This is a genomic window from Azospirillum sp. HJ39 (assembly GCF_041507355.1).
Taxonomy (GTDB): domain Bacteria; phylum Pseudomonadota; class Alphaproteobacteria; order Azospirillales; family Azospirillaceae; genus Azospirillum; species Azospirillum thiophilum.
Window position 1 is genome coordinate 2,805,733 of record NZ_CP167911.1, and the last position, 55,169, is coordinate 2,860,901.

The window sequence follows — 55,169 nt, forward strand, 5'->3', positions numbered from 1 at the left end:
CATCGCCGCATTGTCGGTGCACAGCCGCAGCGGCGGGGCGACGAACGGCATGCCGTGCTTCCCCGCCAGCGTCGCCAGCCGGGCGCGGATCGCCTTGTTGGCGGCCACGCCGCCGGCGACCACCAGGGCGCCGCCCTGCGGATGCTCCTCCTTGAAGCGGCGGATGGCGCGGGCGCAGCGGTCGGCCAGCACCTCCGCCACCGTCGCCTGGAAGGCGGCGGCGAGGTCGTCGCGGTCGGCCTCCGTCAAAACGCCGCCCAGCTCCTCCACATGCCGCCGCACCGCAGTCTTCAAGCCGGAGAAGGAGAAGTCGCAGCCCGGACGCCCGAGCATCGGCCGCGGCAGCTCGAAACGGCCGGGGTTGGTCGCCCGCGCCGCCGCCTTCTCCACCAGCGGCCCGCCGGGATAGCCCAGTCCCAGCAGCTTGGCGGTCTTGTCGAACGCCTCGCCCACCGCGTCGTCGATGGTGGTGCCGAGCCGGCGGTAGCGTCCCACCCCCTCGACCGCCAGCAGCTGGCAATGGCCGCCCGACACCAGCAGCAGCAGGTAGGGAAAGGCGACGTCGTCGGTCAGCCGCGCGGTCAGCGCGTGGCCTTCCAGATGGTTGACCGCGACGAAGGGCAGCCCGCGCGCCGCGGCGATGGCCTTGGCCGTCATCACGCCGACGATGACGCCGCCGATCAGCCCCGGCCCGCCGGTGGCAGCCACCGCGTCGAGGTCGCCGAAGCCGATCCCGGCCTCCGCCATGGCGCGGCGGATCAGCCCGTCCAGGTGTTCCAGATGGGCGCGGGCGGCGATTTCCGGGACGACGCCGCCATAGGGCGTGTGGTCGTCCAGCTGCGACAGCACCACGTCGGCGCGGATCTCGCGCGCGTCGGTGACGACGGCCGCCGCCGTCTCGTCGCAGCTCGTTTCAATTCCAAGAACGATCATGCCGCCAAACTAGCGGCCTTGGCCGTCCGGGTATAGCGTCGAGTTATGAACCCCGACACCCCGCCCGACGACGGCAGCATCCTCTATTACGACGCCGACTATCCCTCGCTGGAGATCGGCGAGGCGCGGGCCGACGACGCGGCGACGCTCGCCCGCCTGGGCCTGCTGGGCGACGTCGCCTTCTACACCGGCCTGGCGCGCGCCACCGGCGCCTCGAACGGTGGCCCCGTGCTGGAGGTCGGATGCGGCACCGGCCGCCTGACCATCCCGCTCGCCCGCACCGGCGCGGAGGTCTGGGCGGTCGACGTCAACCCCGGCATGCTGGCCCAACTGCGCGACCGGCTGGCCGCCGAGGCGCCGGAGGTGCGGGCGCGCGTCCGCATCCTGGAGCAGGACGCCGCCGGCCTCGACCGGCCGGAGCTTGCCGCCCGGTTGGCGATCCTGCCCTTCAACCTGCTGATGATGGTGCCGGGCGGCGGGCACGAGGCCCGCCTGCTGGCCGCCGTCACCCGCCATCTCGCCCCCGGCGGCACGGTGGCGCTCGACGTGATGAACCCGCTGACCCTGCCGCAGGACGCCGACCCCGCCCCGGCCCCCTCGCGCCCGCGCCGCCATCCGCGCACCGGCAACCCGGTGGTCCGCCATGCCCGGGCCGGCGCGGTGGACGGCGACGGGGTGCAGCGCATCGCCGGCCGCTATGACGAGCTGCTGCCCGACGGCTCGATCCGCAGCACCCCCTTCGCCTTCCACTGGCGGATGATCGGGCTGGCGGATCTGCGGTCGCGGCTGCCCGCGGCCGGGCTGGCGGTCGACCGGGTCCACGGCGACTTCGACGGCGCGCCCTGGACGGTCGCCAGCCGGCGCACCGTGCTGGTCGGTCATCGCCCCTTTGGCCACCGCCCCTTTCAAGGTTCTCCGGACGAAATTTGATCCGTCTCAATCTTCGGTATGGCAGGGCGACGAATCCTTGCAAAGCTGTGCGGATCGCCTAGAACACGCCCTATGACGACCCACCCGCTCCGTATCGGGACGCGCGGCAGCCCGCTGGCGCTGGCGCAGGCCCATGAAACCCGCGACCGCCTGATCGCCGCCCATCCCCATCTGGCCGCCCCCGGCGCCATCGAGATCGTCGTCTTCAAGACCACCGGAGACCGCATCCTCGACCGCACCCTGGCGGAGGCGGGCGGCAAGGGCCTGTTCACCAAGGAGCTGGAGGAGGCGCTGTTCGACAACCGCGCCGACCTTGCCGTCCATTCGATGAAGGACGTGCCGACCCAGCTCCCCGACGGGCTGGAGATCGCCACCCTCCTGCCGCGCGAGGATCCGCGCGACGCCTTCTTCGCCCGCTCCGGCGGCGGACTGGCCGACCTGCCCGCCGGCGCCGTCGTCGGCACCGCCGGCCTGCGCCGTCAGGCCCAGGTGCTGGAGCTGCGCCCCGACCTGACCATCGTCCCCCTGCGCGGCAACGTGCAGACCCGCCTGTCCAAGCTCGATGCCGGGGAGGTGGACGCCACCCTGCTGGCGCTCGCCGGCCTGCGCCGCCTCGGCCTGACCGGCCGCATCAGCGCGGTGCTGGAGCCGGAAACCATGCTGCCCGCGGTCGCCCAGGGCGCCATCGGCATCGAGATCCGCAGCGACGACAGCGATACCCGCGCCCTGCTGGCTCCGCTGAACTGCGCGGAGACGACGGTGCGCGTCACCGCGGAACGGGCGCTGCTGGCCGCCCTCGACGGCTCCTGCCGCACGCCCATCGCCGCGCTGGCGGTGCTGGACGGCGACCGGCTCCATCTGCGCGCCAAGGTACTGTCGCACGACGGCCGCAGCATCTTCCGGGCCGAGCGCCGCGGCACAGCCGCCGAGGCGCTGTCGCTGGGCGCCGACGCCGGGGCCGAGATCCGGGCGCAGCTGCCGCCCGGTTTCTTCTCCGCCCCGCACTGACCGTCGGCTTGGCGGATTTTCCGGATAGCGGAAAAGACAGCAGGCCTTCCGGATGATGGAAAAGCAGCACGTCTCCCCTTCCCGACAGGGCCGTACGCGGCTTCTAGTCACCCGTCCGATGGAGGACGCCGAGCCTCTGGTGCGGCGGCTGGAGGCTCTCGGCCATGCCGTGGCGGTGGAGCCGATGCTGTCGATGGTGTGGATCGACGGGCCGGAACCGGACCTCTCGAACGTACAGGCCCTGCTGTTCACCAGCGCGAACGGCGTACGGGCATACTCCAAACGTACGAGCCGGCGCGACCGTCCGGTGCAGGCCGTCGGCGACGCCACGGCCCGGGCGGCGCGCGAGGCCGGCTTCACCGACGTCGACAGCGCGTCGGGCGACGTGTACGCCCTGGCCGAGCGTGTCCGGCTCCTGCGCGATCCGGCGGCAGGTACGCTGCTGCATGTGGCGGGAAGCAAGGTGGCGGGCGACCTTGCCGGGCTGCTGGGAACGGCCGGGTTCACGCTGCACCGCAGCGTGATGTACGACGCCGTACCCGCTTCCGCCCTGTCGGAGGAGACCGCGACATTTTTGCGTACGTCGGGCATCGGCGGCGTGTTGTTTTTCTCTCCCCGTACCGCGGCCTCCTTTGTTAGGCTGCTGGCCGAGGCCGGACTGGTCGACCGTTGTCGTACGGTCGACGCGTTCTGTCTCAGCCCCGCGGTCGCGGAGGCTGCCCGTGCGTACGGCGACCAGGGAGTGACGCCGTGGCGAAGCGTACGGGTGGCGGCCCGGCCGGAGCAGGACGCCTTGCTCGATCTGTTGCCGGCCGCCGGGTGACACCGGTGCGGTCCGGCCGTTCGGCCTTATCCCAGGCACGCCCCCTCCGGGGTACGCCGCGTTGGACGGGCCGGGCGTACGGAGGATGAGCGGACCGGTCCGGGGGGCTGTGGCGTTAAGACGAACAACAGCGAACCGAAGGTACAGCCCATGACCTCTCGTCCAGGCTCCGAACGCCCCGGCACCGACCGTGACGGCGACGGCGCCAGCACCGGCAATGCGGCGGTCGACCGCATCGTCGAACGTTTCGGCGGCATCCGCCCGATGGCCCACAAGCTGGACACCCCGGTGACGACGGTGCAGGGCTGGAAGAAGCGCGGCGCGATCCCGCTGGCCCGCCACGCCGACCTGCGCACCGCCGCCGCCAAGCACCGCATCAAGCTGGACGACGCCGACCTGGACGCGGCCACCCCCAGCGAGGACCGGCAGACCGACGCCGCCCCGGCCGTCATCGTCACGCCCGCCCCCGCCACCCCCATCGATGTGACGCCCGCAGACATCACGCCCGCCGACACCGTTCCGGCGGTGGAACCGGTCCCGGCCGCCGCGCCGGCCGACAGCATCCCCGGCGCCGATGTCCCGGCCGGGCCGCAGGCGTCCGACGCGCTGATCCCGCCCGCCGCGCCGCTCGGGACGACCGAACCCGGCAAAGAGGAGGTGAAGGCCGAAGAGGCGAAGGCGGAAGACGCCAAGCCGTCCGACTCCGCGACGCCCTGGTCCTCCACCGGCAGCACGGGCTACGGCAGCACCGCCGACGCCGAGCCGGTGCGCCCGACCATCGCGCCGACGCCCTCATATCTCGACGAGCCGCGCTCCGGCAGCGGCTTCGCCACCGCGCTGTCGATCGTCGCCCTGCTGGTCGGCGCCGCCGCGCTGTCGGCGCCCTGGTGGGGCCCCGCCCTGCCCGGCTGGCCGTCCCCGGCCGCTCCGGCCGCCACCTCCGGCGCCGCCGCCCCGGCCGATCCGGCCCTGCGCGCGCAGATCCAGCAGCTGGTCGACCGCGTCGCCAAGCTGGAGCAGCGCCCGGCCGCCGCACCGGCCGGCAATGGCGGCAACGCCGCCGACCTCACCGCCCTGACCGGGCGGATCGACGCGCTGGAGAAGCGCCCGGCCGCCGATCCCGCCGCCGGCGCTGCCGCCGACGACGCCCGGAAGGCGCTGGCCGACCGCCTCGCCGCGCTGGAACAGAAGCTCACCGCCGTCTCCGGCAACAGCCAGGCGGCGCAGGAGCTGCGCAGCGAGGTCGATTCGCTGAAGCAGCAGGTCTCGACCGTCAGCCAGGGCCTGGAGAAGCGCCAGGACGCCGCCACCGCCGCCCAGGCGCTGGTTCTGGCCGCCGGCCAGCTGCGCGCCTCGCTGTCGGGCGGCCAGCCGTTCCAGCAGGATCTGCAGGCGGTCCGCGCCCTCAACATCGCCGATGCCGGGGTGTCCCAGCCACTCGACGCGGTGGCGCCCTATGCCGCCAAGGGCATTCAGACCCGCGCTCAGCTGACCGACCGCTTCCAGCCGCTGGCAGGCGAGATCGTCCGCGCCGGGATCCGCGGCGAGGGCAACGGCTGGATCGACTCGGCGGTCGGCAAGCTGTCGACCCTGGTCACCGTGCGCCGCGAGGGCGGCGGGGTGGTCGGCACCACCGACGACGCCATCGTCGCCCGTGCCGAGGCCGCTCTCTCCTCCGGCAATCTCGGCAAGGCGGTCGAGGAGCTGTCGGCCCTGCAGGGTCCGGCCGCGCAGGCCGCCGCCGCCTGGCTGGCCGACGCCAAGGCGCGTCTGGCCGCCGATCAGGCGGTGCGCCAGCTGAACGACCGCGCCATCGCCCTGATGACCACCGCCGCCGGCGGGAAAGGGGCCGCCCAATGATCCGCGCCCTCTGGTTCCTTCTGAAGGTCGCGGTGGTCATCGCCGCCGCGATCTGGCTGGCCGACCGTCCCGGCACCGTCAGCGTCCATTGGCTGGGCTATGCCGTCGAGGCGCCCTTCTGGGTCGCGCTGCTGGCCGGGCTGGCGGCGCTGGGCATCGCGGCGCTGGGCTACCGCCTGCTGCGCGGCCTGATCCGCACGCCCCAGCGCATCCGCCGCCACAGCCGGGCCCGCCGCCGCGAGCGCGGCTACCGCGCCCTGACCCAGGGCATGGTGGCGATCGCCGCCGGCGACGCGCCGACCGCGCGCAAGATGGCGCGCAAGGCCGACGGGCTGCTGAACGAGCCGCCGCTGACCATGCTGCTGTCGGCCCAGGCCGCCCAGCTCCAGGGCGACGAGCGCGCCGCCAAGCAGTATTTCCATGCCATGCTGGAGCGGCCGGAGACGGCCTTCCTCGGCATGCGCGGGCTGCTGACCCAGGCGATCAAGTCGGGCGACCGGGTGGAGGCGCTGACCCTCGCCCGCAAGGCGCGCGGGCTCCAGCCCGACACGCCCTGGCTGCTCGGCACGCTCTACGACCTGGAGGCGCGGGCCGGCGACTGGGCTGCCGCCGAAGGCACGCTGCAGCAGGCGATCCAGGCCGGGGCCATCCCGGCCGAGGAGGGCCGCCGCCACCGCGCCGTCCTGCTGCTAGAGCGCAGCTTCGAGGCGGAACGCCGCGGCCGGGCCGACGCCGCCCTGTCGCACGCCCAGGCGGCGCACGACATGATGCCGGGCTTCGTCCCCGCCGCGGTGCGGCTGGCCCGCCTGCAGGTCGCCGCCGACCGGCTGAAGCCGGCCGCCAAGGTGGTGGAGCGGGCATGGCGGCAGTCGCCGCATCCGGAACTGGCCGAGGTCTACCGCGGCATCATCGCCAGCTACGACGCGCTGACCCGGGTCCGGCTGTTCCAGAAGCTGCTGCGGCAGTCCCCCGACTCGGCCGAATCGCATCTGGCGGTCGCCCGCGCCGCGATCGACGCCCAGCTGTGGGGCGAGGCGCGCCAGCACCTGAACCGCGCGATGGAGATCGGCCCGACCCGCCGCGCCTACCGGCTGATGGCCGAGCTGGACCGCGGCGAGCGCCATGACGAGGATGCTGCGAAGGACTGGCTGGCCAAGGCCGCCAACGCGCCGGAAGACCCGGTGTGGACCTGCGGCTCCTGCGGGGCGGTCAGCCACAATTGGGGCGGGCTGTGCGGCCATTGCGGCGCCTTCGACAGCCTGGCCTGGAAGGCACCGACCGTCGCCGTTCCCCTGATGGAGCCGACGGACATTCCCCCGGCGCTCGCCCGTCCGGCGACCGCGTAAGGATAGACGCAGGTTCGACCCCCTCTCCCGCCCCGGGAGAGGGGTTTTTTTATTGCCGCAGCCCCTCCGGCCCGACGCGGTCGAGGGGGAGGTCCTTCAGGGCGCGGAGGCGGTCCAGGGTCCGGGGGGCAGGGGCGGCGGCGGCACTTGCGGCGGCATTCGCGGCTCCGCCGGCCGTCCTGGCCCCGGCGGGCGCGGCCTCCGGCGCAGCAGTCTCCAGCCGGTTGTCCTCGATGCGGAACTCGCCGCCGGTCAGGCTGGTGACGAGCTGGTCCTTCGGCGACGGCCCCGCCACCACGTTGCCGCTGGCGACGTTGCCGTGCATCAGCCCGGCCTTGCCGGCGCTGGGCACCCATTCCAGCCGCAGGAAGCGGTCCTTGGCATCGGGCATCAGGGTGACGTTGTCCGACACCCGGTTGTTGTCGCCGCCATGCAGGAAGATGGCGGCGGCGCCGGTGTTCTCCAGCAGGTTGCCCTGCACCGTCACGCCGCTGGTCATGTCGTCCAGATAGATGCCGAAGCCCTTGTAGCGGACCAGCCATCGCCCCTGCGCGTCGGTGGCCAGCCCGCCGCTGTCGCGGATGTCGTTGAAGCGGACGATGCTGCGGGTGTCGTTGCCGCTGCGGCCCAGCATCTCGATGGCGCCGGCGTCGGCGGTCTGGCGGGCGGTGTCGCGGATGCGGTTGAACTCGACGATGTTGTCGCTGTTCACCGTCTGCGGGTTCCAGTTCTTGATCGAGATGCCGTAGCGCGCGGCGCGGCGGATGTCGTTGTGGGCGATCAGCGTGCCGCTGATGCCGGCCGCCATCACCCCGCCGCCGAAGAAGCGCACCTCGCCGATGTCGCTGATGCGGTTGGCGAGGACGCGGTTGTCGCGGCTGCCCGGCGCCAGCAGGACACCGCTGCGGCCGAGATGCTCCATCCGGTTGCCCGACACCTCGCTGCGGACGGCGCCGTCCAGCGTCACCGCTGTACCGACCAGGGCGAAGCGGTTGCCGGCGATGCGCAGCCCGCTGCCGCCCTTGGCCAGCACGGCGCTGCCGTCCCACGGCACGTCGGCGAAGGTCAGCCCCTGCACCGTCACGTCGCGCGCGCCGTCCAACCGCAGCAGTGTCGCCTGCCGCGCCACCACCAGCTCGGCCCGTCCGCCCTCCGCCCCGGCCGGCGGCTTCACCAGCAGCCGCTTTGCCCTGGCGTCCCAGGCGAATTCGCCCGGCCGCCTCAGGAAGTCGGGATGGCCGAGCAGCCTGACGGTCGAGCCGTCGCGGTAGGGATATTGCCCGTCGCCGTCGAGGGTCAGCAGCCCGCCCGGATCGGCGGAGGCGACGCCCAGGATGTCGTCGGACAGCCGTTCGCGGTCCAGCGCCTGCGCCCGCACCCCCGGCCCGGCCCAGCCGGCCTTCAGCACCCCGGGCGGCAGCAGCATCTGCCGCTTGCTCCCGGGACTCTTGGAATCTGACTGGACGGCTTTCGCCGGGAACCAGCCGCTGCGCGGGTCGCCGGGAGTGACCTCGCCGCTGCGCGCCGCATCGAGCCGCTGCCCGCCGATGGAGACGTCCAATCCCGGATCGCGCGCCAGCGGCGCCGACAGCAGGCCGTTCGCCGGCTGCGCGCCGCCCACCGGCTCGCCGCCCGACAGCACCGGCTCCTCGCCCTCCGCCGCGATCAGGCGCAGGCCGGCCAGCGAGCCGTCGACCACCAGCGGCGCCGTCAGCCGATAGGTTCCGCCATGCAGCCGCACCGTCGCCGGGCCATTGCCCTTCGCCGCGGCCAGCGCGCGGGCCGGGGTGGCGAAGGGACCGTCGCGCCCGTCCGCCGACGGCTGGGCCAAACGCCCCGACCAGCGGTCGTTGCCGGCGGGGGACACATGGAAACTCGCCTCCGCCGCCGCCGCTGCCGCTCCTCCTCCGGCGAACGGAAGCGCCAGCGCGCCGAGCATCGCGATCCGGGGCAGGATCCTGGCCGCTCCACTCCAGGCCGTTCCAGTCGATGGACGGGGCATTGCAGAAGCTCCTCCGTTACGGCGACTCTTCCGCCGAAGGGGGGAGACTGACCCAGCGCCGCCGCACCGGCAAAAGCGCGAAGGGGGTGTGCGGGTGCGAAGGGGCCACGCCCTCTGCACCCCTGCCGGGACGGGGCGGGACGTATAGGCTGGCTTTCCTCCCAGCCCGACCGGCCGGTCGTCCGGCTTCGCCCGCGTCCGGCCCCGGTCGGGCCAAGCCCGTAACCGGGGACGGTGTGCCGATGATCGAAATGGCGCTGATCGCGCAGGTTCTGGTGCTGGTGCTGGTGGCCGTGGTGTTCCTCAGCACCGGCAGCGCGTCGATGTTCCATCCGCTGACGCTGTACCTGATCTTCCACGCCCTGGTCTTCGTCATGCGGCCGATCCTGGTCCACACCCAGCATTTCGACGACGTGTGGCTGTTCATGGGCTTCTGGCCGGACGAGCGGCAGTTCGTCATGACGCTGGTGGTCAGTTCGGTGGCGCTGGTCGCCTTCTCCGCCGCCTGCGCCTGGGCCGGGCTGGCCAGGCCCGACTGGACCCCGAACGGCGAGCCGGCCCCGACCTTCAGCTTCGACCGGGTCGACATCGTGGCCTTCCTGACCACGGCGGCGCTGCTGGCGCCGCTGGCGATCTATTCGGCGATCCAGCGCCAGGGCGGCGCCAGCTTCGACGGCACCGGCGACGTGCAGATGGAGCGCGATCCCCTGACCGGCCAGCCGATCTACACCAACACCACCGGCTACATCGCCGAGGCCCATTCGATGGGCCTGCCGCTGACGCTCGGGCTGATCTGGATCTGCCGCTTCCACCCGCTGTCCTTCCTCCCCTTCGCCGGCTTCGTCGCCTACCGCGCCTATCTCGGCTGGGGGCGCTGGGCGATCATCATGGGCATCCTGGGGCTGGTGCTGCTGCTGCTGTACCGCACCCGCACCCGCTGGTTCCGGCTGTGGCACGTGCTGGCCGCGGTGCCGGTGATGGGGCTGTTCACGCTGCTCGGCAACAACCGCGACGCCTTCCGCGACGTGCTGGCCGGCGACGCGCCGCCGTCGGTCCTGCTGCGCTTCAACGGCGGCAGCGGCGGCGGCCGGGCGATCGACGCGCTGGCCGGCCAGGATCTGGCGAATTTCGACTTCCTCTCCTACATCCTGTGGGTGGTGCCGAAACAGTCGGCGACCTACACCTGGTTCACCCAGTATCTCCAGCTGTTCACCGAGCCGATCCCGCGCCTGCTGTGGCCGGGCAAGCCGGTGGGGGCGCCGGTGAAGTGGGTCGACCTCAACGACTACGGCGTCTTCTACAACCTGACCACCTCGCTGCCGGGCGACGGCTGGATGAGCGCCGGCTGGATCGGCATGATTATCACCATGGTCGCGGTCGGCCTGATCCTGGGGCGGCTGCACCGCTGGTTCTGGGTCAGCGGCTTCCGCAACCGCTATGCCGTGCTGTTCTATTGCGCCTTCCTGCCGCTGTGCCTGCAATGGTTCCGCGACGGCAACATCACCATCGTGAAGTTCGGCTTCTTCTCGCTGCTGCCGATCCTGCTGTGGATCGGGCTGACACGGGTGCTGCGCGCCTGGGGGATCCTGGACGACGACCCGCTGGGACCGGTGGTGGCGCCGCCGAATCTCGCCGGGCGCCATAATCTTGCCGGGCCAAATCTCGCCGGGCCAAATCTCGCCGGAAGGGAGCCGTCATGACGCTGACCGTCAGCGCCGTCATCGCCACCTACAACCGCGGGCCGGAGCTGCGCATCGCCCTGACCCGGCTGATGACCCAGACCGCGCCGCCGATGGAGATCATCGTCATCGACGACGGCTCCAGCGACGGCACCGGCGCGATGATGCGGGCGGAGTTCCCGACCGTCCGCTACATCCGCCAGCCGCACAATGGCGGGCTGATCCTGGCCCGCAACTTCGGCTTCGTGAACACGACCGGCGACTGCATCCTGTCGGTCGACGACGACAGCTGGTTCGAGGAGCCGGACGGGCTGGCCCGCTGCGTCGCCCATCTGGAGCAGAATCCCGACGTCGCCGCCGTGGCCTGCAACATCGAGACGCGCGACGGGCTGGTCTATTTCCCCAAGGGCGCCGCCCCCTTCGACGTGCCGTGGTATGTCGGCTGCGGCCACCTGCTGCGGCGCAGCGCGGTCGAGCGGGTCGGGCTCTACATGCCCGAGCTCTACCGCCAGGGGGAGGAGAAGGACCGCTGCCTGCGTCTGGTCGGCGCCGGCTTCCGCGTCGTGGCGTTGCCCGGAATCATGGTCTACCACGACAAGAGCGAAAAGGGCCGCAAGCCGGGACTGGAGCGTTTCTACAACCACCGCAACGACCTGATCCGCGAGGTTGCGCGCTGCCCGGCCCCGCTGCTGGCATGGCGGCTGGCGCGCAGCTGGGCCGGCAACAGCTGGAAGAACCTGCGCCAGGGGCCACGCCTGACCGACCTGAAGGTGCTGCTGGCCCTGCCCGAGATCCTCCGCATCGGGCTGAAGCACCGCGCCCCGGTCGGCGTCGAGGCCTACCGCCGCTGGCTGCATCTGGCCAAGACCGCGGCCCCTGCCAGCGCGCCGCCGGCGGAAAAGACCCTCGCCCGCCAGCCCCTCAGCCGCCCGGCTGCATCCCGCCCAACTGCAGCAGAACGGCCCAGCCCAGCACGATCAGAGTAACGGTCAGCGTCATCGCCATGCCCGGCGCCCGGGCGAAGGGATGGATCAGGTATCCCGCCCAGAACAGCAGCCGCCCCAGCACGAACAGCCCGGTCGCCACCGCCGCCGCTCCCATCGAGGGCACCGGCAGGGTGGCGACCAGGGCCGCCAGCGCCGGCAGGAAGATGGCGGTCTGCTCCACGCTGTTCGCCAGCACCCGCTGGCTGACGCGCTGGCCGCGCGATTCCGGATCCTCGATCGGGTTGAAGGCCTGGGTGCGCCCGCGCATCGCCATCACGCCGAAGACCATGGCGAACAGCACCAGCGCCGGCCACAGCGCCAGCCGCGCCCACAGGGCCATCCGCGCGCCGGGCGCGTTGATGCCCACCGGCGGCGCCACCAGCGACAGCAGCAGGACGAACAGCAGCGCCGTCACCACGGCCGAGGAGCCGTTCAGCAGCAGGGCTGGCAGGACCAGCGACTTCCGCCGCCGGGCGGACTGCGGGCGGATGGCGGTTTCGGACATGGCGGGCGGGCTCCATCACGAGAGGGCATGAACGGGAGAGGCACGGACGAAGTGCGGGTCATTCCCGATTGACCTGTCCGGCCCATCCGGGAAGGATCGTATCCGTCCTGGCCTTCAATAACGGCCGTGCCCGTGATTTGGATCAAGGCCCCGATGCCGTCTTGCGTATCCCATGCAGGGGTGTCCCGTTGGGGGCCTGTTGCCAGCCTCTCTTTTCGCTACCATGTTCTAATCATCTTGCTTCACCATGTGGGTGAACGCAGGGATCTCGATGGTGGAGGGTCTATGATGGATCTCGTTCTGCTCGGTGGTGCGGTGGCGGCGGCTGCGGCGTTGGCCGGTCTGATCGCCACGATGCCCACCCCGAAACCGATTCCGATCCGCATCCGCGACCGTCGCCGCCAGCGTCGCTGACGGCACCGGCAGGCCGGACGCCCAACCGATCCCTGAATGGGATGGCCGGATCGGCTTGCCCTGACCGTTGGGGTTCGACAGCCGGCAGGGTTTGACGCGAAGAGCGCTCAGCGGTCCAGATCGCGGATCGCGCGGTTCAGCTCGAATTCCTTGGAGGCGACATAGGCCTCCATCCCGACGATCCGCTTCTCCATGTCGCGAAAGCGCTGGGTCAGGCCGGCGAGCGTGCGGTCGGGCTTGGTCGATACCGTCCGCCAGAAGGCTTCCTCCTCGGAATCGCGATAGAGCTGCGCCGGACGGACCGGCAGCACCAGCACCGCGATCACGTAGGCGATCGCCAGCGGCACCGAAAAGAAGAACAGGCCGAACAGCATCGCCAGCCGGACGACGCCCGGCCGCACGCCGAAATAATCGGCGACGCCCGTGCACACCCCACCAAGCACCCCGCGCTGCGGATCGCGGTAGAGCCGGTGCGGATTCGGCGAGTCGTAGGGGGACGCGCGGTCCATGTCTGCCTCGTTCCTTGTCTTTGAGTTTCAGGTTGGTAGAGGGAGTGCTGCGGCAGTCCCCTCTCCCTCGAAGCTCTCGCACAAAGCTCCGCTTTGTGCTGACGCGGCAGGCGGACCGTAGGTCCGCTGAGAGCGGGGGAGGGTTAGGGAGGGGCAATCGCCAGCCGACATCCCACCCCATCACATCTTGTTGCGCCAGTTCGGCGCTTCGGCGTCGAGCACGCGTTCCAGCGTCTGGACGCGGGTCTCCAGCCGGTTGGAGATTTCCCACAGCTCGGCCAGCAGCCGTTCGTCCTGCGCCGTGAGCCCGCGCTGCGACCGCCATTTGGTGATGTAGTGGAAGACGATCCAGACCGGCGCCACCACCACCATGAACAGCACCGCAAGGACGAAACCCAGGATCCCCATGGTCGTCGGGCCTTCTTATTGTCGTGAGTACAAGGAGGCGGGGCGTCGCCGCCCCGCCCCGGTGCCGGAACCGGCGGGTCAGCCGTTGCGGCGGGCGGCGATCCGCGCCTTCAGCGCGGCCAGATCCTCTTCGACCTTGTGCGCCGCCTCAAGCTCGGCGATCTCCTCGGTCAGGCTCTTGGTGCGGCCGACGTCATAGGCCTCGACCCGGCCCTCCATCTCGTCCAGGTTGCGTTCGACCTGTTCGAAGCGCGACAGGGCGTCGTTGATGCGCTCGTCATGCAGGGCGGTGCGGACCTTGACCCGGTTGCTGGCCGTCTGGGTGCGGGCGACCAGCGCCTTTTCGCGGGTCTTGGCGTCGGTCAGCTTGGCCTGGAGCCGGCCGATGTCCTCGTTGGCCTTGGCCAGCGCGGCTTCGACCTGCACCAGCTGTCCGGTCAGCGTGTCGGCCTGCTCGGCCACCTTCGACTTGGCCAGCAGGGCGCCCTTGGCCAGATCCTCGCGGTCGCGGGTCAGCGCCACCTCTGCCTTGCGGTCCCATTCGTCGCGCTCGCGGTGGAGGTCGGCGACCCGGCGTTCGATCTCCTTCTTCTCCGCGATGATCTTGACGGTGGAGGAGCGCACCTCGACCAGCGTGTCCTCCATCTCCTGGATGATCAGGCGGATCAGCTTCTCCGGCTCCTCGGCGCGGTCGAGCAGGGAATTCAGGTTCGACTGCACGATGTCGGTCAGGCGCGAAAAGATGCTCATGGTCTGTATCCTGTGAATCAGCCGAGGATGGCGCCGGCGACGATGCCGGCGAAGAAGAACAGCCAGCTTTCCGCCGGCCGGGTGGCGAGGTAGTTGCGCACGCGCCGCAGCGTCGGGCGGCCCGTCGAAGGACCCTGCGCGCTGTCGGAACGGTGACCGCCATAGCGGCGGCGGAAATCGCTGAAGTCGCTCATCTGTGATCTCCTTGCCTTTGCAGCCTTCATCGCAACCGCCGTGCCAAGTCGCGCAGGCTCCATCCAACCCTTTGCCATGGCTGGGTTTTCGCCATTCGGGAGCCCAACATTGCATCGGATTGCCGTATCGCCAATTCAGCGATATCATCGTCAATCCAGCGAACTTCCGGTGAAAAGCGCGATGACTCCCAACCCGCCCTCGCTGCTCGGCGAATCGCCGGCCTTCCTCTCGGCGCTGGCCCATGTGTCGCGGGTGGCGCCGCTGGAACGGCCGGTGCTGGTGATCGGGGAGCGCGGGACCGGCAAGGAGCTGATCGCCGCCCGCCTGCACTACCTGTCGCAACGGTGGGAGCGCCCCTTCGTCAAGGTGAACTGCGCGGCCCTGCCCGAGTCGCTGCTCGATTCGGAGCTGTTCGGGCATGAGGCCGGGGCCTTCACCGGCGCCACCCGCCGCCAGATCGGCCGGATCGAGCAGGCCGACGGCGGCACCCTGTTCCTGGACGAGATCGCCACCGCCTCCCCCGCCGTCCAGGAGAAGCTGCTGCGCGCCGTCGAATATGGCGAGATCGAGCGGGTCGGCGGCCGCACCGCCACCGTCGACGTCCGGGTCGTCGGCGCCACCAACGCCGATTTGCCGGCGCTGGCCGCGGCCGGGCGGTTCCGCGCCGACCTGCTGGACAGGCTGGCCTTCGACGTGGTGACCCTGCCGCCGCTCCGCGCCCGCCCCGCCGACATCCCGCCGCTGGCCGAGCATTTCGCGCTGGGCATGGTGCGCGAATTGGAACGCCCGCTGTTCCACGGCTTCACCGCCGCGGCGCTCGACCGGCTGCGCGGCCATGACTGGCCCGGCAACGTGCGCGAGCTGCGCAACGCGGTGGAACGTTCGGTCGCCGCCGCCGATCCCGACGAGCCGCTCGACCGCATCGTCCTCGACCCCTTCGACTCACCCTGGCGCCCGACCGCCATGCCGATGGCGCGGGCGCTTGCCGCCCCCGTTCCGGACCGGCCCGCCGCCCCCGTCGATGCCGCCATTCCCGCCCCCGCCGCCCAGGACGGCAGCATCCTCGACCGGGTCCGCGACTTCGAGGCCGCCCTGCTGCGCGAGGCCCTGGAACGTCACCGCTTCAACCAGCGCCAGACCGCCGACGCCCTCGGCCTCGGCTACCACCAGCTTCGCGGCATGCTGAAGAAGCACGGGCTGATTCCGTCACCCCAGGATTTTCAGCCCAAACTTACCCGGAATTCCGCTCCATGATAGGAAAGGGCCACTCCTCTCCAGCCGTTGGAGCGCCCCGAATGCCCCTCTCCGCAATCCCCAGCCTCCCCGCCCCGCCGCCGCGGATGGAACAGTGAACAGCGCGGCCGATTCTGTTTCATACGGTTTCAAATGTTCCATCCGTCCGGCGGGCACCTCCCGGAATCTCCCGAAGGATCCCCCCTCTGCGACCATAGGCCGTCCCCGGCAGGCAGGCAGGCCGTGCTATACCGGGTTCTCAACCGTCGCAAAGCGGTTCGTCACGATACGGGAAGGGGAGCAGCGCGATGGCCACCAGCATGTCCGGCCTTGAGGTCCGTGGTCCGGTCAAGCCGGGTTTCGAGGAGATCCTGACGCCCGAGGCACTGGCCTTCCTGGCCGAGCTGGAGGGGCGGTTCGGGCCCGAGCGGCAGCGGCTGATGGACGTGCGGAGCAAGCGGCAGGCGCTGCTGGACCAGGGGCACAAGCCCGATTTCCTGCCGGAGACCCGCGCCATCCGCGAGGCGGACTGGACCATCGCCCCGCTGCCGGTCGACCTGCTCGACCGCCGGGTCGAGATCACCGGCCCGGTCGACCGCAAGATGGTCATCAACGCGCTGAACAGCGGCGCCAAGGTCTTCATGGCCGACTACGAGGATGCGACCTGCCCGACCTGGACCAATCTGGTCGAGGGGCAGATCAACATCCGCGACGCCGTGCGCCGGACCATCTCCTACGAGGATCCGGCCAGCGGGAAGAAATACCGCCTCAGCGACAAGACCGCGGTCCTGAAGATCCGCCCGCGCGGCTGGCATCTGGAGGAGCGCCATGTGCTGATGGACGGCGAGCCGATGTCGGGCGCGCTGTTCGACTTCGGCCTGCATGTCTTCCACAACGCGCATGAACTGCTCGCCCGCGGCAGCGGCCCCTATGTCTACCTGCCCAAGCTGGAAAGCCATTTCGAGGCGCGGCTGTGGCGCGAGGTCTTCCTGGTGGCTGAGGAATACCTGCACCTGCCCCACGGCTCGATCAAGGCGACGGTGCTGATCGAGACCATCCTGGCCGCCTTCGAGATGGACGAGATCCTCTACGAGCTGCGCGAGCATTCCGCCGGCCTGAACTGCGGGCGCTGGGACTATATCTTCAGCTTCATCAAGAAGTTCCGGAAGGACCCCGCCGCCGTCATGCCCGACCGGGCGGAGGTGACGATGGCGACCCCCTTCCTGTCGGCCTACAGCCAACTGGCGATCAAGACCTGCCACCGCCGGGGTGCGCCGGCCATCGGCGGCATGGCCGCCTTCATCCCGGTCAAGGGCAATCCGGAAGCGAACGAGGTCGCCTTCTCCCGCGTGCGCGCCGACAAGGAACGCGAGGCGTCCAACGGCCATGACGGCACCTGGGTCGCCCATCCCGGGCTGGTGCCGGTGGCCTGCGAGGTGTTCGACACCTACATGCCGACGCCGAACCAGATCGCCCGCAAGCGCACCGACGTGACCGTCACCGCCGCCGACCTGCTGGCGGTGCCCCCCGGTCCCAGGACCGAGGCCGGCCTGCGCAGCAACATCGCGGTCGGCATCGGCTATATCGAGGCATGGCTGCGCGGGCTGGGCTGCGTCCCGCTGTTCAACCTGATGGAGGACGCCGCGACCGCGGAGATCAGCCGCACCCAGGTCTGGCAATGGGTCCACACCGGCACCGTGCTGGACGACGGGCAGGCGGTGACCATGGATCTGGTCGACCGCATCCTCGGCGAGGAGTTGTCCGCCTGGAAGGACCGTGTCGGCGCCGACACCTATGCCCACGGCCGCCATGCCGACGCCGCGGCGCTCTTCCGCGATCTGGTCGCGCGCGACGACTTCACCGACTTCCTGACCCTGCCGGCCTACGACCGCCTGGTGGCCGAGGGGGCGTAAGGAGGCGCCGCTGGCCCCTCTCCCTCGAAGAGGGGGAGGGGTTAGGGAGGGGCACCGAAGCCTTGACCCAACTCGCCCCCTACCCCACCCGGCCCAACAGGACCGTCAACGGCCAGCGGATGCGCCGCTCCGTCTCCGGATCGCCCCACAGCGGCGCGATCTCCTCGGCGAATTCTTCCAGCGGGTTGCGACCCGTCGCCTTGGCGGCCGCCTTCACCCCCGACCAGGTGTTCATGTAGCCGAGCAGCCGCGGCAGCGACCACACCGCCTCCATCGCCAGCGGCGGCACCGGCAGCGCCGGGAAGGGAAAGTCGAGGTCGCGGTAGCCGTTCACCACCTTCCAGCGGTCGGCCGGCCAGTGGGGACCGAGCGTGCCGTTGTGGAAACGCTCGACCGCCGCGTCCAGCGCCGGGTCGTCCAGCCGCTGCAGCGCGTAGCAGACCAGCGCCACCGCCGCCCCCGGCTTGGCCACCCGCCGCACCTCGGCATAGAAGCGGGGCAGGTCGAACCAGTGCGCCGCCTGCGCCGCGACGATCAGGTCGCAGCAGCCATCGGGAAGCCCGCTATCCTCCGCCGGTGCGACGGCGTAGCGGACGCGGTCATGCGCCTCGGCCTGCGCGATCTGGCCGGCGCTGGCGTCGGTGGCATGGACCGCCGCGAAGCGGGCGGCCAGCGCGGTGGAGAACTGGCCGTTGCCGCAGCCGGCATCCCAGGCCAGCCCGGCCGACGGCGCCGCGTCCGCCAGCGCCGCGGCCAGGCCGTCCGGATAGCTGGGCCGGAAGGCGCGGTAATCCCCGGCATGGCCGGAGAAATGGTCCTTGAAGGATGGCATCGGGAACGATTGGCCTTGGAATTCCGTGGCCGATGAGGATAAACCCTGTGGGTTCGTCGCGGAACCCTTCCCGGGCATCCCGCATCTTTCCGCTGTGGCGCAGGCGCGCCGGGCGTGCTAACCAAGCGCGCGATTTTCCGTGCGCCTCGCCAACCACCCGTGTCCGGCATGCAGACCTTCCTGGAATTCGAAAAGCCGATCGCCGAGCTTGAAGGCAAGATCGAGGAGTTGCGGCACCTGACCAACGCCGGCGACATCAACATCGCCGACGAGGTCGCCAAGCTGCAGGCCAAGGTCGACAAGCTCCTGCGGCAGACCTACGCCAAGCTCACGCCAGCGCAGAAGGTTCAGGTGGCGCGCCACCCCAATCGTCCGCACTGCCTGGACTATGTGCACGGCCTGATCGAGGACTTCACGCCGCTGGCCGGCGACCGGCATTACGCCGAGGACCGCGCGGTCATCGGCGGGCTGGGGCGCTTCCGCGGCCGCTCGGTCGTGGTGATCGGCCAGGAAAAGGGCAACGACACCGAAACGCGCGTCCGCCACAATTTCGGCATGGCGAAGCCCGAAGGCTACCGCAAGGCCCAGCGCCTGATGGATCTGGCCGACCGCTTCAAGCTGCCGGTCGTCTCGCTGGTCGACACCGCCGGCGCCTTCCCCGGCGTCCAGGCGGAGGAGCGCGGCCAGGCCGAGGCCATCGCCAAGAGCATCGAGCGCTGCCTGCGGCTGTCCGTGCCGATGGTTGCCTCGGTCATCGGCGAGGGCGGCTCGGGCGGCGCCATCGCCATCGCCACCGCCGACCGCGTCCTGATGCTGGAACACGCCATCTATTCGGTGATCTCGCCGGAAGGCTGCGCGTCGATCCTGTGGCGCAGCTCCGACATGGCGGGCGAGGCGGCCATCGCGCTGCGCCTGATCAGCCAGGACCTGAAGGAACTCGGCGTCATCGACCATGTGGTGAGCGAGCCCATCGGCGGCGCCCACCGCGACCCGGACGAGACGATCAGGAAGCTGGGCGACTGCATCGAGGAGTCGCTGGGAGAACTGGACGGGCTCGACGGCCCGGCGCTGCGCGCCAAGCGCCGCGAGAAGTTCCTGGAGATGGGGCAGAAGGGGCTGGGCTGAGTTATGCCCCCTCCCCATCCCTCTCCCGCGGGACGCGGGGGAGGATTGGGGAGGGGGTAAAAAGCCCCTCACCCCAAGAACCCGTGCAGGAACCAGCGCGGGCTTTCCCCCGGCCGGTACAGCCCGGCGCGGAACAGCCAGAAGCGGCGGCCGTCGCCGTCCTCCACGCGGTAGTAATCGCGGACGGCCAGCCCCAGCGACCCTTCCGGGCGCCACCATTCGCATTCGATCCGCTCCGGCCCGTCGGCGCGGCGCACGCGGTGGCGCACGCCGCGCCACAGGAACTGCAACGGCGGGTCGTCGGGCAGCGGGGCGATGGCCTCGACCGGCTCGGGCGGGGTCAGCAGGCGCAGCGGGCGCGGCCGGCCGGCCGGCCAGGGCTTCGGTGCCGGCAGCGGCTCCCCCGGCGGCAAGGGCGCGACGCAGCGTTCCGGCAGCCAGCTTTCCCGCGGCACCAGCCGCAGCACCGCCCGATCCCCCAGCCGCAGCACAAGGCGATCCACCAGTTCGGCCAGCCCGGCATCCGACCCTTCCCCGTCCATGCCGGTCTGGATCGCGCCGAGCGGCTCCGTCCCGGTCGCGGCCAAGGTCAGCGTCTCCAGCCCCGGGCCGGGTTCGATCCGCTCCAGCAGGGGGGCGAACAGCCGGGCCAGCACCGCCGGATCGCGGGCCGGCCGGCTGGTGCCGAGCGTCAGCCCCTGCGGCTCGTCGTCCACCCTCTGGTCGATGCGGTGGGCGTCCAGCCGCAGCCGCCGCGCCCCCTGCCCGGCCGCCTCCAGCCCGGCGCAGAGCCGCCGCAGCAGATGGCGGAGCGCACCGGCAATCGATTCGGGCGTGGCGATCGGCTCGGCGAAGGACAGGCGCTCGCGGAATGCCGGCACCGGCCGGCGCGGCGAGATCGGCTCGTCCAGCCGGCCGAAGGCCTGATCGTAGCGTTGCAGCAACGTCTCTCCGAACCGCGCGGCCAGCCCGGCGCGCGGCATGGCGTGCAGGTCGCCGATCCGGCGCAGGCCGAGCGCATGCAGCGCCTCCACCGTCTCCGCCGGCAGGCGCAGGGCGGCAAGCGGCAGGCCGTCCAGCCGCTCCCGCCGCCGCTCCTCGGCATCGGCGAAGCGGACGATCCCCCAGGCAGCCGTCGGGGTGGCGGCAATGGCCGCGCGGGCGGCGAAGCCGGCGACCCGCAACCGGCCGGTCAGGTCGGCCGCCAGCGCCCCCTCTCCCCCGAACAGATGGGCGCAACCGGTGATGTCGATCACCACCCCGTCCGGCTCGTCGACCGCGGTGCAGGGGCTGTAGCGCCGTGCCCAGTCGGCGATCCGGCCAAGCAGCGCCGAATCGGCGTCAGGCGTCGCCTCCGCCACCTCCAGCCCGGGTTCGAGCGAGCGGGCATCGGCCAAGCTGTGGCCGGGGCTGATGCCCACCGCCGCCGCCGCCCGGTTGACCGCGACCACCACCCGCCGCTGCCGCTCGGTCCGCAGCAGGGCAAGCGGCCGCGCCCGCTGCTCCGCCGGCATTCCCCGCTCCCTGGCATCGGTGGGAAGCCGCGGCAGCCACAGGGCAAGGATTCGGCGGGCCTCCCCCGCACCCCGGCCGATTCCACGGACAGGGGAAAGAGAGGCGCGCGGAAGCTGGGCGGGAGGTGCCATATCGGACCAAAGGATAGGAACGAACAGCGAACATTCTAGCGTCGGCTTGGCTGCAAGGGGAGCCCCTCCTTTGGGGGCATCTTGCCGAAACGGCTTGCGGTGCCGACATTCGGTCGATGAACCCACATCTCCCGACCCTCGCCCGCCGTCTGGCGCCGCTGGTTGTCCTGCTGGCAACCGGCGCCTGCGCGCCATCGGACCTGCGCGACGACATGCCCGGCCGTGCCCAGGCCTTCCCGCCGGTGTACAACCAAACGGTCATTCCCGGCGGCGGGGAGCGGCGAACCTGGAGCCAAATCCAGGCAGAGCAGTCGCAGGGCGCCCCAGCAAAGGCACGACAGGCCGACGAGCCGCAGATGCGCCGTGACTCGGGAGACGCCGACCAGACGCCACCCAAGCGCCGCCGCGGCAGTTCGTCGCCCCCGCCCGACCCGGCGGCCCAGCTCCAGCCGCCGCGCCCGGTGCCGATGCCCCCTCCGCCCTCGACCCAGAGTGCCACCGATGCCTTCAAGCGCGACCTGATCCGGCCGGAGGTGGACCGCATGCGCACCGACGACGCCATGGGGCGGCTCGATCCGCTGGGCCAGCGCGACCTGATGAAGCGCGAGAACGACCTGCGCCAATGGGGCGACCCGCTGGCGCGATAGCCCCGCCTCCGCTGTGCCATCTCCGCCGCTTGACCCCACGCCTCCTCTGCCGCCATACCGGCTCCCGGACGGACGGACGGAGACGGGAGGCGGTGGGCGCATGACGACGGTGACGGGGGCCTTCGGGAACGGGCTGACCACGCCGGTTTGGGTGATTCAGCATCTGCTGGGCATCCTCGGCATCGGGATGTGGGCCGGCCAGACCGGCGGAACCGCGGTCTGGCAGGTGCCGGCGGCGGCCGTGACCGCCGCGCTGGCGTCGGGCATCGCCGCACAGATGGGATTGCGGCTGCCCTATGCCGGGCCGGGGCTTGCAGCCTCGCTGATCGTGGTCGGATCGCTGGTGGCGCTGGGGGTGCGGGCACCGGCTGCGCTGGCGGTCCTAGTCGGGGCGGTCGCCGCGGTGTTCCACGGCCATGCCCACCAGGGACCGCCGCTCTATTGGGCCGGCTTCGCTGCCGGGCTGATGCTGGTGGCCTGCGGTGGGCTCGGCTTGTCGGTCGCGGTGGCGCAGGCCGAGTCGGACCGGGCGGTGCGCGTGTGTGGCGGTGCGGTAGCAGTCGCCGGCGTTCTCGACCTCGTCGGCGTGATTTGACCGGTTGCGCCTTGAAATGACGGCGTTGCGCGGAAATCTTGAGAGGACGCCTTTCCCACCCCAGACGAACGGGACGACCCGGTGCCCCGCGCAGCCGCCAAAGCCTGCCCTACCCCGCCGGATCCCCCACCGGAACCGACGGCGCATCCCGATGCGCAATCCCTGACCTGTTCCCTGGGGCGCCGCCGCCTGTTGGGCGGGCTGGCGCTGTCGCCCCTGCTGACGCTCGCCGAAGGGCTGCTGCCCACCGGAGACGGTTCGGCCGCGGCACAGGAGCTGCGCTATTTCCGCATCGGCACCGGAACCACCGCCGGCACCTATTTCCCGATCGGCGGGCTGATCGCCAACGCCATCTCCAATCCGCCGGGCTCCCGCCCCTGCGACAAGGGGGGAAGCTGCGGCATCCCCGGCCTGATCGTGGTGGCACAGGCCAGCAACGGCTCGGTCGACAATGTCGAGATGCTGCGCGCCGGCACGGTGGAGGCCGGCTTCGCCCAGGCCGACGTCGCCTATTGGGCCTACAGCGGCACCGGCACCTTCACCGGCAAGCGCCCCTTCGCCGAACTGCGCTCGCTCGGCATGCTCTATGCGGAGGCGATCCAGGTCGTCGTCCGTTCCGACGGCTTCATCGACCGCATGGCCGACCTGAAGGGCCGCAGCATCTCGATAGGCGAGGAAGGATCCGGCACCCTGGTCGAGGCGCGACTGATCCTGGATGCCTACGGCCTGTCGGAAACGACGATCACCCCCCTCTACCTGAAGCCGGGCACGGCGGCCGACCGGCTGGCGAAGGGCGAATTGGACGGCTTCTTCATGGTCGGCGGCTATCCGGTGGCGGCGGTCAGCGACGTGGCGGCACGGGTGCCGATCCGGCTGGTGCCGCTGGACGGCGAACCGGCCGACCGGCTGATGCGCACCCTGCGCTTCTATATCGAGGACGAGATCCCGGCCAACGCCTATCCCGGCAGCGCCCCCACCCCGACCCTGAGCCTGGGGGCGGAACTGCTGACCCGCGCCGACCGCGATCCCGAGTTGATCTATGGCGTCGTCCGGGCCCTGTGGCACGAGAACACCCGCCGCATCCTGGCCGACGGGCACCCGCAGGGCCGGAACTTCGATCCCGCCCGCGCGGTGGCCAACGTCTCGGTCCCGCTGCATCCCGGGGCGGAACGCTATTACCGCGAGGTCGGGTTGCTGGGCAGCGCCGCCAACGAACCGGCCCGGGATCCCGCCGGCGCCCCCAGCGGAGACAAGGCGGTCCGCTGAGCCGGCTTCCCGCCGGGGGACCCGACGAAAGAAGCGCTCCCGGACAGCCCGCCGCCGGAATATCCTGGTTCGTGCCCGGTTGATCCCATGGTCGACCGCACTGGACGGAAGGAGGGGGCATGCCGGCCGGGACAGGGGTACGCATCGCGATCCGTTCCACCCGCGCCGCCGATGCGGCGCGCTGTGCCGAGATCTTCCTGCATGGCCGCCGCCAGGCCTTCTCCTGGCACCCCGCCGACCGCTTCGGATTGAACGATTATTACGACTGCGTGCGCGAGGATACGGTGCTGGTCGCCGAGGTCGCCGGGTTGGTGGTCGGTTTCATCTCGCTCGACCCGCAGGCCCGCGTCATCCACAACCTGTTCATCGACCCCGGCTGGCATAAGCGCGGCATCGGTTCCGCCCTGCTGCGCGAGGCGCTGGGCCTGCTGCACGGCAGCCAGCGCCCGGCAGAGTTGGCCTGCGCCGCCCGCAATGCCGCCGCCCGCGCCTTCTATGAACGCAACGGCTGGATGGCGGTGAACGCACCGTCCAACCAGCAGGACGCCCTTGTCCTGTACCGTTTGTCGCAAGCGGGGTGACCTCTCCCGCGCCCGGGGAGCCGGCAGCGCGGGAGGGGAACTGCTCAGAACGCGTACCGGACGTTGGCCGACACCGTGTAGGCCTTGTCGTCCTTGCGCAGGACCTGGGCCGACCCGAAGAGCCCGACGGTCAGGTTGTCCATCGGGGTGGAGCGCAGGCCCCCACCCAGGATCGCGCCGCTGCGGTCGCCGCCGGACGAATTGCGGACATCCACTTCGTAGACGGCCGAGACATAGGGTGTGACCCGGTCGAACCGGTAGGACGCCTCGCCGCCCGCCCTCACCTGCCCCAGATAGACACTGTCCGGGCTGACGCGGGAGCCTCCGGACAGGTCATAGCTGGCGAAAACCTCGCGGCTGACGCTGACGCCGCTCAAGGCGGCCAGCCCGACATCGCCCACCTGCCACGTCGCGTTCAGGTTGGCCGCGGCGAACAGGCGGGTGCTGGCGAAACGGCCTTCGTCCGCGGTTCCGGCCCGGTACTGCTTCAAAGTGTTCGTCAACCGGGTGGCGCCGGCCTGGACGTCGGCGTTCAGCCAGTCGGTGAACTGGTAGCCGGCATAGCCGACCGCGGTGATGCCGGTCCCCGTCCGCTTGCCGTCGTTCAGGCGCAGCGACAGGGTCGACCGCTCCCAGCCAATGGCGCCGCCGACGACGAAGCCATCCGCAACCGAATAGTCGGCACCGAACAGCAGGTTGCGCGTATAGCCGGAAAAGCCGTCCGCCGAATTCTCGTTGCGCAGCCGGCTGAAGCCGCCGTCCGCCCAGACCGCCGCCGCTTGGCCGGGCGCGTCGCCCGCGGCAAGGCCGACTTGCTGGGACGACCCGCTTTTCGTGTCGCCGCGACGCGCGGTGAATGTGTCGCGGATGCGGGTGGACACCGACGTCACCACCGACCGGACGGTGGCCCGGCCCTGCTCCTGCGCGGTGGTGCTGACCGCTTCTGCCGTGGCCGCCGCCGCGGTGCCGCCGCCGGTCACCACCAGATCGAAGCTGCCGGGCTGGGCGGTCGGAACCAGTTCGACGGCCACGCCGGACCGGTTGGCCTGGGCGACCACGGCCGCCTGGCCGTCGGCGCCCTGGGTCGTGGTCAGGAAATGGTAACGGTCGCCATCGGCAGGCTGCAGATTGTCGGCGAACTGCATCGTGACCGTACCGCCGTTGAAGGTGGCGGCACCGTTGACGGCGTAGATGTCGTATTGACCGGCTGCGGCGCCGTTGACCTTGACCAGCACGGTGCCGGAATTGACGGTCAGCCCGTTGCCGATCGTCATCGTGCCGATCGACGAGCCGGTGGACAGCACGCCGCCGTTCAGGGTCACCCGGCCGGCGACGGTGCCGGTGCCGACCAGCCGGCCGCCCGGATTGACCTGCACCTCCCCGGCGGTGACCTTGCCGCCGTTCAGGACCGACAGGGTCTTCGAGGTACCGGCGGTGCCGGTGGCGCTGCCGAGCAGAACGGTGCCGGCCCGCAATTCGCCGCCGTCCGAAACGGTGACCGTCGCGGCGCCGCCGTTCCGGCCGCCTTGCCCGATGCCGACGCCGAGCAAGCTGCCGGCATCGACGACCGAGCCGCTGCCGGTGACCGTCAGGGTGCCGATGCCGCTGGATTGCGCCCCGACGAACACGCCGTTGCGCGACCCGCTGGCCGCCGAATCGACCACCAGCGACCCGCCGCCCGACACCGTCAGGATGCCGGTGCCGGCATCGCCGACCAAGGCGGCGGCCCCCAGGCCGCCATTGGAGTCGGTGCCGGACAGCCGGACGGAGCCGCCGCCCGAAACCATCAACGTGCCGGTCGCCCCGCTGTTCGCGCCGATGCTGAGGTCGAGAGTGTTGACGGTCGCATTGTCGGCGACGGTGACATCGGCCCGCCCCGATTCGCCGACCGAGAAGACCGCGCTCGATCCCTGGACGTTGACGGTGGTGCCGCGGCCCCGGATCGTCGCGAACCCGGTTCCGGCCTCGCCGGCGGAGATGGTCCGGGACCCGCTGAACACCAGCCCGCCATAGATGCCGTCGCCGTTGTTCACGGTCAGCGTGGCGCCGTCCTCCACCACCAGCCTGCCGGTGCCGTAACGGCCCACGCTCATCCAGGTGGTATCCACGCTGTTGCCGGAGCCGTTCACGGTCATCCGGGAACCGGCTCCACTGACGGTGAGGGTTCCCACCGCACCGGCGTCACGCCCGACCGACACATTGGCGACACCGCTGCCGGCATCCACCGACAGCAGGCCGCCCTGCGAAATCGTGGCGCTTCCGCTGCCGCCACGGCCGATGCTGATCGCCACCGGATTGCTGCTCGTGCCGGTACCGCTCATCAGGAACTGGCTGCCGGAGCCGGTCACCTCCAGAGTGCCGAGAGAATCCGGATTTCGGGCAATCGACAAGCTGACCGGCCCGACACCGCCGGTGAGTGCAACGGTGCCGCCGTTCCGCAGGATCATGGCGCCGTTGCCGCCCCGACCAATGGCAAGGGACGGCTCGTATTCGCCGACCGTGAAGTTCGGCAGGCGCGTCTGGGTGAGGGTCAGGCTGGAGCCGATGCCGTCAACCACCACCGATCCGCGGCTGCCCGCCTCCCGCCCGATGTGCATGTAGGAGCCGAGGGCGGTGGAGCCCTGCGCACTGCCTTCCACCGTCGCCGTGGCGCCGTTGAGGATGTTGAGCTGGCCGACGCTGCCGGAATTGCGGCCGACCTGGATGCCGCCGCCATCCAGTTGGTTGGGCGACGATTGCAGGCCGTTCGCGGTCGTCGCGACGATCCGCGATCCGCTGCCGCTGATCTGCAATGTTCCGGTGTTGTCCAGCCCGACCAGGAACAGCAGCGAATCGATCCGCCCGCCGCCGCTGACCAGCGCGGTACCGGATGCCGAGTTGCCCCCCGTACCCAGGACGATACTGTTGCTGGTGCCCGTGGTGGTCAGGGTGCTGCCGCGGTTGACGGTGAGCGTGCCCTCGCCGCCGATTCCGACACCGACCGACCCCGCGACGGTGGAGTTGGATTCCGTGCCGAACGTCGGCGAGGTCGTGCCGCTGGTCAGGATTTCGGCGCAGACCGAACCGCCCGTCAGCGCCGTGCTGGCGAGAAGGGCCACAAATAGCTTCCGGCTGTATCGCATGAGATGCTCCCCCCAGAGCGTCGTCAGGACAATCGAGAATAAATCCATAGGTAGAGGAGTATTTCCAATCTTCCCATGTCAAGAAAGGACTGCATATGCAGTGCAGACTTTGAGGAGATTGCGAAAGGAAATATCACCGTATCGCCCTCAGGCAATCCCGCCACGCGTCCTATCCCAACGAGACCCGCAGCCACCCACGCTCAGGCTGTTTTCGTTTGCGGCGTTGCGGTAAAGTCCCGCCGCCATGCGAACCCTGTACCATCACCCGATCCACGCCCCGTCGCGCGTCGCGCGCGTGATGCTCGCCGAGAAGGGGCTGCCCTTCGAACCCGTGATCGAAAGGCCATGGGAACGGCGCACCGACTTCCTCATGATGAACCCGTCCGGCGAGGTGCCGGTGCTGGTGGAGGAGGATGGGACGGTCATCGCCGGCGGCCTCGCGGTGGTCGAGTATCTGGAGGAGGCCTATCCCGATACCCCCCTGCTGCCGCGCGAAGTCGCGGCGCGGGCCGAGGTGCGGCGGATCGCCGACTGGTTCCTGCACAAGTTCGAACGCGAGGTGGCCGAGAATCTGGTGGGCGAGAAACTGACCAAGCGGCTGTCCGGCCAGGGCCATCCTTTCGCCCCCGCAATTCGCGCCGGACTGGCGAACATCACCTATCACCTCGACTACATCGCCTTCCTGTCGGAACGCCGGCCATGGCTGGCCGGGCCGGTCTTCTCGCTGGCCGACATCGCCGCCGCGGCGCAGTTGTCCTGCCTGGACTACATCGACAACGTCCCATGGGACCGCAGCCCGGAAACCAAGGACTGGTATGCCAGGATCAAGTCGCGCCCCAGCTTCCGCGCGCTGCTTTCCGACAACATCACCGGCTGTCCGCCGCCAAAGCATTACTCGGATCTGGATTTTTAACGCCGCCTCAAGACTTCGCGCATCAGAGGCATGGACCGGCCTCGCGTATCAGGCTTAACGTGCTCCCAAACCGTACCTGGGAGAGTTTCCTCGATGCGTCTGCGCCGTTCCTCGACCGACCCGACCCTGCCGGTCCGCTCCCTGAGGCCAGCCCTGCTCGCTGGCGGCCTGCTCGCCCTGGTGGCCGGCTGGTCGCCGGCCCAGGCCGCCCCGGCGGTCGACGACGCCGGCGCCAGGTCGCTTGCCGCCTCCCTGAAGAAGGATCTGCCCCGCTGGTTCCCGCCGCCGACCGAGGATGGCGAGGGCATCGGCTTCGAGTGGCAGGGCGAACCGACCGTCAAGCCGGCCGGCGACCATTACGACGTCGCCCTGCCCCGCCTGTCGGCCGAGGATGCCGAAGGCACCCTGTTCGACATCGGCACCGTCCTGTTGTCGGTGACGCCGAAGGACGACGGCCAGTATGGCGTATCGATCACGCTTCCCGGCGCGATCAAGGTGCAGAACCTCGACGACAACGACGAGTATGTCGATGCCGCCACCATCTCCATCGGCAAGCAATCCTTCACCAGCACCTGGTCGGGCACGCTGGAGACGCTGCTGGCGGTCGATGCCGCCTACAGCGACATCGCCGTCGCCGCTGCCGACGGCAAGGGCAAGGTTTCCATCGCCTCGATGACCATGGTGCAGGACCTGAAACCCGAAGCCGGGAGTGGCGGCGCCACGCTGTGGAGCGGCCCGGCCGCCTTCGCGTTGGGCGGCCTGTCGGTGCTGGACGACAAGAACAAGGAACTGGCGAGAATCGGCGGCGTCACCGCCGAGGCCGCCTATACCCGTGTCGACCTGACCAAGGTCAGCGCGCTGCAGAAGCTGTCGGAACAGGCGGCGGCCAAGGGCGTGGCACCGACCAGCGGCGAGCTGTTGCCGAAGCTTCAGGGCATGTTCGGCGGCATCACCGGCGCGCTGCGGCTGTCGAACCTGTCCGTCGTCAACCCGGAGGACGGCACCACGGTCACGCTCGGCCAGTTCGCCTTCCGCAGCGGCCTGGCCGATCTGGACCAGGCGTTGTCCACCGTCAGCCTGGGCTTCGAGGCGCGCGACTTCGCCATGAGCCCGTCGCCGGCCCCCGCCGCCTTCACTCCGCGCACGATGGAGATGAAGCTGTCGATGGCGAAGCTGCCGAACGCCGCCCTGTGGAAGGCCTTCGGCGAACTGGCCAAGGCCGCCGAGGCCGAGGAGGCTCCGCCGAAGAAGGGCGGCAAGCCCGCCAAGGCGCCGGCCGGCCCCGCGCTGGCCGACTTGGCCATGCAGCAGGCGATGGCCGCGATGGGCGAAGCGGGGACCGAGTTGCGCATCGACGCACTGAACCTCGACACCCCCGCGACCGCCGGCACCGCCACCGGTGCGCTCAGGGTCGCCACCCCGGCGGCCTTCGGCGTCACCGGCGGCGCCACCGTCCTGCTGCGCGGCATCGACGCCGCGGTGAAGGCGATGCAGCCGGCTCCGGGCGCCAAGCCCGACAAGGAGACGCAGGATCTGCTGGGCGGGCTGGCGATGATCCAGGCCTTGGGCCAGGCCGGCAAGGACGACAGCGGCGCCGACATCCGCAGCTACAAGATCGAGGTGACGGAGACGGGCCAGCTCCTGCTGAACGGCGCCGACATGAGCCCGCTGCTGGCCGGCGGCGGCGAACCGGCCCCGGCCGAACAGCCCAAGAAGAAGAAGTAGGGGCCGACCTGCGCTCCATGGTTCTGCCGGATTTCCGCGCCCGCCCATGTATGGACGGAGTTCGGAAATCCGGCCGGATCGCGGCATCCCGCCGCACACCTCCCGCGGTTGCAGGGTACAAGCCTCTTGAACGGCGGAGACGCTTTCACATATCTCCGCCGTCTTGACGCCATCACCCGTGCAAAACCAACGAAGGTGCCCCCATGACCGAGGAACGGCTCAGTTTTCAAGCCGAGGTCAGCCGCCTGCTCGACATCGTCGCCCACTCGCTCTACAGCGAGAAGGAAGTGTTCCTGCGCGAACTGGTTTCCAACGCGTCGGATGCCTGCGACCGACTGCGCTATGCGGCCCTGACCCAGCCGGAACTCTCGGCCGACGATCCGAACCTGAAGGTCCGCCTGCTGGTCGACAAGGACGCGCGGACCCTGACCGTCGCCGACAACGGCATCGGCATGAACCGCGAGGATCTGGTCGAGAATCTCGGCACCATCGCCCGCTCCGGCACCGCCGCCTTCATGAAGTCGCTGGAGGGCGCGGAGAAGGCCGACGGCAAGAAGGACGTCAACCTGATCGGCCAGTTCGGCGTCGGCTTCTATTCCGCCTTCATGGCCGCCGACACGGTCACCGTGCTGACCCGCAAGGCCGGCGAGCCCCATGGCTGGCGCTGGGAATCCGACGGCAAGGGCGAATTCACCATCGCGGAGGCCGACGGCCTGTCGCGCGGCACCAAGATCGTCCTGCACCTGCGCGAGGGCGACGACGAGTATCTGGACGAGACCCGGCTGGGCGGCATCGTCCGCAAATATTCCGACCACATCGCCATCCCGATCCTGTTCGGCGAGGGTGACGACGCCAAGGCGCTGAACAGCGCATCGGCCCTGTGGACCCGGTCGAAGTCGGAGATCACCGCCGACCAGTACAAGGAATTCTACCATCATGTCGGCCATGCCTTCGACGAGCCGTGGCTGACGCTGCACTGGCGGGCGGAAGGGGCGCTGGAATACACCAACCTGCTGTTCGTGCCCTCGACCAAGCCCTTCGACCTGTTCGATCCCAAGCGCGCCCACCGGGTGAAGCTGTACGTCAAGCGCGTCTTCATCACCGACGCTGCCGAAGGCCTGCTCCCGCCCTATCTGCGTTTCCTGCGCGGTGTGGTCGACAGCGAGGATCTGCCGCTGAACATCAGCCGCGAGATGCTGCAGCACAATCCGATGCTGGCCAAGATCCGCGCCGGCATCACGCGCCGTGTCCTGTCGGAACTGGCGAAGAAGGCGAAGGACGGCGAGAACGTCGCCGAATACAACGGCTTCTGGGAGAATTTCGGCGCGGTGCTGAAGGAAGGCCTCTATGAGGACTACGAGCACCGGGACGACATCCTGAAGCTGCTGCGCTTCCGCACCACCGCCGGCGAGGAACTGGTGTCGCTGGAGCAGTATGTCGGCCGCATGAAGGAGGGCCAGGACGCCATCTACACCATCAGCGGCGACGACCTCGACACGCTGCTGCGCAGCCCGCAGCTGGAAGGCTTCAAGGCCAAGGGCGTCGAGGTTCTGCTGCTGACCGACCCGGTGGACGAGTTCTGGATGCCGTCGGTCGGCGTCTATGACGGCAAGCCCTTCAAGTCGGTGACGCGCGGCGGCGCGGACCTCGGCAAGATCAAGGGTGCCGAGCCGGAGAAGCCGGAGGAGAAGGCGCCCGAGGGCGAATTGACCGATCTGCTGGCCCTGCTGAAGCTTACCCTGTCCGACGCGGTGAAGGACGTCCGCAAGTCCGAACGGCTGACCGACAGCGCCGTCTGTCTGGTCGCCGACGACAACGACATGGACATGCATCTGGAGCGCCTGCTGAAACAGCACAAGCAGCTGAACGGCGAAATCGGCAAGCGCATCCTGGAGATCAACCCGTCCCACGCCCTGATCAAGCGTCTGGCCGAACGGGCCAAGGACAGCGGCGCCACCGACGCGCTGGAGGATGCGGCGTGGCTGCTGCTCGACCAGGCCCGCATCGTCGAGGGCGAACCACTGCCCGACCCCGCCGCCTTCGCCCGCCGTCTGGCGGGTGCGATGGAGAAGGGGCTGGCGTAAGGATACCGGGGGCCCTCTTCTTCGCGGAGAAGAGGGCCCCTACCCCCGCCCCACCCGCTCGGCCGGGAAGACCAGCGACATGGTGGTGCCTTGGTCGCGGCAGCTGACAACGTCCAGAAGGCCGCCATGCAGTTCGATCAGGCGCTTGGTCAGGGGCAGGCCAAGCCCGGTGCCGACCTGGGCGCGGGCCAGCGCGCTGTCGATCTGGCCCCAGGGCTCCAGCGCCTTGGCCAACTCCTCGCCGGTCATGCCGATGCCGGTGTCATGCACCGACAGCCATAGGGTGCCATCCGCCGCCACACGGGCGCTGAGCGTCATCACACCGTCGGCCGGGGTGAACTTCACCGCATTGGACAGCAGGTTCAACAGCATCTGGCGCAGCTTGCGCTCGTCCGCCCGCAGCGGCGGCAGATCCAGCGGCACATCGGTGGCGATCCGCACGCCATGGCGCGCAGCCCGCTCGGCCAGCAGCCGCGCGGTACCGATCGCCACCCGCACCACATCCACCACCCCGTCCGCCAGTTCCAGCCGGTCGGCGTCAGCCTTGGACAGGTCGAGCAGATCGTTGACCAGCTCCATCAGGTGCCGGCCGCTCTCGGCGATGTCGCGGGCGTATTCGCGGTAGAGCGGAATGGCGTGCGGGCCCAGCACCTCCTGTTCCAGCAATTCGGCAAATCCCATCATCGCGGTCAGCGGCGTGCGGATCTCGTGGCTCATGTTGGCCAGGAAGGCCGTCTTGGCGCGGATCGCCCGTTCGGCCTGCCGGCGCGCCTCCTCCAATTGGCGGGCGCGCAGTTCCGTCTGTTCGGCCGAGCGCGCCATCAGCACGGTCACGGTGCCGACGCCGAGATAACGCCCTCCCTCGACCACCAGGAAGCCGGTCACCAGCGCCGCCGGCTTCAGCCGGGCCAGCCGGCGCCCGATCTCCGGCAGCGGGGTCGCCCCCTCCACCAGCAGCGGACTGGCATCCATCAGCGAGGATACCGGCCTCCCGGAAAGCGTCTCGCCCCTGTTCGGCCCCCCGCCGGGCAGCAGGCTGCTGCGCTCCAGCAGTCCGGCGACGAGCCCGTCCCCGTCGACCACCGGCAAGGCCGGCAGGTCGGGCTGGCGGCCGAAGCGGGCCAGCGCGACCGCACAGTCCTGGCCGGGTGCCAGCGGGGGCACCGGCACGGCGAGCCCGGCGGCGGTGAAGGCAGGCTCCAGCCCGTCAAAGTCCGAGGCGGGACCGGCCGGCCTGAGGGGCGGCGGATCGAATGGCGTCATGGCGTCTCCCCCTCCCTGTCCGGCGGTGTCATGTCCGATGCGGGCGACCGTCGCCGAATGCGCAGTTCCCCTTTGGCAAAACCTAGCAGTGGATTATGAGCAATTGGTTTCCACCCCGGCGCCCCGCCCCCCCCGCGACGGGCATGGCTGAAATGCCTATGACCTTGGCCGGCAAGGTGTTTGCACGATCGGCCGTCGGAAGGAAAGCTGGGCATTTGTGAATGCATCCGAAACACAGTATGATGCTCGGATATTCGGGGTGCCGCGATCGGCCGGCCCGGTCCGTCCGTGCGGTCGGGAATCGGTGCTGGCTTTCCGAGCACCAGGGAGACCGGAAGGGTGAACCGCCGCCCGCCACAAGAGATAGGATTACAGGGGATGTCCATGCCCTCGCGCCTCGAAGAATTGTGCGTGAAAAAGGGGTTGAAGATGACCGACCAGCGCCGGGTGATCTCGCGCGTGCTGTCGGAGGCCACGGACCACCCCGATGTGGAGGAGGTGCACCGCCGTGCATCGGCCATCGACCCGCGCATCTCCATCGCCACGGTTTATCGCACCATGCGGCTGTTCGAAGAGGCGCATGTCATCGACCGGTTGGATTTCGGCGATGGCCGGGCGCGCTACGAGGAAACAAGAACCGACCATCATCATCATCTGATCGATGTCGATTCCGGTGAAGTCATCGAGTTCACCAACGATGAAATGGAACGGCTGAAGGAAAGCATCGCCCGCGAACTGGGCTATGACCTGATAGGCCATCGGCTGGAGCTGTACGGCGTTCCCCGCAAACGTCGCCCCGACAAATCTGAGTCTTGACTTTAGAACTGCCCCATAGGCAATGCGCACAAGGGGTGTCGGCTGAACAGACACCTCTCCGGAATCGTCAAGCCCTCGACGGGCGGGTCAGGCGGCCATCGCTTGCGGGGTGCATCGGGTGCCGGTCTGGACCTTGCGGCCCGCTGGCCCAAGGTTAGGCGAGGAGCAAACCTCACTGACCGGAACCGGCCGCACCATGGATGACCGCCACGACGACCGCCACGAAAGCCGGGCTGAAAGCGCAACCGGCACACCGGGATCCGCAATGCCGGGTCCGGATCCCGTTCTAGCCCGTCTGGACCGCCTGTCCGAGTTGCTGATGCGCCGCATCGACCGCTTGGAAGAGCGGGTCCGCAGCCTTGAGCAGGACAATGGTGAGATCATCAATTTGCTGATCGCCGTAAAGGCCGGGCTGGAGGAAGCGTCAGGCGACCTGATCGCCCAGCTCGAGGAAGGCGACGGCCATGTCGCCGGCCAAGTCGCCGGCCCCGAGGACGGTCCCGGAGACGATCAGGAGGACGGGCCGCTCTTCAAAGTGCCCTGCGGCCCGATGCTGCATTGATCGGAACAGCGGCGGAGGGCATGTTGGCGGGTGCGATGCCGGCTGCAGGCGAAAAGCCTTGCCCGCCGGAGCGCTACGGTCGGATAAACGCCTCCATGCAGATAACCTCCGCTCCGGCCTCCGGCACCGCTCCCCGGACAAGCCTCACGCAACCGGCCGCCCCACCGGCCTCCCTTGCCGATTCGCCGGCTACCGCGGCCGCTGTCCATGGTCCGTCGGGCGTCGCCTTCTTCGATTTCGACGGCACGCTGATCCATGGCGACAGCCTGCCGATGTTCGTCGGCGAAGTGATCGGCCGGCGCCGCGCCGCGCTGGCGCTGGCCGACGCCATCCGGTCGGGGTTGCACCGCCATGTCCGCGGCCGGGGACCCGGCTGCGATTTTCCCGGGTCGGTCAAGGCGATCTTCCTGAAGCGCACGCTACGCGGCCTGCCGGTGGCCGAGGCGATGGCCGCGGCGGAGCGGATGGTTCCGCGCATCCGCTGGCACCAGCCGATGCTGGAGGTGCTGAAGGACCACTGCCGGCAAGGCCGCCGCGTGGTGGTCGCCACCGGCGCGCTCGACCTCTATATGCCGGCACTGCTGCGCGGGTTGGGGGTGGCCGACCTGCTGGCCACCGGGATGGAGGTGGTGGACGGAACGCTGACCGGGAGGCTCAGCACCGCCAACTGCGTGCGCCGAGACAAGGCGGAGCGGGTGACCGCCTGGATCGCCGGGAACGGCCCGGTTGCCGCAACCTGGGGCTACGGCAACCATCCCAGCGACCTGCCGATGCTGGCGCTGATGCAAAAGGGCGAGGTGGTCCGCATTCGACGAAGGTCGAACCACAGGTAGCGGCCGTTTACAACCCGACGGTCCGCCCTCATACTCCGTCCGTCCATGACGAAAAGATGATGGACGGAGGAAAAGCGTGGCTTTCAGCATCGATGCCGACATCCGGACGCCGGGCTATGGCGGACGCCGGGCCGTGGTCGCCGATGCCGACCGGGTGCAGCGCGAGGCCCTGGCCGGCCATCTGTCCGGCCGCGGCTTTCAGGTCTCGCAGACCGCCAATGCGCTGGAGGCGCTGGCCATCATCGGTGCCGAGGCACCGGTCGTCGCATTGCTGCCGTTCGACCGCGAAGGGGACGAGGGCGATCGCGCCGCGGCACTTGCCGCCATGCTCTATCCGCAGACACGCATCCTGATGACCGGCCGCCACATGCCGAACGGTCCCTTCCCGATCCTGCCCTGCCCGGTCGACCTGACCGCGCTGGACCGCTGGCTGGATGAAGTCGCGGCCTGACGGTCAATGGCCGATGCCGTCGGCCCGAACCTCTGCCACATGCCTCAGCTTGTCCGGGTTGGCGATCTGGTAGACGCGCTGGATGCGTCCGTCGGCGATGTCGAGCGCCCAGACACTGCGGAACGTCGCGCCCAAATGGGTCAGGAAACCCGGCCCGCCATTCACCCGCACCGGGACGAAGCCGAAGCCGGCATCCCGCTTGCGCTGGACACCCAGCAGGAAACGGGCGATGCGGTCGGCGCCATGCAGCGTGTTCACCGCGGTCAATACCATCCCCCCGCCATCGCTCAGCCACTGGGCGTCGTCGGCCAGCAGCGCCACGATGGCCGCATAGTCGCGCCGGGCACTGGCATCGGCGAAGGCGTCGGCCAGCCGGCGGCCCGCTTCGGCATCGGTACGGGCAGCGGCAGGCTCGGCCAACCGCGCCCGCGCGCGCCGCATGATCTGGCGGCAGGCCTCCACCGACTTGCCGAGCGTTGCCGCGATCTCCGCATAGTCCAGGTCCATCGCCTCGCGCAGGACGAAGACCGCCCGCTGTTCCGGCGCCAGCCGTTCCAGCAGCAGGAGCATCGCCATCGGCACCGACCCGGTCCCTGCGGCATCTTCCGCCTCGTCGCACCAAACGGCGACCTCCGGTTCGGGCAGCCACAGCCCGTAATAGCGTTCCCGCACCACCCGGGCGGAGCGCAGGCGGTCGAGCGCCAGCCGCGTCACCAGGGTGGTCAGGAATGCCGGGGCCGACTCGACACTGCCGGGCGCCACCGCGGACCAGCGCAGCCAGGCGTCCTGCAGCGTATCCTCCGCCTCCGCCACCGACCCGAGCAGCCGGTAGGCCAGGGCGCGCAAGCGCGCCCGCTCTCCCGCAAAGGCGGCGAGCGCGCTGCCCGGGCCGGCCTGCACCGTCACGCGGCGACGCCGATGGCGGTGCCCTCGACATGCTGGGCGATGCCCACACGGTTCCAGGCGTTGATCTGCGCCACCGCCACGGTCAGCGCGGCGATCTGCTCCGTACCGAAATGCCGCTGCAACTCGCGGTGCGCCGCATCGATGCGGTCATGCCGGTTGCGGGTCAGCACCTCGGCCCAGGCGAAGGCGGCGCTTTCGTCAGGCAGGAACAGGTCCGACCGCTCCCAGCCGGACAAGGCGGCGATCCGCTCGTCGGATTGCCCCTCATTGCGGGCTTCCTTGCTGTGCATGTCGATGCAGTAGGCGCAGCCGTTGATCTGCGACACGCGCAGGTCAACCAAGTGGATCAGGCCGGCCGGCAGGCCGCTGGACCGGATGGCTTTGGTGGTGGCGTACATCGCCGCATAAAGGGCGGGCGCGCCGGTGGCGACGGTGAGACGGAAAGCCATGGTTCGCATCCTTGTTCGGAGTGTCATCGCCCGCTTGACGGGGGTGACGCCTCCGGCGTGACGCATGGCTGGCTTGCTCTGCCGTCACTCCTCTGCAAGCAGGTCCGCCGCCTCGCGCAGGATGGCGATCTTGGACGCGAAACGTCCGTCGGGCGCGCTCTCGCCGATCAGCCCGATCATCACACCCAACGCATGGGCGACCTGTGGCGCCACCCCGGGCTGCACCCGCACCCGGCGGGCAAGCTCGACCAGCGCCGGGCGATAGGGACGTCCTTCGAACCCGTCGGCGGCGATCGCCTCGAAGCGGTTTGCGAAGTCGAGAATGTCACGGTTGTCGCTCATGCCCACCGGCCGTGTCAGACGAACAGCATGGCGCCGCCCTTCGGCGCCTCGTTCAAAAAGGTGACGACGCCACCGGTGGCGACCGGTACGTCGGCGCGCAGCCCAACGCCCGGTGGCAGCCCAAGCGCCCGCAACCCCATCTCGCACGCCATCACCGTGACGCCCAGGGCGACGCAGGCCTCCAGCAGTTCCTCGAAGGTGGCGAGGCCGTGGGTGGCGAAATAGCGGTCCCGTGCCACCGGCGTGCTGCCGTCGTCTGCCGGGTCCAGATCGTGCCAGCCCAGCACCCCCGGCTCCGCCTCGTGCACCAGCGCACGCAGCGCGCGGCCGGTGAAGAACAGCGTGACCTTGCGGTTGGTGGCCGCTGCCGCGCTGGCCATCACCAGCGCATAATGGACGCGGTCGAAGCCGCCGGCAAACAGGACGATGGACAGGGCCGCGGTGCCGTCGACCGCGGATTCGGACATGGTGGTGGACATGTGGGCCGCCTCCCGTCTTTCTCGTGGCGCCCGTCAGTGGGCGGAGAGGTCGTGGATCGTCGGATGATCGCCGCAAAGCGGGCAGTCGGGATCCCGCTTGATGGCGATGCGCTGATAGGACGCATAGAGCGTGTCCATCATCAGCAGGCTGCCCGACAGGCTCTCGCCCAGGCCCAGCAGTTCCTTCAGCACCTCCGTCGCCTGGAGCGAGCCGACGGAGCCGGCCAGCGCCCCCAACACGCCGCCTTCCGAACAGGACGGCACGGTGCCGCGCGGCGGCGGTTCGGGGAAAAGGCAGCGATAGCAGGGATGCGGCGCCCCGAGATGCGCCTTGAAGGTGGTCAACTGCCCGTCGAAGCGCAGGATCGCCGCCGACACCAGCGGCTTGCCGGCCAGGAAGCAGGCGTCGTTCAACAAAAAGCGCGTGGAGAAATTGTCCGAGCCGTCGGCGACCAGATCATAGCCGCCGATCAGATCCATCGCATTGTCGCGGGTCAGCCGCATCCGGTGCGCCTCCACCCGGATATCGGGGTTCAGCATGTGGATGCGGGCGGCGGCGCTGTCCACCTTGGGCAGGCCCAGGGTCGACTCGTCGTGGATCACCTGGCGCTGCAGGTTCGACAGATCGACCGTGTCGTCATCGACGATGCCGATGGTTCCGACGCCGGCCGCCGCAAGATAGAGCAGCAGGGGCGCGCCCAGGCCGCCGGCACCGACGACCAGCACCTTGGAGCGCAAGAGCTTTTCCTGCCCGATGCCGCCGACTTCCGGCAACACGATGTGACGGGAATAGCGGTGAAGCTGGGTATCCGTGAAGTCCATGGCCCGCAGCATACCCCATGGCCAAGCCGGTGCAGCAACATTCCGCAGGAAGGTTTCCGATCCGCGGCATGGACCGGCCAAAGATAAGGCGGCGTGGGCTCGTGCTGCCCAAGCCCGTTCAGGCGGACGTCTTGGTCGTCTTGGCTTCCGACGCCCATTGTTGCAGGCGGGCCTGCCGTTCGCGCAAGGTCTTGGAAATGGCGCTTTCCTGGCTCGTGCCGGTTTCGGACAGGCTCGGGTCGCGGGGCACGAAACTCATCTGGAAGTCGGTGGGCGTCTTCAGCTTCGATGGCGGGACCAGCACCATGCTGTATTGGCCGGGCTCGAGCTTGTAGGTCGGCTTCTGCAGGAAATTCTCCTGTTCGTCGGGCTTGAGCGAGTCGCTTGAGGCGACGACCTTGCCATCCTTGTCCATCATCGCCCAGCGCGTGTCGGGCAGCGTCAGGTTGGCGGTGAAGGTGCCGCCTTGGACCACGTTGAAGGTATGCTTCTGAACGCCGGTATCGCCATTTCCCGGCGGCTGGGCCGTGCCCTTCAGCATGGCCCCGGCGCCGGTCACCAGGATGTTCTGCTTTTCCGAGATGTCCAGCGAATAGTCGCGCGCGCCGGCCGCACGGTTGGCCTGCGAGATGGTCGCCGTGTAGGTTCCCGGCCCCAGCCGCGCGCTGGCGTCCGTCGCCTCCGCCTGCGACTTGAGGATGGTCACCACCTCGTTGCGGTCGTTGCGGATCTCGACGTTGGTGAAGGTGTCGTTGACCTTGAAATTGTATTCGCCGGCCTTGCTGACCGTGAAACTGCGGTAATCGGCGTTGGCCCCGTCGGCCCCGACGCGGGTCGTCGTCCCCTTCAACTGCGAAAAGGCGCTGCTCGACAGGTTGGGAACGGAAACGGTCAGGTCCGCCATGGCGGTCACTCCCCCTTCGGCGCGGACAAAAACGGCGCGATGGTCACGCGGAAAGAGTAGCGGAAAAGAGGAATTCGGTCAAATTTCGGGATGGAATTTCGCGGGAAGGATGCGGAAGAGGGGGGGCGTCCGCCCGATCGGGAAGACGCCCCCGGTGCCAAGCCGTTACTCCGGCACCGTTATTCCAGCCCCTCGAACAGCGCGGTCGACAGGTAGCGTTCGGCGAAGGACGGCAGGATCACGACGATCTGCTTGCCCTCATTCTCCGGACGGGCGCCGATCTCCAGCGCGGCGGCAAGCGCCGCGCCCGACGAAATACCCACCGGCACGCCTTCCAGGCGGGCAACGGCGCGGGCGGTCTCGAAGGCGCGCTGGTTGGAGATGCGGACCACCTCGTCGATCAAATCCTTATTCAGGATGTCGGGGACGAAGCCGGCGCCGATGCCCTGGATCTTGTGCGGGCCGGGCATGCCGCCGGACAGGACCGGGCTGTCCTCCGGTTCGACCGCCACCGCCCTGAAGGACGGCTTGCGGGCTTTGAGGACCTCGGCGGTACCGGTCAGCGTGCCGCCGGTGCCGACGCCGGAGATCAGGAAATCGGCCTGCCCGTCGGTATCCTTCCAGATTTCCTCCGCGGTGGTGGCGCGGTGGATGGCCGGGTTGGCCGTGTTCTTGAACTGCTGGAGCAGATAGGTGTTCGGATCGGCAGCCAGGATCTCCTCGGCCTTGCGGATGGCGCCCTTCATGCCTTCCTGCGCCGGGGTCAGCACCAGCTCGGCACCCAGCAGCTTCAACATCTTGCGCCGTTCGACCGACATGCTCTCCGGCATGGTGAGGATCAGCTTGTAGCCCTTGGCGGCGGCGACGAAGGCCAGCGCGATGCCGGTGTTGCCGGAGGTGGGCTCGACCAGCGTGGTGCGGCCGGGCGCGATGGTGCCGGCAGCCTCCGCGGCCTCGATCATGGCGCGGCCGATGCGGTCCTTGACGCTGGCCAGCGGATTGAAGAACTCCAGCTTGCCGATGATCTGCGCCTTGACCCCGGCCTCGCCGGCAAGACGGTCCAGCCGCACCAGCGGCGTGGCACCGATCGTGTCGAGGATGCTGTCGTAGATCCTGCCGCGGAATTCGGGTGCAGCCATGATTCCACCTCTAAGATTTGTGTTATGCGTGAGTTCAACACCCCGAACCGAGCTTTATCCAGCGCGGGGAGCCTGTCAAACGGGAAGTGGGGACGCCTGATCATCCGAACGACCCCACCGGCGGTCTCGTGCCGTCCGGCCGGCATCAGCTCGTGCCGTCCGGCCGGCATCAGATGGTGAAATCGATCCGATCCTCGGTCTCGCTCTCCACCCCGGCGCGGCGGGCGCGCATGCACAGATCCTCGATGGTGATGGTATCGAGCTTTGCCATGCACTCCTCCTGCAATTCGCCCCACAGCGGGCGCACCACCTGATGGCCGAGGATGGATCCCGCCGGCTCTTCGATCGGATCCGTGGCGGTCTCCATCGAACGGACGACCTTCACGATCTCGCCCAATGTGATCCGCCGCCGTTCGCGCGCCAGCCGATAGCCGCCGCGCGGCCCTCTCACCCCGGCCAGCACGCCGTCGCGGACCAACTGTTGCAGCACCTGTTCCAGGTAGCGCTTCGGAATGCCCTGGCGCCGGGTGATCTCTCCGGATTGCACCGGCTCGGTGCCCGCGTTGTAGGCGATGTCGAGGACCGCCTCGATGGCGAACATCAGCTTCTTGGAGATGCGGAGCATCACGAGCGACTCCCGGTGTTCTGACTGTGCGTGTTCTGACCCCCCAGGTGTCGGTCCCGGACGTTCGGACGGAACGTCCAGGCGTCGGCCGGTCCGAGCCGGTCCGCCGGTGGAAACGCCATCATCTCCCCCAGTTCCACCTGTTGGTTAAGATGTTTTTACACCTTTGCTGCGGGAATTCACAACAGGATTTGTCGCAGGCTGACTCGGGAAAATAAACGCACCGCGGCCGCGCCGGCAGCCGTCACGGCACCGGCGTCCACGCCACCTCCCCCAGATCCTCGCGGAAGGCGAAGCGCTTCAGGTGGTCGACCACCACGTGCTGCATGCGCTCCAACTGCCCGGCATCCTCAACCTCGACGGTCAGGGTCACCCCCTCGGCATCGGCCGCCATCCGGCAGCGGCTGTCCGGGGCGAAGGGAACGAGCCCCTGGTTCTCGTCATGGACGACTTCGAACTTGTGCGCCCAATGCTTGCACAGCTGGGTCATGTAGCGACGCCCGTTGGCGGTGGCGACGCGTGCGGTCGATGCGGTCATGTCCTTGTCTCCTCAATACGGTCAGATGCGTTCGACGGCGCGGGCGGCATCGTCGATGGCGTCGGCGATGGCCTGCGTCTGTGCGGGTGTCAGGTCGCCGCGCGACAGCCGCAACCGCAGGGCCAGCTTGAAATTCTCGATGGCACGGACGATCTGCGGCGACGATTCGCGCTTCTGGCGGGCGTGGGCATGGGCGATGCGCTCGCGGACCGCGGCAACCATCGGCTCCGCCGCCTTCAGCGCGGCCTCGCCCTCCGGCATGATCTCGTAGAGCTTCTTGTTGCCCTCGGTGGAACCGACGCGGATGTGCCCCTGCTCCTCCAGCAGCGTCAGGGTGGGGTAGACGACGCCGGGGCTGGGGCTGTAGGCGCCGCCGACCATCTCCTCGATCGTCTTGATCAGGTCATAGCCGGAGCGCGGCTTTTCAGCGACCAGCCACAGCAGGACGAGCCGCAAATCGCCATGGTCGAAGACGCGACGCTCACCACGCCCCCCCTTGCCATGGCCGCCCCAGCCTTCCCAGCCGCCGCGATGACCGTGGCGGCCATGACGGCCGCGCCCCTCCGGCGTCTCGTCGTCGAAATCCGGACGCGAGAAGCGACGTCCGCGGTCGTGAAACAGATGCCGAAACATGGAACCCTCTTTCGATGCAATTTCGATATAACGAAAACTTAGATATATCGAAACCCACTCTTTGACAAGAGGGAAGCCGTGCGATCGGTGGAGCGGCGGCGGACGGACCGCATGGCGGTGCGGACACCGGCACGGCTTCCGCAAATCACTGTCGCCCGCGTGGCCGAAGGGGCTATAACCGACGCCCTGGATTTGCTTTCGCGCGTGTGTGCCCTGATGCCCCTTCGGATCGAGACATTTTCCAACGTCACCGGCGGCTCCAGCTTCTTCAAGGCGGTGGGTCACCCGCTGGCGGCCCCCAAGGCCGCGATCCTGATCGCCCGGCTGGCATCCTTCGGACCGGTGGCGGTCTATGACCCGCTTGGCCTGTTGTCGGGGCTGGCCGAGTTCTACGATCTGTCGGCGATCCCGGTCTGCGGCATCTACGTCCAGGACGTGGAGCAGGTCGGCAAGGAGGTCTTCGGCCATGCCGCCCGCCCGGTGACCGACCTGCCATCGAGCGGCGCCCGCACCGTCTTCGTCGTCGCCTTCGATTCGCAGCGCTTGGAAGGACACATCGCCCACCTGATTCCGAAGCAGGCCGGCGTCGTCTCGCTGGACGCCATGCGCGTGCCGGAAGACATGCTGAACGATCCCGGCCATTACCTGTCGAAATTCAACTGGGCGACCAACTTCGCCTGGTTCCGCGACGGCGGCGGCCACCACACCCGCGTGGTGTCGGCCAACTACTGGCCGCGCTACGGCGCGAAAGGCACCCGGCTGTGGACCTGCCTGTTCGACGGCGAGGGCCGCCCGATCGCCGACTGGACGGAGCCGATGCCGCCGACGGACGGCACCGTGGTGATCGACAGCCGGCAGGTGCGCGAGCGCTTCGGTCTATCCCCCTTCTGCGGATCGCTGTTCCTGCACATCATCGGCGCTGCCGGCCATGACGTGGTGAAATACGCGCTCGACACCTATGGCGACGACGACACGGTGCTATCCTGCACCCATGACGCCAATGCCTGGCCGGCCGACCTCTATGCCGGCGTGCCCGCCCCGCGCGAGGGCGAGCGGGTGTCCCTGTGGATCCAGAACAGTCATCCAACCCCGATCCCGGCGGGGGCGGTCGGGCTGAACCTGATGGGATCGCCGGAAATCCGGACGCTCGACCACCCTGTTCCAGCCTTCGCCACCCTCGAACTCGACATCGCCAACCTGTTTCCCGAGGCGCGCTGGCCGCAGCAGTTCGAGATTCAGGCCGGCAAGCATTTCGTCCGTCCGCGCTACGAGATCGTCGCCGCCGACGGCAGGCGCCGCATGGCCCATGCCAACATCGAGCGCACCGACCTGAAGCCGGATCCCAGGCTGCCGCTGCTGACCGGCGGTGCCGTCGACAGGGGCATGGTAGGCAAGGGCTTTATCCTGCCGGCACCGCTGCTGCCCATGGGACGCTGGCGCACCACCCTGCTGCCGACACCCATGAGCACGGCGCAGACCGACTTGCCGGTGAAGGCCGTCGTCTACGACCGCAACGGCACGGCGGTGGCTGAACACCGCTTCGGCAACCTCAAGCGTTCCGACAGCGTGGCCCTGGACGTCACCGGTCTGGTCGCCGACAAGACGGTTGCCGACGGCTGGGGCCATGTCGAACTGGTTTATGATTTCGAAGCCGGGACGATTGCCGACGGCTGGCTGCACGCCCTGGTCCGTTACGAGGACGTAAAGACCGCCCATGTGGCCGAGACCAGCTTCGGCAGCCACATGTTCAACATGGCAATGGTCTATCGCGACGAACCGCAGAGCTACCATGGCGACCCGCCCGGCCTGTCGACCCGCCTGTTCCTGCGGCTGGGCACCGCCCCGTGGGACACGCTCTGCCATCTCGTCTACCCAGCCTCGACACCCTGGCATGCCACCTCCGACACCAGCCTCGTCCTGGTGCGCCGCGACGGTGTCGAAATGGCGCGCAAGCGGCTGGCAATCCCCCGCGGCGGTTCACGCTTCTGGCGCTTTCACGAGATGTTTTCGGAGGCGGAACGCATGGCGGCGGGCGACCACGCCTATGTGCTGGTCCGCGATACGACCTGCCGGCTGTTCGGCTACCATGGCTGCCTTGCGGGTGACAGCGCCTTCAGCCTCGACCATATGTTCGGTTTCTAGAAGCGTTCGAATCGCGTCTCCCTTCTGCCGATACACTGCGGGATCACACCCATGGCCACCACGCACCACACCAAGGTCCTCATCATCGGCGCCGGCCCGGCCGGCTACACCGCCGCCATCTATGCGGCACGCGCCAACCTGGAACCGCTGATGGTCCAGGGCATGCAGCCGGGCGGCCAGCTGATGATCACCACCGATGTGGAGAACTTCCCCGGCTTCGCCGATCCGATCCAGGGCCCCTGGCTGATGGAGCAGATGCAGAAGCAGGCTGAGCATGTCGGCACGAAGATGGTGTTCGACCTGATCACCGACGTCGACTTCACCCGGCGCCCCTTCGTCTGCAAGGGCGACAGCGGCGACATCTACACCGCCGACAGCGTCATCATCGCCACCGGCGCCCAGGCCCGCTGGCTCGGCATCTCCACGGAGGAGATCTATCGCGGCTTCGGCGTGTCGGCCTGCGCCACCTGCGACGGCTTCTTCTTCCGCGGCAAGGAGATCGCGGTCATCGGCGGCGGCAACTCGGCCGTCGAGGAGGCGCTGTACCTGACCAACCATGCGTCCAAGGTGACGGTCATCCACCGCCGCGACAGCTTCCGCGCCGAACGCATCATGCAGGACCGCCTGTTCCGCCACCCGAAGATCGAGGTGGTGTGGGACAGCACGGTCGAGGAGATCGTCGGCGAGGGCGACGGCACCATGGGCAACCCGCGCGCCGTAACCGGCGTACGGATCAAGAGCGTCAAGTCGGGCGAAGAGCGGGTGATCCCGGTGGCCGGCGTCTTCGTCGCCATCGGCCACGAGCCGGCGACCGGCATCTTCAAGGGCAAGGTGAAGATGGACGAGTCGGGCTATATCGTCACCATCCCCGATTCGACCGCCACCGACATCCCCGGCGTCTTCGCCGCCGGCGACGTGAAGGACAAGGTCTATCGTCAGGCGGTCACCGCCGCCGGCATGGGCTGCATGGCCGCGCTGGAGGCGGAACGCTGGCTCGCCCACCACGAGCCGGCGGCCGGCGCCCACGGCGACCCGAGCCCGGCCGGGACGTGGTGAACCGAGGGTTCAGTTCAAGCGGCGGGTGCCCCCTCCCTAGCCCTCCCCCACATTCGGTGGGAGAGGGAACTCCGCTGTTTGTTTGCAGAGCGTCACGCTGACAAGCGTCCAATCCCCTCTCCCGCAAAGCGGGGGAGGGATAGGGAGGGGGCGACCGCAGCATCCACCTCCCATCCCCCTATTCCCTTGACGGGCTTTGCACAAAGCCCCGACTGTGATTCCCTTTGGCGTCGAAGCGCGAGGGAGTCCTCTTGCCTATGCTGAAACGCGGCCTGACCTTGCTGGTCACGGTTGCCGCCACCCTGCTGGGCCTGCTGCTGGTCACCTTCCTGATCGGCCGCGTGGTGCCGATCGATCCGGTGCTGTCGGCGCTGGGCGACCGCGCCAGCGCGGAAAGCTATGCACAGATGCGCAGCCAGCTCGGGCTCGACCTGCCGCTGTGGCAGCAGTTCGTCCGCTATGTCGGCGACGTGGCACAGGGCGACCTCGGCACCTCGGTGCTGACCTCCCGCCCGGTGCTGGAGGATGTGCTGCGCGTCTTCCCGGCGACGCTGGAGCTGGCGACCGTCGCGGCGGTCATCGGCGCGGTGCTGGGCATCCCCGCGGGGGTGTTCGCTGCCACCCACCGCGGGCGCTGGCCCGACCATGCCATCCGCCTCCTCGGCCTGATCGGCCATTCGCTGCCGATCTTCTGGCTCGGGCTGATGGCGCTGCTGCTGTTCTATGCCCGGCTGGACTGGGTGCCGGGCCCGGGCCGGGTCGACGTCTTCCATGAGGGGATGGTCGACGCCGTGACCGGCATCGTCACGGTGGATGCCCTGTTGGCCGGCGAGACCGATATCTTCTGGAACGCGGTGCATCATCTGGTGCTGCCGTCCGCCATCCTCGGCCTCCATTGCGTCGCCTACATCGCGCGGATGACGCGCGGCTTCATGCTCGACCAACTGCGCCAGGAATACATCACCACCGCAAGGGTGAAGGGGCTGTCGGAGGCTCGCGTGGTCTGGCGCCATGCGCTGGGCAACATCGCCGTGCCGCTGATCACCGTCATCGCCCTGTCCTATGCCAGCCTGCTGGAAGGCTCGGTGCTGACCGAGACGGTGTTCGCCTGGCCAGGACTCGGCCTCTACATCACCAATTCGCTGCTCAGCGCCGACATGAACGCGGTGCTGGGCGGGACGCTGGTGGTCGGCGCGGTCTTCATCGCGCTGAACCTGCTGTCCGACCTGCTCTACCGCCTTCTGGACCCCCGGGCCCGATGACCCTGCGCACCGATCACTCCTCCCCCGGCTGGCGGGACTGGCTGACCACCGACACGCCGCGGTCGCGCGGGCAGGCCCGGCTGGGCCGCGCATGGGCCGGCTGGACCGTGTTTCGCCGCAACCGGCTGGCGATGGCCGGGCTGCTGATCGTGCTGGCGCTGGTCGTGGTGGCGGCGCTGGCCCCGGTGCTGGCGCCCCATCACCCCTATGCCCAGGATCTGGGCAACCGGCTGCAACCGCCCAGCGCCGCCCATTGGCTGGGCACCGATGCCTTCGGGCGCGACATCCTGTCCCGCCTGATCCACGGCGCAAGGCTGACGCTGATGATCGTGGCGCTGGTGGCGGCGACGGCACCGCTGGCCGGACTGATGATCGGCACCGCCGCCGGCTATTTCGGCGGCTGGGTCGACAGCGTGCTGATGCGCATCACCGACATCGCACTGGCATTCCCCAAGCTGATCCTGGCGCTGGCCTTCGTCGCGGCGCTCGGCCCCGGCATCGAGAATGCGGTGATCGCCATCGCCATCACCTCCTGGCCGCCCTATGCCCGCATCGCGCGGGCGGAGACGCTGACCCTGCGCCGCGCCGATTTCATCAGCGCCGCCCGGCTGCAGGGCGCGTCGAGCTTGCGCATCATTCTGGGCCACGTCATGCCGCTCTGCGTCGCCTCGCTGATCGTACGGACGACACTGGACATGGCGGGCGTGATCCTGACCGCCGCCGGGCTGGGCTTCCTCGGGCTCGGCGCCCAGCCCCCGCTGCCGGAATGGGGGGCGATGATCGCCAGCGGCCGGCAATATGTGCTGGAGCAATGGTGGGTCGCCGCCATGCCCGGACTCGCCATCTTCGTCGTCAGCCTGGGCTTCAACCTGCTGGGCGACGGGCTGCGCGACGTGCTGGACCCGAAGGGGGACTGAGGCATGACGGACGACACCCCCCTGCTGGAGATCGCCAACCTCCGGGTCGCCTTCCCCACCCGAAGCGGCATGACCGAGGCGGTGCGCGGCGTCTCCTTCACGCTGGGACGCGAGAAGCTGGGCATCGTCGGCGAGTCGGGTTCCGGCAAGTCGATGACCGGCCGGTCGATCCTGCGCCTCGTGCCGCCGCCGGGCCGGGTCACCGCCGACCGGCTGGCCTTCCGCGGCGAGGACCTGCTGGCGGCGTCGGAGAAGCGGCTGCGCGACATCCGCGGCCGGCGCATCGCCATGGTGATGCAGGATCCGAAATACTCGCTCAACCCGGTGATGACCGTCGGCAGCCAGATCGCCGAAGCCTACCGCGTCCACAGCAGGGCGGGTGCGGCGGAGGCGAAGCGACGGGCGCTGGAGATGCTGGCCGCCGTGCGCATCCGCGATCCCGAGCGGGTCTATGACCGCTACCCGCAAGAGGTGTCGGGCGGCATGGGCCAGCGCATCATGATCGCGATGATGCTGATCCCCGACCCGGACCTGCTGATCGCCGACGAGCCGACCTCGGCGCTCGACGTCACCGTGCAGATGCAGGTGCTGGCGATCCTGGACGATCTCTGTTCCCAGCGCGGCATGGGCATGATCTTCGTCAGCCACGACCTGAACCTCGTCGCCTCCTTCTGCGACCGCATCCTGATCATGTATGCCGGCCGGGTGGTGGAAAGCTGCCGCGCGTCGGACCTGCACGCGGCGGCGCACCCCTACACCCGCGGCCTGCTGGCCAGCCTGCCCAGGATCGACGAGCCGCCGGACGACCTGCCGGTGTTGAGCCGCGACCCCGCCTGGTTGGAGGGTTGAGGATGATGATCGACATCCAGGATCTGCGGGTCCGTTTCGGCCAGGGCGCCGACATCATCACCGCGGTGGACGGCGTCAGCCTGTCGGTGCGGGAAGGCGAGAGTTTCGGCCTCGTCGGCGAATCGGGGTCCGGCAAATCCACCGTCCTGCGCGCGGTCAGCGGCCTGAACGACGAGTGGACCGGCCGCATCGCCGTCGCCGGGACGACGCAGGGGGCCAAGCGGCCGAAGGGCTTCTACAAGCTCTGCCAGATGGTGTTCCAGGACCCCTACGGCTCGCTGCATCCGCGCCACACCGTCGACCGCATCCTGGCCGAACCCATCGCCATCCATGGGCTGGACGAGGCCGATGCCCGCATCGACCGGGTGCTGCGCGATGTCGGGCTGGGTCCGGCCTTCCGCTTCCGCTATCCGCACCAGCTGTCGGGCGGCCAGCGCCAGCGCGTCGCCATCGCCCGCGCCCTGGTGCTGGAGCCGCGGGTGCTCCTGCTGGACGAGCCGACCTCGGCGCTCGACGTCTCGGTCCAGGCGGAAATCCTGAACCTGCTGCGCCGCCTGCGGGCGGACCATGGCCTGACGATGGTGCTGGTCACCCACAACCTCGCCGTCATCGCCAACTTGTGCGACCGGTTGGCGGTGATGAACCGCGGCCGGCTGGTCGAGGAGATGACGGTGGAGGAGTTGCGCCGGGGGACGGCGCGCGAGCCCTACACCCTGCAACTCCTGCGCGCCAGCCAGGGTTACGACCGCGCGACGGCGGAGGGGTTCCGCGACTACGCCTGAGGCGCAGGAGCGTCGCGGCCGGTCGCCGTCAGCAGCAGCGACAACCCGGCCGCCACCGCACCGGCCAGGAAGACCGGCGCATACCCCCCTTCCGCCACCAGCAGGCCGGCGGCGGGAGCGGACAGGGCGAGCGACAGGTCGAAGAAGGCGACATAGGCGCCGAGCGCCGCGCCGCGGCTTTGCGGCGGCACCCGCTTCACCGCCTCCACCCCCAGCGCCGGGAAGACCAGCGAGAAGCCGAGCCCGGTCACCGCGGCGCCCGCGACCGCCAACCCCGGGCTGGAGGCGCCCCAGACCAGCAGCTGACCGGCGGCTTCGACCGTCAGCGACAGCATGGCGACCCGGCGGCCGCCCAGCCGGTCGGGCAGCCCGCCGGCCACCAGCCGGGCCAGGATATAGGCGCCGCCGAAGGCGGTCAGCGCCGCCCAGGCCCCCGGCCAGCCGCGCGCCGCGAACAGCAGCGGCGCGAAGGAGGCCAGCACCGCGAAGCCGACGCTGCCGAGCGCCAGCCCGAAGCCGGGACGCATCACCCGGCCGATCACCGCGGTGAAGGGCATGCGCACCCCGCCCGGGACCGGCACCGCCGGCACCAGCGCCGCGACCAGCAGCCCGGCGAGCGGTGCCGCCATGGCGGCCACGGCCACCGCCGCGAAGCCGCCGGCCTGCAGCAGGGCCAGCCCCACCGGGGCGCCGGCCGCCATGGCGCCATACATGGCGATGCCGTTCCAGGCCATCACCTTGCCAGCATTGTGCGGCCCGACGACCGTGATGGCCCAGCTCAGCGCCCCGGTCAGGAACAGGCTTTCGCCGAAGCCCAGCACGAGGCGGCCGAGCAGGATCGCCGCCAGCCCGAGCGCCGGATCGGCCACCGCCAGCGACAGCGCGTAGCAGACGCCGGCCAGCGCCGAGGCGGCAAGGCCGCCCAGCACGGCCCGTTTCGGTCCGCGCGTGTCGCACAGCACGCCGGCATGGCGGCGGGTCAGCACCGTCGCCAGCGATTGCAGCCCCACCACCGCACCGACCATCGCCGCTCCCCAGCCGAGCGTGCCGTGGACATGCAGCGGCAGCACCCCCAGCGGCAAGCCGATGGCCGAGAAACCGAGAAAGACGACGGAGACGAAGGGCAGCAGCCGCGGCAGCACGGCCGACGCTCCGGCCGGGGATCGGGAGGCGACGGTGTCGCTCATGACGGAAACCTCGCAATTGGAATGGATTGCCCAATCCTTCTCCCGGCCCGGCCATGATTTACAGTGCAATGATCGGACTTTATAAGTGCATGGAACGCACGCAACCGCCCGGGCATGCAGGATGGACATCGGCCTTCTGGTCGCGCTCGACGCGCTGTTGAGCGAAGGCAGCGTCGCCCGCGCGGCTGAACGCATGAATCTCAGCGCCCCGGCGATGAGCCGGACCCTGGCCCGCCTCCGGCTGGCGGTCGGCGACCCACTGCTGGTGCGGGCCGGGCGCCGGATGGTGCCGACCCCGCGGGCGGAGGCGATGCGCGAGCGGGTTCGCGCCCTGGTGGCGGACGCCCAGGGGCTGTTGCGCCCCGACAGCCTGGATCCGGCGACGCTGGACCGCCGCTTCACCCTGCGCACCGGTTTCGCCGGGACCATCGCCGCCGACCTGCTGGCGGTCCTTCGCCGGCAGGCGCCCAACGTCACCCTGCGTTTCGTCGGCGAAGGGGAGGAGACCGCAGACGCCCTGCGCGACGGCTTGGTCGACCTCGACATCGGCGTCATCGGCGCGATGGGGCCCGAGGTCCGGGTGCAGACGCTCTACCGCGAAACCTTCGCCGGCGTCGTCCGCCGCGGCCATCCTCTGCTATCCGAAGGCTGCCCGGACGCGGCCTCCTATGCCGCCGCCGCCCATGTCACAGCCTCACGCCGCGGCCGGACGCGCGGACCGGTGGACGACGCGCTGGAGCGGATGGGGCTGGCACGGCGGGTCGATCTGGTGGTGCCGGACGTCCACGCCGCCTTGTTCGCCGCCGCGCAGACCGATCTGGTCGCCACCGTCCCGCCGACCGCGGCACGCCACGCCATCGAACTGGGACTGGCTCTGGAGATTTTTCCCCTGCCGGCCGCGGTGCCGGAGGTCGCCGTCGCCCAAGCCTGGCACCCGCGCCACGATGCCGACCCGGCACACCGCATCCTGCGTGACTGCGTACTGGCAGTCGCCAGGCGGCTGACGCAGCAGCGCACAAACAGCGCCTGAAACCAGAAGCTCAGCAGGGGCTCAGGCCAGCCGCACGACAGCTCAGCAGGGGCTCAGGCCAGCCGCACGACGCAGAGCTTGTCCTCCGCCCCCTTGGCGGCGGCCTTGTGGTCGGCGATGGCGGCGTTGACCGCATCGGGGGTCAGGCTGCCGCCCTTGCCATCGAGGGGACGGCCGGAAGGGATCACCACGGCAACGCCGCTGGCGGCCAGCAGGGGGAAGCGGCGGACGGCGCCATAGCGGTCCTTGGCAAGGAAACCGCCGCTCACCCGCGTTTCCGCGTCATAGAGGCTTTCGGCGTCGGACCGGAACAGCGCCAGCAATTCGGCCAGCCGGGCCAGCACCTCGGCCTCCTCGCCACCGCTGACGCCCAGGAAGAAATCGTCGCCGCCGATATGGCCGGCGAAGGCATCGGCATCGATGGCGGCCCCGGCGCTGCCGGCCCAGGCCTTCAGCCGCTCGCTGAACATCAGGATGGCGCGATCGCCCTGGCGGAAGCCGAAATTGTCGTTGAACGGCTTGAAGTTGTCGAAGTCGAGATAGGCCAGCACATGGCCGCGCCCGTCATCGGCCAGCGCCGCTTCGATGTGGCGCTGGATGGCGGCGTTGCCGGGCAGCCGGGTCAGCGGGTTCTGGTCGGTCGCCATCGCCAGGTTGCGTTCATGCACCAGCCGCAGCAGCGCGCCGCCCGACAGCACGCCGGCATAGGCACCGCCCTCCACGATCACGATGCCGTCAGCGGCGGATTCGGCGGAGAAGGCCTCGATCACCCGGTCCAGCGGGGTGGAGATGTCGCAGACCGGCGAGCGGATGACCAGATCGTCCAGCCGGTCGCCCAGGCCGCGGTTGCGCAGCAGCTCCCCGCCGAAGCGCGAATAGACAAAACGCTTGAGATCCCGCTCGCGGATCAGGCCCAGCGGCCGGTCATGCTCGTCGACGATGGGGACGATGGATGCGCTGCCGTCGCCGCGGAAATAATCCAGAAGCTCGGTCTTGCGCGAATCGCCGCGCAGCGGCGGCAGCCGCTCGATCACCTCCGACAGGCGGCGGTGCGACTCGCTGGGTTGGCGGCGGTCGCGGCGGTTGAGCTCCTCGACGATGGGATAGCGGTTGGGCAACCCGGTCAAATCCACCCGCGGCCGGGCGATCAGGAAGCCCTGGGCGAAGTCGCAGCCGAGATCGCGGCAGGTGTAGAATTCGGTAACCGTCTCCACCCCCTCCGCCACGATCTGGATGCCCAGCGCATGGGCGTGGCCGGCCAGCGCCGACACCAGCGCCCGCTTGCGCGCATCGGCATCGATGCCGGCGATGAAGAAGCGGTCGATCTTCACATAGTCCGGCCGCGCTTCGTACAGGGTGCGCAAGCCGGAATGGCCGACGCCGAAATCGTCGATGGCGATGCAGGCCCCGCTCTGCCGGTAACGCTCCACCGCCGCATCCATCGCGACGCCGGCGGCGACGGGGCGGTTTTCCGACAGTTCCAGCACGATGCCGCTGTTGCGGGACGTCGCCGGATCGCGCCCGATCCAGGGCGAGTCGGCCCGGCCGATCAGCCTTGCATCCAGGTTCAGGAACAGCTTCGCCTCGCTCCAGCCGGCCAGCGCGCGATAGGCGGCGACCGCCTTGGCATGCAGCGCGGTTTCCACCGTCGCCAGCATGCCGGCGGTTTCGGCCTCATCCAGCAGTTCGGCCGCGGTGGTGAAGCCGGTGCGCTCGAACCCGCGCAACAACGCCTCGTAGCCATGGCAACGGCCGGACCGCAGCTGGACGATGGGCTGGAAGGCATAGCGCAGGGCGGCGACCGCCGAGGCCCAGTCGAATGCCGCACCGATGCCGACCCCGGACCGCGCCGCGTCCCGGCTTACGCCATGGGTGTCTGGCCGATCCGTTTCCGGCCGTCCGGCTTTGGTGGTCGTCAGCACAGTCATCGGTCAGTCCGCCAGCGCCGATCCCGCATGAAACCGGCACTCTATTTGTAACAGAGCTTGTTTGCGTTTTCATGACCACACAAGCCACGGTGTCCCGCCCCCCGAATCGAATGCTCGTATCGCCGCACCGGCCTGAGCTATAGGAAGTCCCCCCTTGTGGGAAGCGGTTCGGGTCAGCGGGAGACAGGTGGAATGAAGGTCGGCATCGACATGGGGGCGACCAATGCGGGCGGCGCCGCGACGCTCGACCTGGAGGAGCTGCTGGCGACCCGCCTGCTGGTGCAGGGCAATTCCGGTTCCGGCAAGTCGCACCTGCTGCGCCGGCTGATCGAACAGAGCGCCCAATGGGTGCAGCAGGCGATCATCGACCCGGAAGGCGACTTCGTGACGCTGGCCGAGCGGTTCGGCCATGTGGTGGTGGAGGCGGACGAACACAGCGAGGCGGCGTTGCAGTCGGTGGCCGCCCGTGTGCGCCAGCACCGCGTCTCCGTCGTCCTGAACCTGGAGGGGCTGGATGCGGAGATGCAGATGCGCCACGCCGCCGCCTTCCTGGGCGGGCTGTTCGATGCCGACCGCGATTTCTGGTATCCGATGCTGGTGGTGGTGGACGAGGCCCAGCTGTTCGCCCCCTCGGCCGCCGGCGAGGTGTCGGACGAGGCGCGCAAGGTCTCGCTCGGCGCCATGACCAACCTGATGTGCCGCGGGCGCAAGCGCGGGCTGGCCGGGGTGATCGCCACCCAGCGGCTGGCCAAGCTGGCGAAGAACGTCGCGGCCGAGGCCTCCAACTTCCTGATGGGCCGCACCTTCCTCGACATCGACATGGCGCGCGCCGCCGACCTGCTGGGCATGGAGCGCCGGCAGGCGGAGATGTTCCGCGACCTGGAGCGCGGGCATTTCATCGCGCTCGGCCCCGCTTTGTCGCGCCGGCCGCTGCCGCTGCGCATCGGCACGGTGGAGACCCAGGGCCGCACCGGCAGCCCCAAGCTGATGCCGCCGCCGGCCACCCCGACGGAGGATGCGCGCGACCTGATCTTCACCGCGACCGAGCCGGAGCCGCCGCGCTATCCGGTCCGCCGCCCCTCCACCTCGGCCAGCGCCGACCTGATGGCGCAGCTGGCGCGCGGACGCGCCGCCGCTCCGCCACCGTCCCCCGACGACATCGCCGCCGAAGCGCCGGTCCTGCCGCCGCCGGAACCGGAGGAAACGCCGGAACAGGCAGCCGAG

Annotated in this window: 53 protein-coding genes (2 of these 53 only partly in view); 30 read left to right on the top strand and 23 right to left on the bottom strand. The window is 69.7% G+C overall.

Features of this window, described 5'->3' with window-relative positions; genetic code table 11:
* Positions 1–933, bottom strand: the 5' portion of a protein-coding gene (gene tsaD / locus ABMY26_RS26670; protein WP_372397583.1) for a tRNA (adenosine(37)-N6)-threonylcarbamoyltransferase complex transferase subunit TsaD. Its footprint begins 141 nt before the window's first position; the window shows 933 of its 1,074 coding nt (coding positions 1–933); its start codon is at positions 931–933; the stop codon falls past the left edge of the window.
* Between the two features lie 45 nt (positions 934–978).
* Here tsaD and ABMY26_RS26675 point away from each other — a divergent pair, with 45 nt between their 5' ends.
* The 5 genes from ABMY26_RS26675 (at position 979) to ABMY26_RS26695 (ending at position 6,900) form a co-directional block, all read left to right on the top strand.
* The gene (locus tag ABMY26_RS26675) at positions 979–1,863 is read left to right on the top strand and encodes a class I SAM-dependent methyltransferase (protein WP_372397584.1); all 885 of its coding nucleotides are present in this window, start codon (positions 979–981) and stop codon (positions 1,861–1,863) included.
* A 72-nt stretch (positions 1,864–1,935) separates the two neighbouring features.
* The gene (hemC, locus tag ABMY26_RS26680) at positions 1,936–2,871 is read left to right on the top strand and encodes a hydroxymethylbilane synthase (RefSeq protein ID WP_372397585.1); all 936 of its coding nucleotides are present in this window, start codon (positions 1,936–1,938) and stop codon (positions 2,869–2,871) included.
* Positions 2,872–2,923: 52 nt separating this feature from the next.
* Positions 2,924–3,694 (top strand): uroporphyrinogen-III synthase, encoded by a 771-nt coding sequence (locus ABMY26_RS26685; protein ID WP_372397586.1) that lies wholly within the window; start codon positions 2,924–2,926, stop codon positions 3,692–3,694.
* A 150-nt stretch (positions 3,695–3,844) separates the two neighbouring features.
* Positions 3,845–5,554, top strand: coding sequence for a mitofilin family membrane protein (locus ABMY26_RS26690; protein ID WP_372397587.1), 1,710 nt, complete (start codon positions 3,845–3,847; stop codon positions 5,552–5,554).
* Entirely contained in the window at positions 5,551–6,900 is a 1,350-nt protein-coding gene (locus ABMY26_RS26695) for a heme biosynthesis protein HemY (protein WP_372397588.1), read from the top strand. Before ABMY26_RS26690 ends, ABMY26_RS26695 begins: the two co-directional genes overlap by 4 nt.
* Before the next feature lie 49 nt (positions 6,901–6,949).
* On the opposite strand, the gene ABMY26_RS26700 is transcribed toward ABMY26_RS26695, so the two are convergent.
* Positions 6,950–8,902, bottom strand: a complete 1,953-nt coding sequence (locus tag ABMY26_RS26700) for a right-handed parallel beta-helix repeat-containing protein (RefSeq protein WP_372397589.1) — start codon at positions 8,900–8,902, stop codon at positions 6,950–6,952.
* A gap of 242 nt (positions 8,903–9,144) precedes the next feature.
* Between ABMY26_RS26700 and ABMY26_RS26705 the strand changes: the two genes are divergently transcribed.
* Together ABMY26_RS26705 and ABMY26_RS26710 are read left to right on the top strand one after the other, a co-directional pair.
* On the top strand, positions 9,145–10,602 hold the full coding sequence (locus tag ABMY26_RS26705; RefSeq protein WP_372397590.1) for a hypothetical protein: 1,458 nt from the start codon (positions 9,145–9,147) through the stop codon (positions 10,600–10,602).
* A complete protein-coding gene (locus tag ABMY26_RS26710; RefSeq protein ID WP_372397591.1) occupies positions 10,599–11,567 on the top strand; it encodes a glycosyltransferase family 2 protein in 969 nt (322 codons plus the stop codon). The genes ABMY26_RS26705 and ABMY26_RS26710 overlap by 4 nt, the downstream gene beginning before the upstream one ends.
* On the opposite strand, the gene ABMY26_RS26715 is transcribed toward ABMY26_RS26710, so the two are convergent.
* Entirely contained in the window at positions 11,503–12,072 is a 570-nt protein-coding gene (locus tag ABMY26_RS26715; RefSeq protein ID WP_372397592.1) for an MAPEG family protein, read from the bottom strand. The genes ABMY26_RS26710 and ABMY26_RS26715 overlap by 65 nt on opposite strands.
* Before the next feature lie 285 nt (positions 12,073–12,357).
* On the opposite strand from ABMY26_RS26715, the gene ABMY26_RS26720 reads away from it, so the two are divergent.
* Positions 12,358–12,486, top strand: coding sequence for a hypothetical protein (locus ABMY26_RS26720; RefSeq protein ID WP_372397593.1), 129 nt, complete (start codon positions 12,358–12,360; stop codon positions 12,484–12,486).
* A 107-nt stretch (positions 12,487–12,593) separates the two neighbouring features.
* Here ABMY26_RS26720 and pspC read toward each other — a convergent pair whose 3' ends face one another.
* The 4 genes from pspC to ABMY26_RS26740 form a co-directional block, all read right to left on the bottom strand.
* Entirely contained in the window at positions 12,594–12,995 is a 402-nt protein-coding gene (gene pspC, locus ABMY26_RS26725) for an envelope stress response membrane protein PspC (protein WP_372397594.1), read from the bottom strand.
* 180 nt (positions 12,996–13,175) lie between these two features.
* Positions 13,176–13,403 (bottom strand): envelope stress response membrane protein PspB, encoded by a 228-nt coding sequence (pspB, locus tag ABMY26_RS26730; protein ID WP_372397595.1) that lies wholly within the window; start codon positions 13,401–13,403, stop codon positions 13,176–13,178.
* A gap of 78 nt (positions 13,404–13,481) precedes the next feature.
* Complete coding sequence (gene pspA, locus ABMY26_RS26735) at positions 13,482–14,153, bottom strand: phage shock protein PspA (RefSeq protein ID WP_372397596.1); 672 nt, start codon at positions 14,151–14,153, stop codon at positions 13,482–13,484.
* Positions 14,154–14,170: 17 nt separating this feature from the next.
* Positions 14,171–14,347: a hypothetical protein gene (locus ABMY26_RS26740; protein ID WP_167543366.1), complete on the bottom strand. Its 177-nt coding sequence runs from the start codon at positions 14,345–14,347 to the stop codon at positions 14,171–14,173.
* 181 nt (positions 14,348–14,528) lie between these two features.
* Between ABMY26_RS26740 and pspF the strand changes: the two genes are divergently transcribed.
* Both pspF and aceB read left to right on the top strand, forming a co-directional pair.
* Entirely contained in the window at positions 14,529–15,602 is a 1,074-nt protein-coding gene (gene pspF / locus ABMY26_RS26745; protein WP_372397597.1) for a phage shock protein operon transcriptional activator, read from the top strand.
* 287 nt (positions 15,603–15,889) lie between these two features.
* Positions 15,890–17,494 carry a malate synthase A gene (gene aceB, locus ABMY26_RS26750; RefSeq protein WP_372397598.1) on the top strand — a complete coding sequence of 535 codons (1,605 nt, stop codon included), beginning with the start codon at positions 15,890–15,892 and terminating at the stop codon, positions 17,492–17,494.
* A 79-nt stretch (positions 17,495–17,573) separates the two neighbouring features.
* Here the strand turns inward: aceB and ABMY26_RS26755 are convergent, their stop codons facing one another.
* Positions 17,574–18,326 (bottom strand): class I SAM-dependent methyltransferase, encoded by a 753-nt coding sequence (locus tag ABMY26_RS26755; protein WP_372397599.1) that lies wholly within the window; start codon positions 18,324–18,326, stop codon positions 17,574–17,576.
* Positions 18,327–18,494: 168 nt separating this feature from the next.
* Between ABMY26_RS26755 and ABMY26_RS26760 the strand changes: the two genes are divergently transcribed.
* Positions 18,495–19,451 (top strand): acetyl-CoA carboxylase carboxyltransferase subunit alpha, encoded by a 957-nt coding sequence (locus tag ABMY26_RS26760; RefSeq protein WP_372397600.1) that lies wholly within the window; start codon positions 18,495–18,497, stop codon positions 19,449–19,451.
* 68 nt (positions 19,452–19,519) lie between these two features.
* Here ABMY26_RS26760 and ABMY26_RS26765 read toward each other — a convergent pair whose 3' ends face one another.
* Entirely contained in the window at positions 19,520–20,965 is a 1,446-nt protein-coding gene (locus tag ABMY26_RS26765; protein ID WP_372397601.1) for a DNA polymerase Y family protein, read from the bottom strand.
* 248 nt (positions 20,966–21,213) lie between these two features.
* Here ABMY26_RS26765 and ABMY26_RS26770 point away from each other — a divergent pair, with 248 nt between their 5' ends.
* The 4 genes from ABMY26_RS26770 to ABMY26_RS26785 all read left to right on the top strand — a co-directional run bounded on the left by ABMY26_RS26770 (position 21,214) and on the right by ABMY26_RS26785 (position 24,186).
* Positions 21,214–21,744 (top strand): hypothetical protein, encoded by a 531-nt coding sequence (locus ABMY26_RS26770; RefSeq protein WP_372397602.1) that lies wholly within the window; start codon positions 21,214–21,216, stop codon positions 21,742–21,744.
* A gap of 100 nt (positions 21,745–21,844) precedes the next feature.
* Positions 21,845–22,339 (top strand): HupE/UreJ family protein, encoded by a 495-nt coding sequence (locus ABMY26_RS26775; RefSeq protein WP_372397603.1) that lies wholly within the window; start codon positions 21,845–21,847, stop codon positions 22,337–22,339.
* 81 nt (positions 22,340–22,420) lie between these two features.
* On the top strand, positions 22,421–23,605 hold the full coding sequence (locus tag ABMY26_RS26780; RefSeq protein WP_372397604.1) for a TAXI family TRAP transporter solute-binding subunit: 1,185 nt from the start codon (positions 22,421–22,423) through the stop codon (positions 23,603–23,605).
* A gap of 119 nt (positions 23,606–23,724) precedes the next feature.
* On the top strand, positions 23,725–24,186 hold the full coding sequence (locus ABMY26_RS26785; protein WP_372397605.1) for a GNAT family N-acetyltransferase: 462 nt from the start codon (positions 23,725–23,727) through the stop codon (positions 24,184–24,186).
* Between the two features lie 44 nt (positions 24,187–24,230).
* Here ABMY26_RS26785 and ABMY26_RS26790 read toward each other — a convergent pair whose 3' ends face one another.
* Entirely contained in the window at positions 24,231–27,284 is a 3,054-nt protein-coding gene (locus tag ABMY26_RS26790; RefSeq protein ID WP_372397606.1) for a beta strand repeat-containing protein, read from the bottom strand.
* 268 nt (positions 27,285–27,552) lie between these two features.
* Here ABMY26_RS26790 and ABMY26_RS26795 point away from each other — a divergent pair, with 268 nt between their 5' ends.
* From ABMY26_RS26795 to htpG, 3 genes are all read left to right on the top strand, one after another.
* Positions 27,553–28,221 carry a glutathione S-transferase family protein gene (locus ABMY26_RS26795; protein WP_372397607.1) on the top strand — a complete coding sequence of 223 codons (669 nt, stop codon included), beginning with the start codon at positions 27,553–27,555 and terminating at the stop codon, positions 28,219–28,221.
* 93 nt (positions 28,222–28,314) lie between these two features.
* Complete coding sequence (locus ABMY26_RS26800; RefSeq protein ID WP_372397608.1) at positions 28,315–29,946, top strand: hypothetical protein; 1,632 nt, start codon at positions 28,315–28,317, stop codon at positions 29,944–29,946.
* A 203-nt stretch (positions 29,947–30,149) separates the two neighbouring features.
* On the top strand, positions 30,150–32,030 hold the full coding sequence (htpG, locus tag ABMY26_RS26805) for a molecular chaperone HtpG (RefSeq protein ID WP_372397609.1): 1,881 nt from the start codon (positions 30,150–30,152) through the stop codon (positions 32,028–32,030).
* Positions 32,031–32,069: 39 nt separating this feature from the next.
* Here the strand turns inward: htpG and ABMY26_RS26810 are convergent, their stop codons facing one another.
* Positions 32,070–33,293: an ATP-binding protein gene (locus ABMY26_RS26810; RefSeq protein ID WP_372397610.1), complete on the bottom strand. Its 1,224-nt coding sequence runs from the start codon at positions 33,291–33,293 to the stop codon at positions 32,070–32,072.
* Between the two features lie 384 nt (positions 33,294–33,677).
* Here ABMY26_RS26810 and ABMY26_RS26815 point away from each other — a divergent pair, with 384 nt between their 5' ends.
* The 4 genes from ABMY26_RS26815 to ABMY26_RS26830 all read left to right on the top strand — a co-directional run bounded on the left by ABMY26_RS26815 (position 33,678) and on the right by ABMY26_RS26830 (position 35,955).
* On the top strand, positions 33,678–34,109 hold the full coding sequence (locus tag ABMY26_RS26815; RefSeq protein ID WP_045582456.1) for a Fur family transcriptional regulator: 432 nt from the start codon (positions 33,678–33,680) through the stop codon (positions 34,107–34,109).
* A 118-nt stretch (positions 34,110–34,227) separates the two neighbouring features.
* A complete protein-coding gene (locus ABMY26_RS26820) occupies positions 34,228–34,671 on the top strand; it encodes a hypothetical protein (RefSeq protein WP_372397611.1) in 444 nt (147 codons plus the stop codon).
* 95 nt (positions 34,672–34,766) lie between these two features.
* Positions 34,767–35,504 carry an HAD family hydrolase gene (locus ABMY26_RS26825; protein ID WP_372397612.1) on the top strand — a complete coding sequence of 246 codons (738 nt, stop codon included), beginning with the start codon at positions 34,767–34,769 and terminating at the stop codon, positions 35,502–35,504.
* A 76-nt stretch (positions 35,505–35,580) separates the two neighbouring features.
* On the top strand, positions 35,581–35,955 hold the full coding sequence (locus tag ABMY26_RS26830; RefSeq protein WP_372397613.1) for a response regulator: 375 nt from the start codon (positions 35,581–35,583) through the stop codon (positions 35,953–35,955).
* A 3-nt stretch (positions 35,956–35,958) separates the two neighbouring features.
* On the opposite strand, the gene sigJ is transcribed toward ABMY26_RS26830, so the two are convergent.
* The 10 genes from sigJ to ABMY26_RS26880 form a co-directional block, all read right to left on the bottom strand.
* Positions 35,959–36,861, bottom strand: a complete 903-nt coding sequence (sigJ, locus tag ABMY26_RS26835) for an RNA polymerase sigma factor SigJ (protein WP_372397614.1) — start codon at positions 36,859–36,861, stop codon at positions 35,959–35,961.
* On the bottom strand, positions 36,858–37,310 hold the full coding sequence (locus ABMY26_RS26840) for a carboxymuconolactone decarboxylase family protein (RefSeq protein ID WP_372397615.1): 453 nt from the start codon (positions 37,308–37,310) through the stop codon (positions 36,858–36,860). The genes sigJ and ABMY26_RS26840 overlap by 4 nt, the downstream gene beginning before the upstream one ends.
* Before the next feature lie 84 nt (positions 37,311–37,394).
* Positions 37,395–37,652, bottom strand: coding sequence for a hypothetical protein (locus tag ABMY26_RS26845; RefSeq protein WP_045582459.1), 258 nt, complete (start codon positions 37,650–37,652; stop codon positions 37,395–37,397).
* A gap of 14 nt (positions 37,653–37,666) precedes the next feature.
* Positions 37,667–38,131, bottom strand: a complete 465-nt coding sequence (locus ABMY26_RS26850) for a DsrE family protein (RefSeq protein ID WP_144428155.1) — start codon at positions 38,129–38,131, stop codon at positions 37,667–37,669.
* Between the two features lie 33 nt (positions 38,132–38,164).
* Positions 38,165–38,953: a ThiF family adenylyltransferase gene (locus ABMY26_RS26855; RefSeq protein ID WP_372397616.1), complete on the bottom strand. Its 789-nt coding sequence runs from the start codon at positions 38,951–38,953 to the stop codon at positions 38,165–38,167.
* A 118-nt stretch (positions 38,954–39,071) separates the two neighbouring features.
* The gene (locus tag ABMY26_RS26860) at positions 39,072–39,857 is read right to left on the bottom strand and encodes a hypothetical protein (RefSeq protein ID WP_045581122.1); all 786 of its coding nucleotides are present in this window, start codon (positions 39,855–39,857) and stop codon (positions 39,072–39,074) included.
* Between the two features lie 179 nt (positions 39,858–40,036).
* The gene (gene cysK / locus ABMY26_RS26865) at positions 40,037–40,996 is read right to left on the bottom strand and encodes a cysteine synthase A (protein WP_372397617.1); all 960 of its coding nucleotides are present in this window, start codon (positions 40,994–40,996) and stop codon (positions 40,037–40,039) included.
* Between the two features lie 169 nt (positions 40,997–41,165).
* Positions 41,166–41,621: an Rrf2 family transcriptional regulator gene (locus ABMY26_RS26870; protein WP_045581124.1), complete on the bottom strand. Its 456-nt coding sequence runs from the start codon at positions 41,619–41,621 to the stop codon at positions 41,166–41,168.
* Between the two features lie 244 nt (positions 41,622–41,865).
* On the bottom strand, positions 41,866–42,159 hold the full coding sequence (locus ABMY26_RS26875; protein ID WP_372397618.1) for a DUF2218 domain-containing protein: 294 nt from the start codon (positions 42,157–42,159) through the stop codon (positions 41,866–41,868).
* A 21-nt stretch (positions 42,160–42,180) separates the two neighbouring features.
* Entirely contained in the window at positions 42,181–42,792 is a 612-nt protein-coding gene (locus tag ABMY26_RS26880) for a PadR family transcriptional regulator (protein WP_372397619.1), read from the bottom strand.
* A gap of 216 nt (positions 42,793–43,008) precedes the next feature.
* On the opposite strand from ABMY26_RS26880, the gene ABMY26_RS26885 reads away from it, so the two are divergent.
* From ABMY26_RS26885 to ABMY26_RS26910, 6 genes are all read left to right on the top strand, one after another.
* Complete coding sequence (locus ABMY26_RS26885; protein WP_372397620.1) at positions 43,009–44,934, top strand: hypothetical protein; 1,926 nt, start codon at positions 43,009–43,011, stop codon at positions 44,932–44,934.
* Between the two features lie 51 nt (positions 44,935–44,985).
* On the top strand, positions 44,986–45,990 hold the full coding sequence (gene trxB, locus ABMY26_RS26890; RefSeq protein ID WP_372397621.1) for a thioredoxin-disulfide reductase: 1,005 nt from the start codon (positions 44,986–44,988) through the stop codon (positions 45,988–45,990).
* Between the two features lie 257 nt (positions 45,991–46,247).
* Positions 46,248–47,252 (top strand): ABC transporter permease, encoded by a 1,005-nt coding sequence (locus tag ABMY26_RS26895; protein ID WP_372397622.1) that lies wholly within the window; start codon positions 46,248–46,250, stop codon positions 47,250–47,252.
* The gene (gene nikC / locus ABMY26_RS26900) at positions 47,249–48,169 is read left to right on the top strand and encodes a nickel transporter permease (protein ID WP_372397623.1); all 921 of its coding nucleotides are present in this window, start codon (positions 47,249–47,251) and stop codon (positions 48,167–48,169) included. The genes ABMY26_RS26895 and nikC overlap by 4 nt, the downstream gene beginning before the upstream one ends.
* A 3-nt stretch (positions 48,170–48,172) precedes the next feature.
* Positions 48,173–49,018 carry an ABC transporter ATP-binding protein gene (locus ABMY26_RS26905; RefSeq protein ID WP_372397624.1) on the top strand — a complete coding sequence of 282 codons (846 nt, stop codon included), beginning with the start codon at positions 48,173–48,175 and terminating at the stop codon, positions 49,016–49,018.
* Between the two features lie 2 nt (positions 49,019–49,020).
* The gene (locus ABMY26_RS26910) at positions 49,021–49,800 is read left to right on the top strand and encodes an ABC transporter ATP-binding protein (protein WP_372397625.1); all 780 of its coding nucleotides are present in this window, start codon (positions 49,021–49,023) and stop codon (positions 49,798–49,800) included.
* Here the strand turns inward: ABMY26_RS26910 and ABMY26_RS26915 are convergent.
* Positions 49,791–50,987, bottom strand: a complete 1,197-nt coding sequence (locus tag ABMY26_RS26915; RefSeq protein ID WP_372397626.1) for an MFS transporter — start codon at positions 50,985–50,987, stop codon at positions 49,791–49,793. The genes ABMY26_RS26910 and ABMY26_RS26915 overlap by 10 nt on opposite strands.
* A 121-nt stretch (positions 50,988–51,108) precedes the next feature.
* Between ABMY26_RS26915 and ABMY26_RS26920 the strand changes: the two genes are divergently transcribed.
* Positions 51,109–52,017: a LysR family transcriptional regulator gene (locus ABMY26_RS26920; protein WP_372397627.1), complete on the top strand. Its 909-nt coding sequence runs from the start codon at positions 51,109–51,111 to the stop codon at positions 52,015–52,017.
* Between the two features lie 53 nt (positions 52,018–52,070).
* Here the strand turns inward: ABMY26_RS26920 and ABMY26_RS26925 are convergent, their stop codons facing one another.
* On the bottom strand, positions 52,071–53,945 hold the full coding sequence (locus ABMY26_RS26925) for an EAL domain-containing protein (RefSeq protein ID WP_372397628.1): 1,875 nt from the start codon (positions 53,943–53,945) through the stop codon (positions 52,071–52,073).
* Between the two features lie 192 nt (positions 53,946–54,137).
* Between ABMY26_RS26925 and ABMY26_RS26930 the strand changes: the two genes are divergently transcribed.
* A protein-coding gene (locus tag ABMY26_RS26930; protein ID WP_372397629.1) for a helicase HerA domain-containing protein crosses the window boundary here: on the top strand, positions 54,138–55,169 show its 5' portion. Its footprint extends 525 nt past the window's final position; only the first 1,032 of its 1,557 coding nucleotides appear in the window; the start codon lies at positions 54,138–54,140; its stop codon lies off the right edge, out of view.

What these genes read in the sequence shown, in the direction of transcription:
- ABMY26_RS26675 (WP_372397584.1), top strand. Translation starts at nt 979, where the DNA reads ATGAACCCCGACACCCCGCCCGACGACGGCAGCATCCTCTATTACGAC.
- hemC (WP_372397585.1), top strand. Translation starts at nt 1,936, where the DNA reads ATGACGACCCACCCGCTCCGTATCGGGACGCGCGGCAGCCCGCTGGCG.
- ABMY26_RS26685 (WP_372397586.1), top strand. Translation starts at nt 2,924, where the DNA reads ATGATGGAAAAGCAGCACGTCTCCCCTTCCCGACAGGGCCGTACGCGG.
- ABMY26_RS26690 (WP_372397587.1), top strand. Translation starts at nt 3,845, where the DNA reads ATGACCTCTCGTCCAGGCTCCGAACGCCCCGGCACCGACCGTGACGGC.
- ABMY26_RS26695 (WP_372397588.1), top strand. Translation starts at nt 5,551, where the DNA reads ATGATCCGCGCCCTCTGGTTCCTTCTGAAGGTCGCGGTGGTCATCGCC.
- ABMY26_RS26700 (WP_372397589.1), bottom strand. Translation starts at nt 8,902, where the DNA reads ATGCCCCGTCCATCGACTGGAACGGCCTGGAGTGGAGCGGCCAGGATC.
- ABMY26_RS26705 (WP_372397590.1), top strand. Translation starts at nt 9,145, where the DNA reads ATGATCGAAATGGCGCTGATCGCGCAGGTTCTGGTGCTGGTGCTGGTG.
- ABMY26_RS26710 (WP_372397591.1), top strand. Translation starts at nt 10,599, where the DNA reads ATGACGCTGACCGTCAGCGCCGTCATCGCCACCTACAACCGCGGGCCG.
- ABMY26_RS26715 (WP_372397592.1), bottom strand. Translation starts at nt 12,072, where the DNA reads ATGTCCGAAACCGCCATCCGCCCGCAGTCCGCCCGGCGGCGGAAGTCG.
- ABMY26_RS26720 (WP_372397593.1), top strand. Translation starts at nt 12,358, where the DNA reads ATGATGGATCTCGTTCTGCTCGGTGGTGCGGTGGCGGCGGCTGCGGCG.
- pspC (WP_372397594.1), bottom strand. Translation starts at nt 12,995, where the DNA reads ATGGACCGCGCGTCCCCCTACGACTCGCCGAATCCGCACCGGCTCTAC.
- pspB (WP_372397595.1), bottom strand. Translation starts at nt 13,403, where the DNA reads ATGGGGATCCTGGGTTTCGTCCTTGCGGTGCTGTTCATGGTGGTGGTG.
- pspA (WP_372397596.1), bottom strand. Translation starts at nt 14,153, where the DNA reads ATGAGCATCTTTTCGCGCCTGACCGACATCGTGCAGTCGAACCTGAAT.
- ABMY26_RS26740 (WP_167543366.1), bottom strand. Translation starts at nt 14,347, where the DNA reads ATGAGCGACTTCAGCGATTTCCGCCGCCGCTATGGCGGTCACCGTTCC.
- pspF (WP_372397597.1), top strand. Translation starts at nt 14,529, where the DNA reads ATGACTCCCAACCCGCCCTCGCTGCTCGGCGAATCGCCGGCCTTCCTC.
- aceB (WP_372397598.1), top strand. Translation starts at nt 15,890, where the DNA reads ATGGCCACCAGCATGTCCGGCCTTGAGGTCCGTGGTCCGGTCAAGCCG.
- ABMY26_RS26755 (WP_372397599.1), bottom strand. Translation starts at nt 18,326, where the DNA reads ATGCCATCCTTCAAGGACCATTTCTCCGGCCATGCCGGGGATTACCGC.
- ABMY26_RS26760 (WP_372397600.1), top strand. Translation starts at nt 18,495, where the DNA reads ATGCAGACCTTCCTGGAATTCGAAAAGCCGATCGCCGAGCTTGAAGGC.
- ABMY26_RS26765 (WP_372397601.1), bottom strand. Translation starts at nt 20,965, where the DNA reads ATGCCGGCGGAGCAGCGGGCGCGGCCGCTTGCCCTGCTGCGGACCGAG.
- ABMY26_RS26770 (WP_372397602.1), top strand. Translation starts at nt 21,214, where the DNA reads ATGAACCCACATCTCCCGACCCTCGCCCGCCGTCTGGCGCCGCTGGTT.
- ABMY26_RS26775 (WP_372397603.1), top strand. Translation starts at nt 21,845, where the DNA reads ATGACGACGGTGACGGGGGCCTTCGGGAACGGGCTGACCACGCCGGTT.
- ABMY26_RS26785 (WP_372397605.1), top strand. Translation starts at nt 23,725, where the DNA reads ATGCCGGCCGGGACAGGGGTACGCATCGCGATCCGTTCCACCCGCGCC.
- ABMY26_RS26795 (WP_372397607.1), top strand. Translation starts at nt 27,553, where the DNA reads ATGCGAACCCTGTACCATCACCCGATCCACGCCCCGTCGCGCGTCGCG.
- ABMY26_RS26800 (WP_372397608.1), top strand. Translation starts at nt 28,315, where the DNA reads ATGCGTCTGCGCCGTTCCTCGACCGACCCGACCCTGCCGGTCCGCTCC.
- htpG (WP_372397609.1), top strand. Translation starts at nt 30,150, where the DNA reads ATGACCGAGGAACGGCTCAGTTTTCAAGCCGAGGTCAGCCGCCTGCTC.
- ABMY26_RS26810 (WP_372397610.1), bottom strand. Translation starts at nt 33,293, where the DNA reads ATGACGCCATTCGATCCGCCGCCCCTCAGGCCGGCCGGTCCCGCCTCG.
- ABMY26_RS26815 (WP_045582456.1), top strand. Translation starts at nt 33,678, where the DNA reads ATGCCCTCGCGCCTCGAAGAATTGTGCGTGAAAAAGGGGTTGAAGATG.
- ABMY26_RS26825 (WP_372397612.1), top strand. Translation starts at nt 34,767, where the DNA reads ATGCAGATAACCTCCGCTCCGGCCTCCGGCACCGCTCCCCGGACAAGC.
- ABMY26_RS26840 (WP_372397615.1), bottom strand. Translation starts at nt 37,310, where the DNA reads ATGGCTTTCCGTCTCACCGTCGCCACCGGCGCGCCCGCCCTTTATGCG.
- ABMY26_RS26845 (WP_045582459.1), bottom strand. Translation starts at nt 37,652, where the DNA reads ATGAGCGACAACCGTGACATTCTCGACTTCGCAAACCGCTTCGAGGCG.
- ABMY26_RS26850 (WP_144428155.1), bottom strand. Translation starts at nt 38,131, where the DNA reads ATGTCCACCACCATGTCCGAATCCGCGGTCGACGGCACCGCGGCCCTG.
- ABMY26_RS26855 (WP_372397616.1), bottom strand. Translation starts at nt 38,953, where the DNA reads ATGGACTTCACGGATACCCAGCTTCACCGCTATTCCCGTCACATCGTG.
- ABMY26_RS26860 (WP_045581122.1), bottom strand. Translation starts at nt 39,857, where the DNA reads ATGGCGGACCTGACCGTTTCCGTTCCCAACCTGTCGAGCAGCGCCTTT.
- cysK (WP_372397617.1), bottom strand. Translation starts at nt 40,996, where the DNA reads ATGGCTGCACCCGAATTCCGCGGCAGGATCTACGACAGCATCCTCGAC.
- ABMY26_RS26870 (WP_045581124.1), bottom strand. Translation starts at nt 41,621, where the DNA reads ATGCTCCGCATCTCCAAGAAGCTGATGTTCGCCATCGAGGCGGTCCTC.
- ABMY26_RS26875 (WP_372397618.1), bottom strand. Translation starts at nt 42,159, where the DNA reads ATGACCGCATCGACCGCACGCGTCGCCACCGCCAACGGGCGTCGCTAC.
- ABMY26_RS26880 (WP_372397619.1), bottom strand. Translation starts at nt 42,792, where the DNA reads ATGTTTCGGCATCTGTTTCACGACCGCGGACGTCGCTTCTCGCGTCCG.
- ABMY26_RS26885 (WP_372397620.1), top strand. Translation starts at nt 43,009, where the DNA reads ATGCCCCTTCGGATCGAGACATTTTCCAACGTCACCGGCGGCTCCAGC.
- trxB (WP_372397621.1), top strand. Translation starts at nt 44,986, where the DNA reads ATGGCCACCACGCACCACACCAAGGTCCTCATCATCGGCGCCGGCCCG.
- ABMY26_RS26895 (WP_372397622.1), top strand. Translation starts at nt 46,248, where the DNA reads ATGCTGAAACGCGGCCTGACCTTGCTGGTCACGGTTGCCGCCACCCTG.
- nikC (WP_372397623.1), top strand. Translation starts at nt 47,249, where the DNA reads ATGACCCTGCGCACCGATCACTCCTCCCCCGGCTGGCGGGACTGGCTG.
- ABMY26_RS26905 (WP_372397624.1), top strand. Translation starts at nt 48,173, where the DNA reads ATGACGGACGACACCCCCCTGCTGGAGATCGCCAACCTCCGGGTCGCC.
- ABMY26_RS26910 (WP_372397625.1), top strand. Translation starts at nt 49,021, where the DNA reads ATGATGATCGACATCCAGGATCTGCGGGTCCGTTTCGGCCAGGGCGCC.
- ABMY26_RS26915 (WP_372397626.1), bottom strand. Translation starts at nt 50,987, where the DNA reads ATGAGCGACACCGTCGCCTCCCGATCCCCGGCCGGAGCGTCGGCCGTG.
- ABMY26_RS26920 (WP_372397627.1), top strand. Translation starts at nt 51,109, where the DNA reads ATGGACATCGGCCTTCTGGTCGCGCTCGACGCGCTGTTGAGCGAAGGC.
- ABMY26_RS26925 (WP_372397628.1), bottom strand. Translation starts at nt 53,945, where the DNA reads ATGACTGTGCTGACGACCACCAAAGCCGGACGGCCGGAAACGGATCGG.